At 44.5% G+C, this 57,671-nt stretch carries 53 protein-coding genes, 1 other RNA gene and 1 pseudogene (1 of these 55 running past the window's edge); 17 read left to right on the forward strand and 38 right to left on the reverse strand.

Annotated elements, in window-relative coordinates:
• On the reverse strand, positions 1–167 hold a 167-nt coding region (tnpA, locus tag H5300_RS27850), incomplete at its 3' end, for an IS66 family insertion sequence element accessory protein TnpA (RefSeq protein ID WP_405055134.1).
• Between the two features lie 536 nt (positions 168–703).
• On the opposite strand from tnpA, the pseudogene H5300_RS28460 reads away from it, so the two are divergent.
• Positions 704–832 (forward strand): annotated as a pseudogene (locus tag H5300_RS28460) (ISAs1 family transposase); the annotation flags it as partial.
• Between the two features lie 48 nt (positions 833–880).
• On the opposite strand, the gene H5300_RS06010 reads toward H5300_RS28460, so the two are convergent.
• Positions 881–2,215, reverse strand: a complete 1,335-nt coding sequence (locus tag H5300_RS06010) for a site-specific integrase (protein ID WP_182795640.1) — start codon at positions 2,213–2,215, stop codon at positions 881–883.
• Positions 2,216–2,388: 173 nt separating this feature from the next.
• Here H5300_RS06010 and mutS point away from each other — a divergent pair, with 173 nt between their 5' ends.
• Positions 2,389–4,974 (forward strand): DNA mismatch repair protein MutS, encoded by a 2,586-nt coding sequence (gene mutS / locus H5300_RS06015; protein ID WP_220503448.1) that lies wholly within the window; start codon positions 2,389–2,391, stop codon positions 4,972–4,974.
• A gap of 157 nt (positions 4,975–5,131) precedes the next feature.
• Here the strand turns inward: mutS and rpoS are convergent, their stop codons facing one another.
• The 13 genes from rpoS to rlmD form a co-directional block, all read right to left on the reverse strand.
• A complete protein-coding gene (gene rpoS, locus H5300_RS06020) occupies positions 5,132–6,112 on the reverse strand; it encodes an RNA polymerase sigma factor RpoS (protein ID WP_004735404.1) in 981 nt (326 codons plus the stop codon).
• A gap of 98 nt (positions 6,113–6,210) precedes the next feature.
• Complete coding sequence (gene nlpD / locus H5300_RS06025; protein ID WP_121602944.1) at positions 6,211–7,125, reverse strand: murein hydrolase activator NlpD; 915 nt, start codon at positions 7,123–7,125, stop codon at positions 6,211–6,213.
• 34 nt (positions 7,126–7,159) lie between these two features.
• A complete protein-coding gene (locus H5300_RS06030; protein WP_004735402.1) occupies positions 7,160–7,786 on the reverse strand; it encodes a protein-L-isoaspartate(D-aspartate) O-methyltransferase in 627 nt (208 codons plus the stop codon).
• Positions 7,787–8,530, reverse strand: a complete 744-nt coding sequence (gene surE, locus H5300_RS06035; protein WP_182795641.1) for a 5'/3'-nucleotidase SurE — start codon at positions 8,528–8,530, stop codon at positions 7,787–7,789.
• A gap of 76 nt (positions 8,531–8,606) precedes the next feature.
• On the reverse strand, positions 8,607–9,653 hold the full coding sequence (gene truD, locus H5300_RS06040) for a tRNA pseudouridine(13) synthase TruD (RefSeq protein WP_029405000.1): 1,047 nt from the start codon (positions 9,651–9,653) through the stop codon (positions 8,607–8,609).
• 22 nt (positions 9,654–9,675) lie between these two features.
• Positions 9,676–10,155 (reverse strand): 2-C-methyl-D-erythritol 2,4-cyclodiphosphate synthase, encoded by a 480-nt coding sequence (gene ispF, locus H5300_RS06045; RefSeq protein WP_004735397.1) that lies wholly within the window; start codon positions 10,153–10,155, stop codon positions 9,676–9,678.
• Between the two features lie 2 nt (positions 10,156–10,157).
• Positions 10,158–10,859: a 2-C-methyl-D-erythritol 4-phosphate cytidylyltransferase gene (gene ispD, locus H5300_RS06050; RefSeq protein WP_054541877.1), complete on the reverse strand. Its 702-nt coding sequence runs from the start codon at positions 10,857–10,859 to the stop codon at positions 10,158–10,160.
• Positions 10,859–11,140, reverse strand: a complete 282-nt coding sequence (gene ftsB, locus H5300_RS06055) for a cell division protein FtsB (protein ID WP_004735394.1) — start codon at positions 11,138–11,140, stop codon at positions 10,859–10,861. The genes ispD and ftsB overlap by 1 nt, the downstream gene beginning before the upstream one ends.
• 264 nt (positions 11,141–11,404) lie before the next feature.
• On the reverse strand, positions 11,405–12,703 hold the full coding sequence (gene eno, locus H5300_RS06060; protein WP_004735393.1) for a phosphopyruvate hydratase: 1,299 nt from the start codon (positions 12,701–12,703) through the stop codon (positions 11,405–11,407).
• Positions 12,704–12,784: 81 nt separating this feature from the next.
• Positions 12,785–14,425: a CTP synthase gene (locus H5300_RS06065; RefSeq protein ID WP_004735392.1), complete on the reverse strand. Its 1,641-nt coding sequence runs from the start codon at positions 14,423–14,425 to the stop codon at positions 12,785–12,787.
• A gap of 132 nt (positions 14,426–14,557) precedes the next feature.
• Positions 14,558–15,373 (reverse strand): nucleoside triphosphate pyrophosphohydrolase, encoded by an 816-nt coding sequence (gene mazG / locus H5300_RS06070; protein ID WP_004735391.1) that lies wholly within the window; start codon positions 15,371–15,373, stop codon positions 14,558–14,560.
• Between the two features lie 247 nt (positions 15,374–15,620).
• Positions 15,621–17,846: a GTP diphosphokinase gene (relA, locus tag H5300_RS06075; protein ID WP_004735390.1), complete on the reverse strand. Its 2,226-nt coding sequence runs from the start codon at positions 17,844–17,846 to the stop codon at positions 15,621–15,623.
• A gap of 136 nt (positions 17,847–17,982) precedes the next feature.
• Complete coding sequence (gene rlmD / locus H5300_RS06080) at positions 17,983–19,302, reverse strand: 23S rRNA (uracil(1939)-C(5))-methyltransferase RlmD (RefSeq protein WP_017087211.1); 1,320 nt, start codon at positions 19,300–19,302, stop codon at positions 17,983–17,985.
• A gap of 165 nt (positions 19,303–19,467) precedes the next feature.
• Between rlmD and barA the strand changes: the two genes are divergently transcribed.
• Positions 19,468–22,281 (forward strand): two-component sensor histidine kinase BarA, encoded by a 2,814-nt coding sequence (gene barA / locus H5300_RS06085; protein WP_004735388.1) that lies wholly within the window; start codon positions 19,468–19,470, stop codon positions 22,279–22,281.
• Between the two features lie 288 nt (positions 22,282–22,569).
• On the opposite strand, the gene acpS is transcribed toward barA, so the two are convergent.
• The 11 genes from acpS to rpoE form a co-directional block, all read right to left on the reverse strand.
• Entirely contained in the window at positions 22,570–22,950 is a 381-nt protein-coding gene (acpS, locus tag H5300_RS06090; protein ID WP_017077798.1) for a holo-ACP synthase, read from the reverse strand.
• Positions 22,951–23,045: 95 nt separating this feature from the next.
• Positions 23,046–23,783, reverse strand: coding sequence for a pyridoxine 5'-phosphate synthase (gene pdxJ / locus H5300_RS06095; protein ID WP_009847651.1), 738 nt, complete (start codon positions 23,781–23,783; stop codon positions 23,046–23,048).
• Positions 23,780–24,508 (reverse strand): DNA repair protein RecO, encoded by a 729-nt coding sequence (gene recO / locus H5300_RS06100; protein WP_012604785.1) that lies wholly within the window; start codon positions 24,506–24,508, stop codon positions 23,780–23,782. Before recO ends, pdxJ begins: the two co-directional genes overlap by 4 nt.
• A 102-nt stretch (positions 24,509–24,610) precedes the next feature.
• Complete coding sequence (gene era, locus H5300_RS06105; protein ID WP_004735384.1) at positions 24,611–25,582, reverse strand: GTPase Era; 972 nt, start codon at positions 25,580–25,582, stop codon at positions 24,611–24,613.
• Positions 25,575–26,252, reverse strand: a complete 678-nt coding sequence (gene rnc, locus H5300_RS06110; RefSeq protein ID WP_004735383.1) for a ribonuclease III — start codon at positions 26,250–26,252, stop codon at positions 25,575–25,577. Before rnc ends, era begins: the two co-directional genes overlap by 8 nt.
• A 26-nt stretch (positions 26,253–26,278) precedes the next feature.
• Complete coding sequence (gene lepB, locus H5300_RS06115) at positions 26,279–27,175, reverse strand: signal peptidase I (protein WP_004735382.1); 897 nt, start codon at positions 27,173–27,175, stop codon at positions 26,279–26,281.
• A gap of 245 nt (positions 27,176–27,420) precedes the next feature.
• Positions 27,421–29,214 (reverse strand): translation elongation factor 4, encoded by a 1,794-nt coding sequence (gene lepA / locus H5300_RS06120; protein ID WP_017084320.1) that lies wholly within the window; start codon positions 29,212–29,214, stop codon positions 27,421–27,423.
• Between the two features lie 137 nt (positions 29,215–29,351).
• Positions 29,352–29,822: a SoxR reducing system RseC family protein gene (locus H5300_RS06125; RefSeq protein ID WP_054541880.1), complete on the reverse strand. Its 471-nt coding sequence runs from the start codon at positions 29,820–29,822 to the stop codon at positions 29,352–29,354.
• The gene (gene rseB, locus H5300_RS06130; protein ID WP_004735379.1) at positions 29,819–30,781 is read right to left on the reverse strand and encodes a sigma-E factor regulatory protein RseB; all 963 of its coding nucleotides are present in this window, start codon (positions 30,779–30,781) and stop codon (positions 29,819–29,821) included. The genes H5300_RS06125 and rseB overlap by 4 nt, the downstream gene beginning before the upstream one ends.
• Positions 30,778–31,401, reverse strand: coding sequence for a sigma-E factor negative regulatory protein (locus H5300_RS06135; RefSeq protein ID WP_004735378.1), 624 nt, complete (start codon positions 31,399–31,401; stop codon positions 30,778–30,780). Before H5300_RS06135 ends, rseB begins: the two co-directional genes overlap by 4 nt.
• A 26-nt stretch (positions 31,402–31,427) precedes the next feature.
• Positions 31,428–32,006, reverse strand: coding sequence for an RNA polymerase sigma factor RpoE (rpoE, locus tag H5300_RS06140; protein WP_004735377.1), 579 nt, complete (start codon positions 32,004–32,006; stop codon positions 31,428–31,430).
• Positions 32,007–32,395: 389 nt separating this feature from the next.
• Here rpoE and nadB point away from each other — a divergent pair, with 389 nt between their 5' ends.
• Entirely contained in the window at positions 32,396–34,012 is a 1,617-nt protein-coding gene (gene nadB, locus H5300_RS06145; RefSeq protein WP_017084322.1) for an L-aspartate oxidase, read from the forward strand.
• Positions 34,013–34,085: 73 nt separating this feature from the next.
• Here the strand turns inward: nadB and H5300_RS28320 are convergent, their stop codons facing one another.
• Both H5300_RS28320 and H5300_RS06150 read right to left on the reverse strand, forming a co-directional pair.
• Positions 34,086–34,526 carry a protein YgfX gene (locus H5300_RS28320; RefSeq protein WP_308822281.1) on the reverse strand — a complete coding sequence of 147 codons (441 nt, stop codon included), beginning with the start codon at positions 34,524–34,526 and terminating at the stop codon, positions 34,086–34,088.
• The gene (locus tag H5300_RS06150) at positions 34,474–34,734 is read right to left on the reverse strand and encodes a succinate dehydrogenase assembly factor 2 (protein WP_004735374.1); all 261 of its coding nucleotides are present in this window, start codon (positions 34,732–34,734) and stop codon (positions 34,474–34,476) included. The genes H5300_RS28320 and H5300_RS06150 overlap by 53 nt, the downstream gene beginning before the upstream one ends.
• A gap of 167 nt (positions 34,735–34,901) precedes the next feature.
• On the opposite strand from H5300_RS06150, the gene ygfZ reads away from it, so the two are divergent.
• The 3 genes from ygfZ to H5300_RS06165 all read left to right on the forward strand — a co-directional run bounded on the left by ygfZ (position 34,902) and on the right by H5300_RS06165 (position 37,107).
• Complete coding sequence (gene ygfZ, locus H5300_RS06155; RefSeq protein WP_182795642.1) at positions 34,902–35,873, forward strand: tRNA-modifying protein YgfZ; 972 nt, start codon at positions 34,902–34,904, stop codon at positions 35,871–35,873.
• Positions 35,874–35,877: 4 nt separating this feature from the next.
• Positions 35,878–36,339, forward strand: coding sequence for an aminoacyl-tRNA deacylase (locus H5300_RS06160; protein WP_017092869.1), 462 nt, complete (start codon positions 35,878–35,880; stop codon positions 36,337–36,339).
• A 561-nt stretch (positions 36,340–36,900) separates the two neighbouring features.
• Positions 36,901–37,107 carry a DUF1107 domain-containing protein gene (locus tag H5300_RS06165; protein ID WP_004735370.1) on the forward strand — a complete coding sequence of 69 codons (207 nt, stop codon included), beginning with the start codon at positions 36,901–36,903 and terminating at the stop codon, positions 37,105–37,107.
• Between the two features lie 155 nt (positions 37,108–37,262).
• Here the strand turns inward: H5300_RS06165 and H5300_RS06170 are convergent, their stop codons facing one another.
• Genes H5300_RS06170 through H5300_RS06180 form a run of 3 tightly spaced genes read right to left on the reverse strand, consistent with a single transcriptional unit; the run spans position 37,263 to position 40,277 of the window.
• A complete protein-coding gene (locus H5300_RS06170) occupies positions 37,263–38,486 on the reverse strand; it encodes an FAD-dependent 2-octaprenylphenol hydroxylase (RefSeq protein WP_182795643.1) in 1,224 nt (407 codons plus the stop codon).
• Positions 38,487–38,498: 12 nt separating this feature from the next.
• Positions 38,499–39,677, reverse strand: coding sequence for a 2-octaprenyl-6-methoxyphenyl hydroxylase (gene ubiH / locus H5300_RS06175; RefSeq protein WP_102441585.1), 1,179 nt, complete (start codon positions 39,675–39,677; stop codon positions 38,499–38,501).
• Positions 39,678–39,701: 24 nt separating this feature from the next.
• Positions 39,702–40,277, reverse strand: coding sequence for a YecA family protein (locus tag H5300_RS06180; RefSeq protein ID WP_004735367.1), 576 nt, complete (start codon positions 40,275–40,277; stop codon positions 39,702–39,704).
• 307 nt (positions 40,278–40,584) lie between these two features.
• Here H5300_RS06180 and zapA point away from each other — a divergent pair, with 307 nt between their 5' ends.
• The 5 genes from zapA to serA all read left to right on the forward strand — a co-directional run bounded on the left by zapA (position 40,585) and on the right by serA (position 43,962).
• On the forward strand, positions 40,585–40,893 hold the full coding sequence (gene zapA, locus H5300_RS06185; RefSeq protein ID WP_004735366.1) for a cell division protein ZapA: 309 nt from the start codon (positions 40,585–40,587) through the stop codon (positions 40,891–40,893).
• An 11-nt stretch (positions 40,894–40,904) separates the two neighbouring features.
• A non-coding RNA gene (gene ssrS, locus H5300_RS06190) (6S RNA) lies at positions 40,905–41,087 on the forward strand.
• Positions 41,088–41,093: 6 nt separating this feature from the next.
• Positions 41,094–41,693 (forward strand): 5-formyltetrahydrofolate cyclo-ligase, encoded by a 600-nt coding sequence (locus tag H5300_RS06195; RefSeq protein WP_182795644.1) that lies wholly within the window; start codon positions 41,094–41,096, stop codon positions 41,691–41,693.
• 121 nt (positions 41,694–41,814) lie between these two features.
• Positions 41,815–42,471 carry a ribose-5-phosphate isomerase RpiA gene (gene rpiA / locus H5300_RS06200; protein WP_017077789.1) on the forward strand — a complete coding sequence of 219 codons (657 nt, stop codon included), beginning with the start codon at positions 41,815–41,817 and terminating at the stop codon, positions 42,469–42,471.
• 261 nt (positions 42,472–42,732) lie between these two features.
• Positions 42,733–43,962 carry a phosphoglycerate dehydrogenase gene (gene serA / locus H5300_RS06205; RefSeq protein ID WP_017077788.1) on the forward strand — a complete coding sequence of 410 codons (1,230 nt, stop codon included), beginning with the start codon at positions 42,733–42,735 and terminating at the stop codon, positions 43,960–43,962.
• Positions 43,963–44,082: 120 nt separating this feature from the next.
• Here serA and H5300_RS06210 read toward each other — a convergent pair whose 3' ends face one another.
• Complete coding sequence (locus H5300_RS06210; RefSeq protein WP_004735362.1) at positions 44,083–44,796, reverse strand: oxidative stress defense protein; 714 nt, start codon at positions 44,794–44,796, stop codon at positions 44,083–44,085.
• 110 nt (positions 44,797–44,906) lie between these two features.
• Positions 44,907–45,803, reverse strand: coding sequence for a LysR family transcriptional regulator ArgP (locus tag H5300_RS06215; RefSeq protein ID WP_182795645.1), 897 nt, complete (start codon positions 45,801–45,803; stop codon positions 44,907–44,909).
• A gap of 142 nt (positions 45,804–45,945) precedes the next feature.
• On the opposite strand from H5300_RS06215, the gene H5300_RS06220 reads away from it, so the two are divergent.
• A complete protein-coding gene (locus H5300_RS06220; RefSeq protein WP_061022547.1) occupies positions 45,946–46,575 on the forward strand; it encodes a LysE/ArgO family amino acid transporter in 630 nt (209 codons plus the stop codon).
• A gap of 110 nt (positions 46,576–46,685) precedes the next feature.
• Here the strand turns inward: H5300_RS06220 and mscS are convergent, their stop codons facing one another.
• The 5 genes from mscS to tkt all read right to left on the reverse strand — a co-directional run bounded on the left by mscS (position 46,686) and on the right by tkt (position 53,750).
• A complete protein-coding gene (mscS, locus tag H5300_RS06225; RefSeq protein ID WP_029222261.1) occupies positions 46,686–47,552 on the reverse strand; it encodes a small-conductance mechanosensitive channel MscS in 867 nt (288 codons plus the stop codon).
• 375 nt (positions 47,553–47,927) lie between these two features.
• On the reverse strand, positions 47,928–49,004 hold the full coding sequence (gene fbaA / locus H5300_RS06230) for a class II fructose-bisphosphate aldolase (RefSeq protein WP_004735492.1): 1,077 nt from the start codon (positions 49,002–49,004) through the stop codon (positions 47,928–47,930).
• 155 nt (positions 49,005–49,159) lie between these two features.
• Positions 49,160–50,323, reverse strand: coding sequence for a phosphoglycerate kinase (locus H5300_RS06235; RefSeq protein ID WP_004735491.1), 1,164 nt, complete (start codon positions 50,321–50,323; stop codon positions 49,160–49,162).
• Between the two features lie 166 nt (positions 50,324–50,489).
• Positions 50,490–51,539 (reverse strand): erythrose-4-phosphate dehydrogenase, encoded by a 1,050-nt coding sequence (epd, locus tag H5300_RS06240; RefSeq protein ID WP_032545991.1) that lies wholly within the window; start codon positions 51,537–51,539, stop codon positions 50,490–50,492.
• A gap of 216 nt (positions 51,540–51,755) precedes the next feature.
• Positions 51,756–53,750: a transketolase gene (gene tkt / locus H5300_RS06245; RefSeq protein WP_108196373.1), complete on the reverse strand. Its 1,995-nt coding sequence runs from the start codon at positions 53,748–53,750 to the stop codon at positions 51,756–51,758.
• 377 nt (positions 53,751–54,127) lie between these two features.
• On the opposite strand from tkt, the gene metK reads away from it, so the two are divergent.
• The 4 genes from metK to H5300_RS06265 all read left to right on the forward strand — a co-directional run.
• A complete protein-coding gene (gene metK / locus H5300_RS06250) occupies positions 54,128–55,282 on the forward strand; it encodes a methionine adenosyltransferase (RefSeq protein WP_004735487.1) in 1,155 nt (384 codons plus the stop codon).
• Positions 55,283–55,650: 368 nt separating this feature from the next.
• Entirely contained in the window at positions 55,651–56,448 is a 798-nt protein-coding gene (locus H5300_RS06255) for a DUF2189 domain-containing protein (RefSeq protein ID WP_004735486.1), read from the forward strand.
• A 77-nt stretch (positions 56,449–56,525) separates the two neighbouring features.
• Positions 56,526–57,026: a SprT family zinc-dependent metalloprotease gene (locus H5300_RS06260; protein WP_017090797.1), complete on the forward strand. Its 501-nt coding sequence runs from the start codon at positions 56,526–56,528 to the stop codon at positions 57,024–57,026.
• 97 nt (positions 57,027–57,123) lie between these two features.
• Positions 57,124–57,671 carry the 5' portion of an endonuclease gene (locus H5300_RS06265; protein ID WP_182795646.1) on the forward strand. 184 nt of this gene lie beyond the right edge of the window, so 548 of the gene's 732 nt are visible here — the first part of the coding sequence; its start codon is at positions 57,124–57,126; its stop codon lies off the right edge, out of view.

The following is a 57,671-nucleotide window of genomic DNA, read 5'->3' on the forward strand; positions in this document are numbered from 1 at the left end:
CGTACAAAGCCTTGAGAGACATCCGCTTTTTTGAGTTGCTGGCGCTTAGCATAAAACGTTGAGGGATTGAGCTCATTGAGCTTACAAAATGCAAGCGTTGACAATGAACTCGATTCAGATTGCTCGATAAGCATTTGCCATTCTTGATTGGTGTGTCGTTTTCCCATTTTAAATCTCCTCATGGTTGGAGACTTGATCTTATTATTCGTGATAGGTGATTAGAATGCGGGGTTTATGGAGCGCTTACACTGGACAGCAGAACATAGAATCGCGATGTATCCATATCGTTTTTGCAGTCAGTTTGGTGGAAGTACTTTGGTGAGTGGGAAAACACTGTCTGAGCAACATGGAGAGATGTTTTTAAGGCACCTGAAAGAAAATGACCTATTGTTAGCTGAGTTTCAAAACAAGCAAATTAAATTCATTGTGAAGAGTTAACTCTCTAGCAGGTACACGCTATCGGCTCACAACTCAACTACCAGGCTAGCTTCATAGAGATACAATCTAAGCAATGAAAATCCAAAATATTAAAATTAACACGTTAGCCTGCGATTCTTAGTAACCATCTTAGTAACCAAGTGCAAACTCAATAATATAAAAATAATTAATCAATAAATTAAACAGTAAATTCAACTTACGCCAGAAAATGAATTGAGAGGTTCACGTTCCGTTTTGCGAGAGGCTACCGGGGAGATTCCGGTGGTCTACTCACCTTACCGCGATTCCCTTGATAAAGATGCTCGATATCAAGGGAATCCTTGTAACCATTGATGCAATGGTCTGTCAAAACAAGATTGCCAAAGCCACTGTAGAGCAAGGTGATGAAAAACTAGGCACTCATGCGGTAGCACTGAGAGTAATCCCCCTTTAACTGGCACAGTTATACAACCTCAGGGAATTGAACAACGTTACAATCGCCACTTACAATAGCATCTAATTCATTAGCCCAGCGCTGTAACCACTCTCGACATTCAGCTTCATAGCGATGCAAATTATATGTTCCTTCAATACCTTTAACACTATGACCTAATACTGCCTCAGCAACTCCCGTAGGACACCCCATACGTGCTAATTCAGTTCGTACAGTTCGCCGTAGATCGTGAGGAGTCCAAAGCGGGATATCAATCATTAACCCGTCTTTGCGCATTCGCCATGTGTACTGACTTAGTTGCTTTTGAACAACGTGGGAACGCCCTTTTGACGAAGAGAAAACATAGATAGACTGAGGGTATGATTTTACCTCTCGCCATTTACGCAACCACTGTACAGCTTGATAAGGCAGTTGAACATAACGAGAATTACCATTTTTTGTTTCTGTTAAATAAATGGTGTTCTTATCAAAATCAATTTGCTTCCACTCTAAGGCGCAAATCTCCCCGGTACGACAGCCTGTCCATAGTGTAATTTGGAGAATACCTCTTATGTTTTTAGAAAAACTCGAATCCGGCAGCCATTTGATAAATCTAAATAACTCAGAATGGTCTAACACTCTCTTGCCTTTATTATTAGTCAGCTTAACCTTACTCTTCTTAAACTTATTAATAGCCAACAGCGCTGGATTGACAAAGTTTTCAGGGAGATAATCCATACCAAGTGCATACTCATAGGCACTGGATAGTTCTCGTAACACAGAGCCTGCTTGTACTGGCGCACCTCTATCAATGATACCTTGAATTAAATGTGTGATATCACTTTTACCGATTTCCATAACCGATCTGTCCCCAAGAGTATTGACAATATCAACATACAAGGTTCGTCTAACTTCTTTTTGTCCTTTTGCCTTACGAGCTCCTGCGATCACTCCACCAGAAGAAGTAAATCTGTCTTGAATATAATTTTCTAAATAATGGTCGATAACATCTTTGAGGGTAATGCTATTAACACGTTCAGCCTTTACTAGCTTACGCCGTTCTTGTTCTTGTCTTTCTAAGTCAGCCTTTGGACATATCCCTCGCTCTCTTATGGCCTTCATTTCTCGAAGTTTAATGCGAGCTTGCTCAAGAGACATATCAGGGAAAGTACCTAGCTTAATTTGTACAAGCTTACCATCTGACTCTGGGCTTCTATAACGATAGGTAAACGTCTTCCTACCTGTCTTTCCACAGGCTATTCTTAACCCTCGGTTTTCTCCAGTATCTGACAAAACACCTTTCTTCACAGTTAGCGCCTCAAGTGTCTTATTCGTTATAGATTTGATATTCTTCTTCTCAGCCATTTATCGGGGTCCCTTATCGCAATATTGTGCGGTGATTGTATTATCTAGTATAGGAAATAAAAAACTACACTTTTACCTACACTAATGATCGCGCTGTAGTGAAATCCTTTGATACTTAGTGGGACTTACTGAAGATCCCAAAAGTTCGCAAACTATTGATTTAAGTTAATTTAATGAAAAAAGAAACCACTAAAAACAAAGACATAAAAGCAGCAAATACACCTATGATGCAGCAGTACCTAAAACTAAAAGCAGAAAATCCAGAAATTTTGCTGTTCTACCGCATGGGAGATTTCTACGAGCTTTTCTACGATGACGCTAAGAAAGCCTCTCAACTCCTCGATATTTCACTAACTAAGCGTGGCTCCTCAAACGGTGAGCCTATCCCTATGGCGGGCGTTCCATACCATGCCGTGGAAGGTTATCTTGCGAAGTTAGTGCAGTTGGGCGAATCCGTAGCAATTTGTGAGCAGATTGGTAATCCAGCAACTTCAAAGGGCCCGGTTGATCGCGCTGTCGTAAGAATTGTGACACCAGGGACCGTAACGGATGAAGCATTGCTTTCTGAGCGTGTTGATAACCTTATAGCCTCCATTTACCACCACAATGGTAAATTTGGCTACGCGACGCTTGATATTACTTCTGGTCGATTCCAACTTTGTGAGCCGGAAACCGAAGAAGCGATGGCGGCAGAGCTACAAAGAACGTCACCACGTGAGCTGCTATTCCCTGAAGATTTCGAACCAGTAAATTTGATGGCTAGTCGTAATGGCAATCGCCGCCGCCCTGTATGGGAATTTGAATTAGATACAGCGAAGCAGCAACTGAATCAACAATTTGGTACTCGTGACTTAGTTGGCTTTGGCGTTGAAAGCGCAAAACTTGGTTTATGCGCTGCGGGCTGTCTAATCCAATACGTTAAAGATACGCAACGAACTGCTCTTCCGCACATCCGTTCACTGACAATGGATAAACAAGATCATTCCGTGATCCTTGATGCGGCTACTCGCCGTAATTTGGAGATCACCCAAAATCTTAGTGGCGGCACCGATAACACCCTATCTGAAGTGCTTGACCACACCGCGACGGCTATGGGTAGCCGTATGCTTAAGCGTTGGCTACATCAACCCATGCGTAATATTTCAGCTCTTGACCAACGCTTAGATGCGATTGGTGAAATGAAAGATCTTGCTCTATTTACAGAGTTACAACCAACGCTGAAACAGATCGGTGATATCGAACGTATTCTTGCTCGTCTTGCCCTTCGCTCTGCACGTCCACGTGATATGGCACGACTTCGCCAAGCGATGGAATACCTACCAGAGCTTGCTGAAACGCTAACGCAACTTAAACACCCATATCTAACTCAGCTTGCTCAGTATGCTTCGCCTGTGGATGAAGTATCTGAACTGCTTGAGCGTGCGATCAAAGAGAACCCACCCGTGGTTATCCGCGATGGTGGTGTGATAGCAGAAGGCTATAACGCCGAGCTAGATGAATGGCGCGACCTTGCTGCAGGTGCAACTGAGTTTCTGGATAAGCTTGAGCAAGAAGAGCGTGAACGTCACGGTATCGACACGCTAAAAGTTGGCTACAACAACGTCCACGGTTTCTTCATTCAGGTAAGCCGCGGACAAAGCCATCTTGTGCCACCACACTATGTTCGCCGCCAAACGCTGAAAAATGCAGAACGTTACATTATTCCTGAGCTGAAAGAGCACGAAGACAAAGTTCTCAGCTCTAAATCGAAAGCCCTAGCTATCGAGAAGAAATTGTGGGAAGAGTTGTTTGATTTGTTATTGCCTTATTTAGAGCGACTGCAAAACATTGCATCTTCAGTGTCTCAGCTTGATGTTCTACAGAACTTAGCTGAACGTGCAGACACCCTTGATTACTGTCGTCCAACAATGACAGAGCCTGCTGGTGTACAAATTCAGGCGGGTCGTCACCCCGTTGTTGAACAAGTGATGGACGAGCCCTTTATTGCTAACCCTATCGACCTCAACGATCAACGTAAGATGCTGATCATCACTGGCCCAAACATGGGTGGTAAGTCGACCTACATGCGTCAGACCGCACTCATTGCGCTGATGGCTCATATCGGTTGTTATGTTCCAGCAGAAAGCGCGACGATTGGTTCTATCGACCGTATCTTTACGCGTATTGGCGCATCGGATGATTTAGCTTCGGGTCGTTCAACCTTCATGGTTGAGATGACAGAGACCGCGAATATCCTGCACAACGCAACACCAAACAGCCTTGTGCTAATGGACGAAATCGGTCGTGGTACCAGTACTTACGATGGTTTGTCATTAGCTTGGGCAAGTGCGGAGTGGCTAGCTAATCAAATCAATGCGATGACACTATTTGCAACGCACTACTTTGAGCTAACTGAGCTACCAAACCAAATCCCAACCTTAGCGAACGTACACTTGGATGCGGTTGAACATGGCGACAGCATCGCCTTTATGCACGCAGTTCAAGAAGGTGCAGCAAGTAAATCTTACGGCCTTGCGGTTGCTGGATTGGCTGGTGTACCTAAAGCGGTAATCAAAAATGCACGCGCGAAGCTGACTCAGTTAGAGGCATTGAGTATCGACTCTCCGACATCAAAACCAAGCGGCGTTGATATCGCTAACCAACTGAGCCTGATACCTGAACCGAGTGAAGTAGAACAAGCACTAGCGAATGTTGACCCAGATGATTTAACTCCTCGCCAAGCGTTAGAAGAACTCTATCGTTTGAAGAAGCTGCTTTAGTCTCTTTCCAAGTAGCTTGTTATTGTCGCTTGCTATTGTCGTTTTGTACTGTCGCTTAAGTCAGCAGCATAAGATACAAAAGCCATAAACAAAAAAACGCTGACTTAAAGTCAGCGTTTTTATTTGTCTTCTATTCAAAGAAACATCATCAGTTCATTTAGTCGTTTTCTACATTGAACAGATTTTCCATATTCAGACCTTGCTTGATAAGAATCTCACGTAGACGGCGAAGACCTTCAACTTGGATTTGACGAACACGTTCGCGAGTCAGGCTAATTTCACGGCCTACTTCTTCTAGTGTTGACGGTTCGTAACCAAGTAGTCCAAAGCGACGTGCAAGCACCTCTTTCTGCTTAGGATTCAGTTCATCAAGCCAGAAAATCAATGAGTTCTTGATATCGCTATCTTGAGTTGAAACCTCAGGATCTGAATTGTTGATGTCTGGAATAATATCCAACAGTGCTTTCTCACCGTCACCACCAATTGGCGTATCAACAGAGCTCACTCTTTCGTTTAGACGAAGCATCTTACTCACATCACCAACAGGCTTATCTAGCTTAGAAGCAATTTCTTCCGCCGTTGGTTCATGATCAAGTTTTTGTGATAGCTCTCTTGCGGTACGCAGATAGATGTTCAGCTCTTTCACAACATGGATTGGCAAACGGATAGTGCGAGTCTGATTCATTAACGCACGTTCAATGGTTTGACGAATCCACCATGTCGCGTAAGTTGAGAAGCGGAAACCACGTTCTGGGTCAAATTTCTCTACGGCGCGAATCAAACCTAGGTTGCCTTCTTCAATAAGATCAAGAAGTGCAAGACCACGGTTACTATAACGACGTGAAATTTTTACCACTAAACGCAGGTTACTTTCGATCATGCGTTTACGTGCTGCTTCATCACCGCGTAGAGCTCGACGTGCATAAAGCACTTCTTCTTCAGCGGTTAGTAGTGGTGAGAAACCGATTTCGCCTAAATAAAGCTGAGTAGCATCTAAACTTTTAGACGTAACTTCAACTTCTTCTTTCGCTTCGGTTTTCTTTTTGACTGTTCGTTTTGCTTTTCCAAGAGCTTCCGGTTCCGTGGTTGCTTGGTTAAGATCGAACTCTTCTTTGGTTACTGCATTGCTTATACTCATAACGCCTCCCCCTGGCGAAATTAGCATGACATCACAACTTGATATGTCGCTAAATGACTATGTCACTCCATACAATACGTAATTTTTGCATATTGTATTTAAGGTAAATATCGTTTTGGATTAACCGATTTACCTTGGTAACGAATCTCAAAGTGCAGCCTAACACTGCTGGCTCCAGAGCTTCCCATAGTTGCAATCTTCTGCCCTGGTTTCACACTTTGCCCTTCAGATACTAATAGTCGGTCGTTATGCGCGTATGCACTTAAGTAATTATCATTGTGCTTCACAATCACTAGATTGCCGTAGCCTCGTAGTGCATTACCCGAATAAACAACCGTTCCCCCTGCAGTAGATACTATTGGCTGACCTCGCTGTCCTGCTATGTCGATGCCTTTATTTCCTTGTTCGCCTACAGAGAAATTCTTGATTACTCTCCCTTTAGTTGGCCATAACCATTTGGATACTTTATCACTTGTTGGTTTGGTGGACGGTGTAACATTCTGTTTACCTTTAGAACCAACATACTCCTTTGATTTGGATTGTTCAACCTTCTTTGGTGGATCTTTTTTCACCACTTTGGTGGTAGTTTGAGCTGGAGCAGGTTTAGAATTTTTACTCTTCTGTGGCGTAGTTTTCGGTTTACTTGCTGTCGATGACGTAGTGGATGCCGCGACAGGCGCAGCAACGGCTGCAACCGCTACTGTTGATTTACCATACGCTGGCGCATTGTAACTCGGGCGCCACAACTTAAGCTTCTGCCCCGGGTGGATAGTGTAAGGAGCAGCGAGTTTGTTATAACCGATGAGGTCTTTAACGTCTTTATTGGTGACATAAGCAATGAAGTAAAGGGTGTCGCCTTTTTTTACTTCATAGTAACTGCCGCGATAACTACCACGATCAATCGATGAGTAATTCTTGTTTAGGCTTGAAACGGGCGCAGGTGAATTCGCCGCACACCCAACAAGTGCACAACTAAGCAATAAAGTACTTCCTTTTAACAACTTCGAACGCATCGACTCTCTATCCACCTACACCATTAGTCTTTTATTAAGCTAGCTCACCAGGGACGAGAGGTACAAATCTCACCATCTCGATAACACTCGATAAAAACTCGTCACCATGGCGAACAATCTTCAACAATTGCTGTTCGTCATCACCAACAGGAATCAATAAGCGACCACCATCTTTCAGCTGTTGCAAAAGCGCTTGAGGAATCGACTCTGCGGCAGCAGTTACGATAATCGCATCAAAAGGGGCTTTCGAAGACCACCCTTGCCAGCCATCACCATGCTTAGTTGAAATATTGTAGAAATCGAGCTGTTTAAGACGACGCTTGGCATCCCATTGCAATGATTTAATTCTTTCAACCGAATACACATGATCAACCAGTTGAGCCAAGACCGCCGTTTGATAACCTGAGCCGGTTCCAATTTCTAAAACACGGCTATCTTGCTGTAATTCTAGCAACTCTGTCATCTTAGCAACAATGTACGGCTGAGAAATCGTCTGGCCTTGTCCGATAGGAAGCGCATTATTATCATAAGCTTGATGATACATCGCCTGCGATAAAAAGCTCTCTCTCGGCAGTTGATAAATAGCATCAAGAACCTTTTGATCCTGAATGCCATTTTCAATCAGAAAAGTAATTAAGCGCTCTGCATGCGGATTACTCACTTACTTCTCCTCTAACCATGTTGTCATCGCACCCAACGACTCGTGCGCAGTCAGGTCAACTTGTAATGGTGTTACCGATACAAAGCCATGCTCGATAGCGTAAAAATCCGTGCCTTCACCGGCATCTTGCTCTTTTCCCGGAGGACCAAGCCAGTAGATATCATGACCTCGTGGGTCTTTTTGCTTAATCATATCTTCAGCATGATGACGAGCACCTAAGCGTGTCACCTGAGTACCAGACAACTGCTCTAACGCTAAATCAGGGATATTGACGTTTAACAGGCGATTGGTTGGGATTGGGCTTGCTAAATGTTGTTCGACGATACGACGAGCAATGACCGCCGCTGTCTTAAAATGTTTTTTACCCACCAGAGAAAACGCCACCGATTGAACGCCTAAAAAGTGCCCTTCCATTGCGGCTGCCACTGTACCTGAATAAAGCACATCGTCACCCAAGTTAGCACCATGATTAATACCCGTTAATACCAGATCAGGCATATCATTCTTTAGCAGTTCATTTAACGCAAAATGTACGCAGTCGGTCGGTGTTCCTTGTACCGAATATGTATTTTCGGTAATTTCTTGAACACGTAAAGGCTGTTCTAAAGTTAATGAATTTGAAGCGCCCGAGCGATTACGGTCAGGTGCAACAATGATAATTTCAGCAAGATCACGTAATTCATTGGCCAGCTCATGAATACCTTGAGCGTGCACACCATCATCGTTGCTGAGTAAAATCTTCATCTTGTATCCTTTCTTTTGTTCCAATGCCAAGTCACTTAATTTCCGATATCAAGTGACTTCGCTCCAAGCAGAATCGTTATTGCTCGTAGCTTCTCTCTACGTGAACTTCTTCAACCAATTCACGAACAATAGCGGTTGCGAAACAACCTGCATCGAGAGAGAACTTAAGAGTGACATTGTCTTCGTTCACTTCCCACGCTAAACCCATCGGCTTCAGCGAAGCTTCGCGGCGATCATGGCGCATACGGTTGCCACAAATAAGAGCCATTAGATCCGGTTCAGCATCAAGGTGCTTCTGCTCTAAAGCTTGAGAGGCATCCGTCGTCGGTAACGCATTATCTCCTGCTAAAGCAACAGTAATAAACGCAGAGCCGTTCGCGATGTCTTGGTTTACCGCTTCGATGTTATCCGCTGTTACCGCTAATTGAGCGCCGTCTTTCACGACAATATCGCCAACCAATGCCGACGCAAACGCATCTTGCTCAATACGGTCGGAAAGAATTAAGTTGTAAATCCAAGAACGAGCCGCAGAAAGATACAAGCTGCGCTTATTCTGATTACGCGTACGAACGTTTTCACGCCCCCAACGACGAGCTTCAGATAAGTTGTTACCTTCATTACCAAAGCGCTGAGCACCGAAGTAATTTGGCACGCCCACTTGAGCGACTTTTTCTAAGCGCTTTACCACATCATCACAATCCGTTACTTCAGACAAAGTCAGCTCAAATTGGTTGCCAACTAAATCGCCTGGACGTAACTTTTTGTTGTGACGTGCTGTCGCCAAGATCTCAATGCTTGGGTATTGTGCGAGAAAAGCAGAAAAGTCAGGCTCACCCTTTGGTAAGTGCACGCTTAACCACTGCTCAGTCACAGCATGACGGTCTTTCAAACCAGCCCAGCTAACATCTTTCGACTTAACACCACACGCTTTAGCCAGTTCGTTTGCTACGAAGCTCGTGTTCTCACCAGTTTTACGAATACGCACCATTAAGTGCTCGCCTTCACCAGTAAACTCAAAACCCAAGTCTTCATTAACGACAAAGTGTTCGGCTTTTGCTTTTAGTTTTGCTTTCGCAGTTGGTTTACCGTTTAGGTAAGCCAATGAAGATAAAATATCTGACATGCTGTTCTTTTCGTGTTGGTGCTTACGCACTTTTAGTAATTAGGACCACCGCTTCACATGCGATGCCCTCTTTGCGACCTGTAAAACCTAAACGCTCGGTAGTCGTGGCTTTTACATTCACATTGCTAATGCTTGTTTCTAAATCTTGAGCAATGGCTTGGCACATAGAGTCTATATGAGGAGCCATCTTTGGAGCTTGCGCCATGATAGTAATATCCGCATTACCAATCACATAACCTTGCTCTTTTACTCGACGGTAAACATCTTTAAGCAATTCGCGGCTATCTGCGCCTTTCCACTCATCATCCGTATCAGGGAAATGACGACCAATATCACCAGCTGCAATTGAACCCAGTAAAGCATCGCATAATGCGTGCAGGGCAACATCACCGTCTGAGTGTGCGATAAGACCCTGTTCATAAGGGACACTCACGCCACCAATAATTACCGGGCCTTCACCACCAAATTTGTGTACATCAAAGCCATGGCCAATACGAATCATCATTATTCCTTATTCTGACTTAAATAGAACTCAGCCAAAGCCAAATCTTCAGGCTGAGTAATCTTAAAATTATCTGAACGCCCAGCAATCAGTGCTGGTGATAAACCTTTCCACTCAAACGCAGACGCTTCATCGGTAATTGAAACACCTTGTTGCAAGACTTCACTCAAGACTTTCCGTAAAGGCTTAGATCGGAACATCTGAGGGGTAAGCGCATGCCAGAGATCGACGCGATCGACCGTGTGTTCAATTTGTCCTTGAGCACCACGCTTCATTGTATCGCGGACCGGCGCAGCTAAAATCGCGCCGACATCATGGGTCATAGCCCCAGAGATCAGTTTGTCGATATCGCTCAATTGGATACAAGGCCTAGCGGCATCATGCACCATCACCCAATCACTGAGTTGCTGTTGGGTAATATAGTCCAGAGCAGAAAGCACTGAATCGGCTCTTTCCGTTCCGCCGGAAACTCTGATCACCTGTGGATTAAGGTTAAGCGGTAATTCAGGGTAGTAAGGGTCATCGTCGCTGACCGCTACCACAATTTTAGACACTTGAGGGTGAGACAACAGTTTCTCAACCGTGTGCTCTAAAATCGTTTTACCGTGAATTTGAAGATATTGCTTGGGACGGTCTGCCTTCATTCGGCTGCCGACGCCCGCAGCGGGGACCACTGCAATAACGCTTTGAAGTTGGTTCGACATTAATGAGATTCCTCACCAATAATACGATAAAACGTTTCGCCTTCTTTCACCATTCCCAGCTCATGACGTGCGCGCTCTTCTATCGCGTCTAAGCCTTGGCGTAGATCGTCGATTTCCGCAAACATCTCAGCATTGCGAAGATGAAGCTTTTCATTTACTTGCTGCTGAACTTGGATTTCGTTGTTCACACCGTAGTAATCAGAAATACCATTTTTACCGAGCCACAGTGTGTGTTGTAGCCAGCCAAACACTATGAGCAGTACTAAAGCAAAAATTCGCATAACACCTTTCGCCGGTTGAAAAAGAAGGAACTAGAATAAGGCACATATATACCATAATGCGCTTATTGGTGCGAGATATGTGGTGTCAGGGAATCAATAAGTCGGGGAATTATTGGACAGAATAGTGAGTGGTAACAATGAAGCTCCCTACTCCTTTCTTTGTCAGTCTAGGGAATGAGGAATTTGAGGCAAAAAAATGCCCCGCATAAGCGAGGCATTTAAAGTTTAGATTAACAATTCCGTTGGTTTAAAACCAAGAGTGAATTATTGACCTTTAACTTCTTTAAGACCGTTGAAAGGAGCTTTAGAACCTAGAGCTTCTTCGATACGGATAAGTTGGTTGTACTTAGCAACACGGTCAGAACGGCTCATAGAACCAGTTTTGATTTGGCCTGCAGCTGTACCTACCGCTAGATCAGCGATAGTTGCATCTTCAGTTTCGCCAGAACGGTGAGAGATTACTGCAGTGTAGCCAGCGTCTTTAGCCATCTTGATAGCAGCTAGAGTCTCTGTTAGAGAACCGATTTGGTTGAACTTGATAAGGATAGAGTTAGCTACGCCTTTCTCGATACCTTCAGCAAGAATCTTAGTGTTTGTAACGAACAGATCGTCACCAACGATTTGAAGCTTGTCGCCTAGAAGTTCAGTTTGGTGCTTGAAGCCATCCCAATCTGACTCGTCAAGACCGTCTTCGATAGAAACGATTGGGAAGTTGTTAGCTAGTTCAGCTAGGTAGTGGTTGAACTCTTCAGAAGTGAAAGTTTTACCTTCGCCCTTCATGTTGTAGATGCCAGCTTCTTTGTCGAAGAACTCAGATGCTGCACAGTCCATAGCAAGAGTAACGTCTTTACCTAGTTCGTAACCAGCAGCTGCAACAGCTTCTGCGATAACTTCTAGAGCTTCAGCGTTAGATTTAAGGTTAGGAGCGAAACCACCTTCATCACCAACTGCAGTGCTGTAGCCTTTAGACTTAAGAACTTTAGCTAGGTTGTGGAATACTTCAGCGCCGATACGCAGACCTTCTTTAAGAGTTTTAGCGCCAACTGGTTGGATCATGAACTCTTGGATGTCAACGTTGTTATCAGCGTGCTCGCCACCGTTGATGATGTTCATCATTGGTAGAGGCATAGAGAACTGACCAGCAGTACCGTTTAGCTCAGCAATGTGCTCGTATAGAGGCATGCCTTTAGCAGCAGCCGCCGCTTTTGCGTTAGCTAGAGAAACAGCAAGGATAGCGTTAGCGCCAAACTTAGACTTGTTCTCAGTACCGTCTAGATCAAGCATAACTTGGTCAACGTCAGCTTGTGCTTTAGCATCTTTACCAACTAGAGCGTCAGCGATTGGGCCGTTTACAGCTTCAATTGCTTTAAGAACACCTTTACCTAGGAAACGTGATTTGTCGCCGTCACGTAGCTCAAGAGCTTCGCGAGAACCAGTAGATGCGCCAGATGGAGCAGCAGCCATACCTACGAAACCGCCTTCTAGGTGTACTTCAGCTTCTACAGTTGGGTTACCACGTGAATCGATGATTTCACGACCTAGAACTTTAACGATCTTAGACATTGAATGTTTCCTTCTCGTTGAATATATAAATGTCAAATTTAAAGGTAGCAGCACAACTTACGCAGCTACCTGGATTCCTTTTTACTTTTCTAATTCGCCGCGCTGGAATTCACCAGCCGCTTTAACGAAACCTGCAAACAATGGGTGACCATCGCGAGGTGTTGAAGTGAACTCTGGGTGGAACTGAGCAGCAACGAACCATGGGTGGTTCGGGTTCTCAATAACTTCAACCAGTTTCTTGTCCGCAGATAGACCCGATACTTTTAGGCCCGCTTTTTCGATTTGTGGACGAAGATTGTTGTTCACTTCGTAACGGTGACGGTGACGTTCATGGATCGTCGCGCTACCGTATAATTCGTAAGCTTTCGTCCCTTTCGCTAGGTGACAAAGCTGTGAACCAAGACGCATTGTGCCGCCTAGGTCAGATTTTTCAGTACGCTCTTCAACTTTACCTTCGCCGTCAATCCACTCAGTGATTAGGCCAACAACAGGGTATTTAGTTTCTTTGCAGAATTCAGAAGAGTGTGCCCCTTCCATTTTCGCAACGTTACGAGCGTACTCAATAAGAGCAACTTGCATACCTAGACAGATACCTAAGTAAGGTACTTTGTTTTCACGAGCGTATTGTGCAGCAAGGATCTTACCTTCAACACCACGATCGCCAAAGCCACCAGGAACTAGGATTGCATCTAGGCCTTGTAGAACTTCAGTGCCTTTAGACTCAACATCTTGTGAATCTACATATTTAATTGTGACACTTAGGCGATTTTTCAAGCCTGCGTGTTTCAGCGCTTCATTTACTGATTTGTATGCGTCAGGCAGTTCAATGTACTTACCAACCATACCAATCGTCACTTCACCCGTTGGGTTAGCTTCTTCGTAAATTACTTGTTCCCACTCAGACAGATCAGCTTCTGGTGCATTGATACCGAAACGCGTACATACAAGATCGTCAATGCCTTGAGCACGGATTAATTGTGGGATCTTGTAGATTGAATCTACGTCTTTCATAGAGATAACGGCTTTTTCTTGTACATTACAGAAAAGAGCAATTTTCTTACGTTCGTTTGCTGGGATAACACGATCTGAACGACAAACTAGGATGTCAGGTTGAATACCGATAGACAGTAGCTCTTTTACAGAGTGTTGCGTTGGCTTAGTTTTCACTTCACCCGCAGCTGCTAGGTATGGCACTAGAGTAAGGTGCATGAACATTGCGCGTTCACGGCCTAGTTCTACTGCTAGCTGACGAATCGCTTCCATGAATGGTAGAGATTCGATATCACCTACAGTACCACCAACTTCAACAAGCGCGATATCGTGGCCTTTAGCACCAGAGATTACGCGTTCTTTGATAGAGTTAGTAATGTGAGGAATAACCTGGATTGTTGCACCTAGGTAGTCACCACGACGTTCATTACGTAGAACGTCAGCATAAACACGACCTGCTGTGAAGTTGTTACGCTTAGTCATCTTGGTGCGAATGAATCGCTCATAGTGACCAAGGTCAAGGTCAGTTTCAGCGCCATCTTCCGTAACGAACACTTCACCGTGCTGAGTCGGGCTCATAGTGCCTGGATCAACGTTGATGTAAGGGTCAAGCTTCATCATAGTCACTTTAAGACCACGAGCTTCTAAAATAGCCGCAAGAGATGCTGCTGCAATACCTTTACCTAGAGAGGATACAACCCCGCCAGTAACAAAAATGTAATTTGTCGTCATGTTTAACCTGAAATTGGTTGAATGAGGGAAATGGATTACTTCTGGACGGGATGAAAATATACCAGAAGCCCCTTATCGCCACAACGTGAAATCTATCACACTGCAATTTTTTATTTTTTGCTTCAAATCAATTCATGATAAAAGCTTTGATGATCTTTTCTCCGCCACTTTGACTTCATCCCACATGGAATCAAGCTGTTGTAGAGAAAAGTCGGTCAAAATTTTATCTTGCTGACGAACTTTTTGTTCCACACCTTTAAAGCGGCGTGAAAATTTCAGATTGGCTTTATTGAGAGCCGTTTCTGGATTTTTACCCAAATGTCGCACTAAATTAACGGTAGCAAACAACAAATCACCCAGTTCTTCTTCAACTAAATCTTCGTTTGGCGTTACTTGAAGTGCTTCTTCTAGCACCTCATCAACTTCCTCTAAAACCTTATCAGCGACCGGGCCGATAGAGTCCCAATCAAAGCCAAATTTCGCAACTTGCTTTTGAATCTTTGTAGCACGCGAAAGTGCAGGTAGAGAGTTTGGTATTGAGTCTAGAATACTTTCCTGAGTTTTTCCTGCCTGTGCTTTTTCTTTGGCTTTTTCAGCTTCCCAGTTCGCATTAATTTCTTCATCACTGGCAAATTCCGTATCAGAAAACACATGTGGATGACGGCGCGTCAGCTTCTCATTGATACCGTCGACCACATCAGAGAACTCAAACAAGCCCTGCTCTTTCGCCAGTTGGCTGTAGAAGATCACCTGAAACAGCAGGTCGCCCAACTCTTCTTGTAGATTCGGCCAATCTTTGTTGTGAATCGCGTCCACCACCTCATACGTCTCTTCGATAGTATGCGGCACAATTGTTTCAAAATTTTGTTTCAAATCCCAAGGACAGCCACCTTCAGGATCGCGCAGCTTAGCCATAATCTGTTCAAGTTGTTCAATCGGGTGATTCATCGTTTTCTTCCTATTCACTGTCTTTGATTTTTAAATTTATAACGTCTTCTAAAACTAAAAAAGGTGAGTAGCCAAAACCACTCACCTTTGTTGATACTGTCTAATTCTCTAAATTACGCATCTTTCACTAAGCAGTTGTTACTTTAACAAGGCAACAAGCTTTCGCGATTCCTGAGCATAGCTCGCCTATGTGATGGAACAAGAAAGCGCAGTTAACGCAGTAAAAGTGACTAATGCAACGTGAAAGTTAGCCGAGGCGTTTTACACTCATGACATCTTTGATTTGCTCTACTCGACTTGTCACACGACTCAATATTTCAATATTGGTCACTTCCAAATCAAAATCCATCACCGACAGTTGACGTTTATAGTCAATACGGCTCTTCATTGTCGTCACACTGACTTTTTCATTCAAGAACAGGGATGTTATGTCTTTCAACAAGCCTGTGCGCTCTAGGGCCTCTACACGCAGTGTTAAGATATACGAGCCGACAAAACCATCGCCCCACACAGTATCGATGATACGTTCGGGTGCATGTAGGTTAAGTTCACTTAACTGTTCGCAATCGCTACGGTGCACTGAAATACCGCGACCTTGAGTTATGTAACCTTTGATCACATCGCCTGGGATTGGCTGGCAACAACGAGCTAAGTGCGTCATTAGGTTATCGACACCTTCAACGACGACGGCATCCTTTTTCGGACGACTCTGATGAGCGGGCTTATTGTCAGACTCAAGCAACTTTTCGAGCGCTTTTTTATCTTCTTCTTCCGCTGTCGGCTTGTTGACCAAAGCATTGATGTGATTAACGACTTGGTTGATACGCATATCGCCGCTACCAATACCCGCATATAGTTCATCTGGAGTATTGACGTTGAATCGTTTCAGCGCGTATTGCTCGGCATCTTTCAGCGTCGCTCCGACTCTGCCTAGCTCGACTTCTAGAATATCTCGTCCGGCTTCAAGGTTTTTCTCACGACTCTGAGCACGGAACCAGGCGTTAATTTTTGCACGAGCTCGACTCGAGTGAACAAAGCCTGTGGTCGGGTTTAACCAATCACGTGATGGGTTCGGTTCTTTTTGAGTAATGATCTCAACTTGATCGCCCATCGCCAGCTTATGAGTAAACGGGACGATTCGACCTGCTACTTTGGCACCGATACAACGGTGTCCAACCATCGAGTGGATGTGGTAAGCAAAATCCAGCGGTGTTGCACCCATTGGTAAATCGACCACATCACCACGAGGTGTAAAGGCATAAACACGGTCATCAAAGACTTGGCTACGCACTTCATCCAGCATTTCACCAGAATCCGACATCTCTTCTTGCCAGTCGATAAGCTTACGAAGCCAGGTGATTTTCTCATCGTAGCCACTGCGTACGCCGCTTGAAGCACCTTCTTTGTACTTCCAGTGCGCAGCAACGCCCAATTCAGAGTCTTCATGCATCTGCTTGGTACGGATCTGAATTTCAATGGTCTTGCCTTCAGGGCCAAGAACTACGGTATGAATCGATTGATAACCATTCGGTTTAGGGTTCGCCACATAATCATCAAATTCACTTGGGAGGTGTTTATATTTGGTGTGAACCACACCTAAACCGGCATAACAGTCTTGCAGTTGGTCTGCGATAATACGCACCGCACGCACATCAAAAAGCTCATCAAACTCTAAGCCTTTTTTCTGCATTTTACGCCAAATACTGTAGATGTGTTTTGGTCGACCGCTGACTTCAGCATTGATGCTTGAGCGGTTCATTTCTGACGTTAAATCGTCAACAAAGTCAGTGATGTATTGTTCGCGCACGATACGGCGCTCAGACAGCTGTTTAGCAATCTGCTTATAGATATCTGGTTGTTGGTAGCGGAAAGCGTAGTCTTCAATTTCCCACTTTAGCTGACCAATACCTAAACGGTTTGCTAGAGGAGCATAAATGTTGGCACACTCTTTTGCTGCCGCACGGCGCACAGCATCAGGGGCCTTTTTAACTTCGATTAGGTTGCAAATTCGCTCTGCTAGTTTGATGACGACGCAGCGGAAGTCATCCACCATCGCAAGCAGCATTCGTCGAACATTATCGACTTGACCCGAGGCAGCACTGCCTTCAAGGGTGACGTTTAGCTGGCCCAAAGCCGCCATTTCTTCCACGCCATCAATCAGCTTTACGGTTTCCTTTCCGTAACTTTCTTCAAACGCTTCACGCTCAAAAACACCGCTTGATACGACAGGGAAGAGTTGCGCTGCCACTAAAGTTGCGCGATCCATAGACAAGGTGACCAAGATCTCGATCATCTCGCGCCCACGCCAAAGCAAAAGCTCGCCTTGCTCGTGATCTTTTAATAGCTCTTCACAGTGACGATAAACTTTGGTCAGTTTATTCGAGGTTTTTGCGTCTTGATTCAATGACGCAATCCAATTATCTAGCTCAAACTGTTCGCTTGGGTTTAAATGTGCGCTTCGTACCGCAACCATCATGCCTTCCTAGTTATTATGTTTTATACCCAACTCAATATGACTAACTGATTCCAAGTTAGTTCGACTCATATTGATATCAGCGCAGGCTTCCCTGCACCTTTGTGATTCATTTTTAAGCCTTGTTTAAGGGCCTCTAAGCCTTGATAAAGAGAGCCATCGATTCTAGATGACTGGTGTGTGGGAACATGTCCAACATACCAAGCTTGGCTAGTTGATAGCCTTGTTTTTCTAAGCTCTCTGAATCTCTAGCTAGAGTAGCAGGATTACACGAAACATAAACCACACGCTTCGCACCTAACCCTGAAATTTGATCAACGATCCCACTCGCTCCAGCACGTGCTGGATCAAGTAAGATTTTATCAAACCTTTCTTTTGCCCAAGGCTGTGAAGACAGCTCTTCTTCAAGGTTCGCTTGGTAGAATTCTGTATTACTCAATTGATTCAAAGTCGCGTTAGACGTGGCCTGCTGAACCATTTCATCGACACCTTCGACACCCACTACAAACGCAGATTGTTGTGCAATAGGCAAACTGAAGTTCCCTAAGCCACAAAACAGGTCGAGCACTCGCTCATCGGCTTGAGGCTCTAGCCACTCAATCGCTTGAGCAACCATTTGCTGGTTCACTTTCTGGTTTACTTGGATAAAGTGGTTTGGCTCAAAAGGTAAAGTCACGCCTGTTTCGCTATAAGCTGGCGCATCACCGACTAAACGAACGAGCTTGTCCGTTTCAGGCATAGTATACAACGTGGCACTTTCCGCTTTAGCGAGTGCAATCAATGCTTGCTCATCTTTCTCAACCAAAGGCTTAAGGTGACGCAGCACCATCACCGGGCCAGTATCGCCCAACACCAATTCAACGTGTCCTAAAGACGTAAGGTTGCTGAAAGTATTGAGTAAACTTTTCAGTTTTGGCAGCAATACATTAAGGCGAGGATCCAGCACGGCACAATCGGTGATGTTTTCAATCTGCTTACTTTGTTTCTTACGGAAACCGAACTGAAGCTGCTGTGTCTTCTTATCAACAAACAGGCTGATACGCGCGCGACGTCGATAACCGGTTTCATCACCCACAATCGGCTCAACAACTTCGGTGTTAGCCGTTTGGTATTGGCTCATCAGGTGCGTCAAAGATTGCGATTTATGCTCAACCTGAGAAGCGTAACCAAGATGTTGAAGGTGACAGCCACCACACTGATTAAAGTGCTTACAGAATGGCTTTAAACGCAGCTCACTCGGTTGAAGTAATTTGATGAGTTTTGCTCGCGAAAACTTACTTTTGCTCTCAGTAAGTTGAATAACCACCTGCTCACCAGGCAATGCGCCATCAATGAAAACAGGTTTATTCTTCTGATAAGCGATGCCAGCGCCATTGTGATCCATTCGTTCAACCAAAACCGATTGATGCTTGGTCTCGAGTTGAGTTTTCTTTTTTGGTTGGAAAAAACGTGCCATTGCTTGTGCCTAATGTATCTTTTAATAAGTAATTGGTATCCAGGACTCACTATTATGTCTTGGAATCATTGTCGAACGTCACGGCTTTGATTAAGCTTACCGTTCACTTAACCGCCATTGTGTGCGTTATTTTCCCATATCCAGACCTCGATGTAATTAAAGAACATGACCAGATATGGCTTAAGAGCCCGTGTAATTACCTTAACTCTAGCTCCAACCTTGATTATTGGGTTGCTATTGAGTGCATTTTTCTCATTTAACCGCTATCAAGACCTTGAGGGGCAAGTGGTTAATACTGGTACTAGCATCATTGAACCGCTGGCAATTGCTAGTGAGTCAGGCATGAAGCTCGAAAGTCGAGAGTCTGTTCGTCAGCTTATTAGCTATGCGCATCGAAAAAACTCTAAGCTGGTGCGTAGTATCGCGGTGTTTGATGAACGTCATGAGTTGTTTGTAACCTCAAACTTCCACCCTGATTTTGAAAGCCTGACCTATCCGAAAGATAAACCCATCCCGCATTTAAGCTCATCGAACCTGCTCGATAATACGCTGATTCTTCGGACACCCATCATCGCTGAAGGTCAATACATCAACTCAGCCAATGGGCAGTCTCAAGCCAACCAAGCGATCGGCTATATTGCGATAGAGTTAGACTTGTCGTCACTTCGATTGCAGCAGTATCAAGAAGTGTTCTCTGCCTTCTTGGTGTTGATTTTGGGGCTGGGACTTTCTGGTGTATTTGCTTTTCGCTTGATGCATGACGTCACCCAACCGATCACACACATGAAAAACATGGTCGACCGAATTCGTCGTGGTCATCTCGATGTGCGTATCGAAGGCAAAATGCACGGTGAGCTAGACTCACTGAAAAACGGTATCAACGCGATGGCGGTATCGCTATCAGAATATCACGTCGAGATGCAGCACAGTATCGACCAGGCTACGTCTGATCTGCGTGAAACCCTAGAGCAATTAGAGATTCAAAACGTTGAGTTAGACATTGCGAAAAAACGCGCTCAAGAAGCGGCACGTGTTAAATCTGAATTCTTGGCTAACATGTCTCACGAATTGAGAACACCGCTTAACGGTGTGATTGGCTTTACTCGTCAAATGCTTAAAACCCATCTATCGACCAGTCAAACAGATTACTTGCAAACCATTGAACGTTCAGCAAATAACCTACTCAGTATCATCAACGATATTCTTGATTTCTCGAAACTGGAAGCCGGTAAATTAGCGCTCGAGAACATCCCATTCGAGTTCCAAGCGAGCCTTGAAGAGGTTGTGAACCTTCAAGCAACTAACGCCCATGAGAAAGGCCTAGAGTTAACTCTTAAGATAGACCCGAAAGTGCCACCAGGCGTTGTTGGTGACCCACTGCGTATTCAGCAGATCCTAACCAACCTCGTTGGTAACTCAATCAAGTTTACTGAACGTGGCAACATTGATATCAGTGTTGAACTTCGTTCACAAAGCGAAGACAGCATCGAGTTGCAATTCATGGTTCGCGATACAGGTATTGGTATCTCTGAGCGCCAGCAAGCTCAGCTTTTCCAAGCCTTCAGCCAAGCCGATGCAAGCATCTCTCGTCGCTATGGCGGTACGGGGCTAGGCCTAGTTATCACCCAAAAACTGGTCAGCCAAATGGGTGGAGAGATCAGTCTTACCAGCCGCCTACACCAAGGTTCAACCTTCTGGTTTACTTTGAGACTATCAACGACTGATATGCCGATGACTGAGCTGATTGAGACTCAGTGTCTGCAAGACAAGCAGCTGCTGCTTATCGAGCCAAACATGCAAGCGGCGTCGATTACTCAGCAAATATTAACCCAAGAAGGCTTAGTGGTAACGTATCGTTCGGTGATGCCTGACGAGTCGACCTCGTATGACTACGTTCTACTCAACCTAGCCGCGAACCAAGAGTATCAATTTGATACCGTGAGTGGTTGGGCGATTGGCGCGAAGAAAATCGCTCAGAACGTAATTATTGGTACGCCGAGTACTGAGCTAGCTCTGGGTGAACAATTGATGAAAGAGGTTGATGTCCAATGCATCACCAAGCCTCTCTCTCGTAAGAAACTTCTACAAACTCTGATCTCTAATCAAGCACCCACTTTGATTGCACCAGCGATTGAAACGCACTCGGAAGAGAAGCTGCCGCTTACTGTATTGGCGGTCGACGACAACCCAGCAAACCTTAAATTGATCACCGCGCTACTAAAAGAGCGTGTAGAGACGGTCATCAGTTGCACCAGCGGACAGAAGGCCATAGACAAGGCGAAGGAGACCCCATTTGATATCATCTTCATGGATATCCAAATGCCGCAAATGGATGGTGTGACGGCCTGTAAGAATATAAAAGAGCTAGCGAATAATGCGAATACCCCCGTCATTGCCGTCACAGCACACGCGATGGTTGGCGAACGGGACCGTCTACTTGAAGCCGGCATGGATGACTACCTAACCAAACCGATAGAAGAGCACGTGTTACAGCAGGTTCTGATTCATTGGAGCCCTACCTCTGAGGTTGAGCACATTGAAAAAATAGACCCAGCCCACCCAGCAGTCTCTGCGGAAGTAGACAATAGCTCAGTTTCAGATTCTGAGGCTAACGTGCATAAGAATATCATCATTGATTGGCAAGCAGCTATGAAGCAAGCCGCCAACAAAGAAGACCTCGCACGCGATATGCTGCAAATGCTAGTCGACTTTATTCCTGAGGTTTATGAAGCCGCAGAGAAAGCGATAGAAGACAGTGACTACCCCGTTGAAGCGCTGACACACATCATCCACAAGATGCATGGCAGCAGCTCATACAGCGGTGTACCAAGGCTGAAGTCGGTGTGTGCGACGATAGAGAAAGAGCTGCGTTCCGGCACTTCCGTTGAAGACATTGAACCGGAACTTTTTGAACTTCAGGATGAATTAGATAAGGTTCAAGCAACCGCGATTCATTATTTGAAACCAGCCAAGACTTAGCGAACATTTCTTACTCACAAATATTCGTCAAACGGTTTACCAGCCAATAAAAAAGCAGAGCTCATGAGCTCTGCTTTTTTCTGTCTAGAACCTAGAGCACCAGATATAATACCAATCACAGTAAGTAAGTGATCAAAAATAGCGTAGGAAAAAAGCTTGAGGACAAGGCAGGATTTTTCGATAAGTAGTTATTCTACAATCAAAAATTCTAACGAAGTTATCGAGTTTTTTAACAAGCTAGGGTGAACAGTTATTTACTACGATTGGTATAAAGTAACGGTAATCTATTTACGACTCGAGTAGTACCGTCGCCACCGCATAATGGCGCTCATCTGAGATAGTCAGATGAATCGACTTTGTACCACTCGCTTCTGCGATTTCACGCGCCTTTTTATGTAGGCTTAGAACTGGCTTGCCATGCTCATCGTTTGAAATCTCGAAATCGTGAAAGGTCACACCAAGCGCGATACCCGTGCCCAACGCCTTAGATGCCGCTTCTTTTGCAGCAAAGCGTTTTGCAAGGTAACGCCCTTTTTGCTTCAGTTGCTGAAATACTTCAAACTCAGAGTCGGTCAAAATACGCTGAGCAAAAGCGTCGCCACTTCGTGACAGTGCCTTTTCAACACGTTCGATTTCTGCGATATCTGTACCTAATCCAACAACAGCCATGTTTACCCTACTACCAAACTTCTATCTATTAACTTTATCGATTCTACTGATTAACCACTTAACGCTTACTACTAAACTAATGACGAGTTAAAGAACTAAGCGTTGTTGCGTGCTGTTTCCATCACGGCTTTCATGTCTGCAACGGCTTTATTCAAACCATCAAAGACTGCGCGTCCCATGATCGAGTGACCGATGTTCAACTCGTAGATCTCAGGAAGTGCCGCAATCGGCGCTACGTTGTGATAAGTCAGACCATGACCAGCATTCACTGTGATACCAAGATCGTCTGCGTAGCTTGCGCCTGCAGCAATCTTTTTAAGCTCATCTTGCTGATCTTCTTCTGTTTTCGCATCAGCGTAATGACCAGTATGAAGCTCAATGAACGGTGCGCCACACGCTTTTGCTGCATCAATTTGCTCACGATCTGCATCGATAAACAGAGATACTTTGATACCCGCTGCCGACAGTTTTTCCGTCGCTGCTTTGATCTTTTCAAGTTGACCAACCACGTCCAAGCCGCCTTCCGTCGTAAGCTCTTCACGCTTTTCTGGAACCAGACAAACGAACTCAGGATTAGTATCGAGTGCAATTTGAACCATCTCGTCCGTCACTGCCATCTCTAAGTTCATGCGAGTCTGGATTGTCTCAGCAAGAATACGTACATCGCGATCAACAATATGACGGCGATCTTCGCGCAGGTGAATGGTAATGCCGTCAGCACCCGCACGTTCAGCAATTTCAGCTGCGTGTACTGGATCTGGGTATTTAGTACCACGTGCATTACGTAGTGTAGCAATATGGTCGATATTAACGCCTAAAAGGATTGAGCTCATTTTCCAATACTCCGTGCTCTAGAGAGGGCTATTGTTGGCATAAATAGCTCTCTACTTTTTAATGGTTTGCCGCCAAGATACGGCTTTAAGGCTATGCGTGTAAAGCGTTTTGCTGCTTTTAACTGCTCTTTAGTGATAAACCTACGTTCACTAATTGCGATAAGTTCATCGCCCATAAATGTCAGGTTATCTCGACGTACAGAAGCGATGAAACCTTTCTGTTCTCGATAGCGATAAGTCATACTTGGATCGATCGCTTCACCAGTACCAGCACAATGCAAAAAGTCGACGCCATACCCCATAGCGGAAAGCAGAGCCAATTCAAAACGACGTAGCGCTGGCTCAGGGTTCTCATTATGAGCGAGTTCTGTTAAAGCATGAAGATAGTCGTGAAAAAATGCGGGCATGGCCACTTCAGCCATCAACACACGGCCAACTAGCTCATTGACATACATAGCGGAATACAGATTAATACCGGCAAGAGGAAGCCCCAAGCTGATGGGTTCAGCTTGGCGCAACGTTTTCATTGAACCATTGCCAGACCACTTAAGCAGCAGAGGCGTAAAAGGTTGCAATGCACCTTTCAAATTAGAACGCTTACTCCTTGCACCTTTAGACATCAACGTCACCCTTCCGTACTCTTCACTGAAGACGTCCAGAATTAGGCTCGACTCACTGTATGGTCGACGGTGCAACACAAAGCATCGCTGTAACCCTTCGCTCAATAACTTACCCTTCTTACAGATACAAAAAGAGAGAGTTCGCACTCTCTCTTGAAATTATATTCAGTTCAACTTTCTTAATCTCAGAAAGTGACGTTCAATATATTATAGATCGTCGATGTAGCCTAACGAGCGAAGTGCACGCTCATCATCAGCCCAACCAGACTTAACTTTAACCCAAGTCTCTAGGTAAACCTTACGACCGAACAGTTCTTCCATGTCGATACGAGCTTCACGACCAATCGTTTTGATCTTCTCGCCCGCTTTACCAATCACCATCTTCTTCTGACCAGTACGTTCAACAAGAATCAAAGCATTGATATGGAAGCCATCGTTATCAGGGTTGTAATCGAAACGCTCGATTTCAACCGTTACTGAGTAAGGTAGCTCTTCGCCTGTGAATCGCATCAGTTTTTCACGGATGATTTCAGAGGCCATAAAGCGCTGTGAACGATCCGTTACGTACTCTTCAGGGAAGTGATGCGTCGCTTTAGGTAAAGAGTTACGAACGTGCTTACGCAGTACATCGATATTCTTACCTTGCTTCGCCGAGATTGGTACAACATCAAGGAAGTCCATCTTCTTAGACACTTCCATCATATGTTGCATCACGTCTGTACGGTCTTGAACGTTGTCTACTTTGTTAATACAAAGGACGACTGGGAAATCTGTTTTTCTCAGCTTGTTCAGTACCATTTCATCGTCGTCAGTCCAGTGAGTACCGTCAACAAGGAAGAATACTAGGTTCACATCGCTCAGTGAGCTGTTCGCCGCACGGTTCATCAAACGGTTGATTGCACGCTTTTCTTCGATGTGAAGTCCAGGAGTATCAACGTAGATCGCTTGGTAATCACCTTCAGTTTCTACGCCCATAATACGGTGACGTGTCGTCTGAGGTTTACGTGATGTGATCGAGATTTTCTGGCCCAAAATATGGTTCAGAAGCGTCGATTTACCTACGTTTGGTCGACCCACGATAGCGATGAAGCCACAGTGTTGGTTTTCCGGTAGGCCCGTTTTTTTGCTATCAGATGAAAAGAATGCATCGATATCGAAATCTTGATTGTTATCAGACATTGCTTAGTTGCTCTAATGCTGTTTCAGCAGCCGCTTGTTCTGCCTTGCGGCGGCTAGTGCCTTTACCGATAACAGGTTTATCCACACCTGCCACTTCACACTCAACCGTAAACTCTTGGTTGTGTGCTTCACCTTTAATATTAGTCACTGTGTAGACAGGTAGGGGATTTCTTCGACCTTGTAAAAACTCTTGTAAGCGAGTTTTCGGATCTTTTTGAGATACACCAGGCTGAATAGACTCTAGGCGAGATTGGTACCAGCTTAAAATAATACGGCGAACAACCTCGGTATCACTATCTAAATAGACAGCGCCGATGATCGCTTCAACCGCATCCGCTAGAATAGAATCACGACGGAAACCGCCACTCTTCAACTCACCTGGACCTAATTTTAAGTAATCTCCTAGTTCGAATTCACGACCTAGTTCTGCCAATGTATGACCACGTACTAATGTTGCGCGCATGCGGCTCATATCACCTTCGTTTACCTTAGGGAAACGGTGGTAAAGATCATCAGCGATAACAAAACTTAAAATTGAATCGCCCAGAAACTCAAGACGTTCGTTGTGTTTACCTGCGGCGCTACGGTGAGTCAGCGCCAGATGGATAAGATCGGCATCATTAAACTGATAGCCAATCTTTCTCTCTAGTTTATCAATTGGAGAATTCATGCTCTCTCGATGTGTTATGTGATCGATTAGTGAATCCCACCGATGCGATTAAAACGCACACCAGTAGGAATCCATGTTGGAAGTACACTGTCTGAACCGCGTTCGAATTCGAAGCTGATCCAAATAGCAACGGCCTTACCAACAAGGTTTGCTTCAGGGACAAAGCCCCAGTAACGGCTGTCAGCACTGTTGTCACGGTTATCACCCATAACAAAGTATTGGCCTTCTGGAACGATCCACTCGTTAACACCATTGCGAGGTTGATATGCTTGCACACGATCACGACGTAATGGGTTAACTAAAATTTGGTGCTCCACATCACCCAGCTGTTCATTCAGCTGAATCAGAGGCACACCATCTTGAATAAATTGGCTTTCTTCAACGTGACTTAACTTCACTGGTTTACAGCTACTGCCACCCTTCGCTTGAATGCAGACTTCTTTATTGCTGCTGTAGCGAATGGTATCACCCGGCATACCAACAACACGCTTAATGTAGTCGATATTCGGCTGAGGTGGGTATTTGAATACGATTGAATCACCACGTTCTGGTTTGCCCGTTTCGACCAGTTGAGTGCGCCATACCGGGTCTTTTAGACCGTATGCGTACTTCTCTACTAAGATGAAATCACCAACCAATAGTGTTGGCATCATCGAACCAGATGGGATTTGAAACGGTTCATAAATAAATGAACGCAAAACCAAAACAAATGCAATTACAGGGAAAATGGACACACTGTTCTCAACCCACCAAGGCTGAGCCGTAACTTTTGCGCTGGTTGCAGCGTCTAGGCCATTCGATTGTGCTTCAACGTCAGCCAGTTTTTGTTGGCGTTTCTTCGCCCACACAAACTTTTCCAACGCCCATACAATGCCGGTCACTAGAGTTACGATCACTAAAATAAGCGAAAATGTATTAGCCATTGATATCCCTTAAATTTCATTTCTTTAAAAATAACGAAAGTGAAAGAGTATAACCCTTTCACTCTGCTTAATATTTCTAATCTGTATCAATCATGCTGACTAAATGCTGGGGAGATTACGCAGGAAAAATCGTTTAGTTCGAGGCGCAAAGTGCAGTGACTAGTGGGCCTAATTGCAATCTTTGCAACAAAGAAATAAACGATTTTAACCAGTAATGTTCAGCAGATAGTTAGTGCGATTGATACCTAGTCTTTACCAACATGAAGAATCGCTAAGAATGCTTCTTGAGGCAGTTCAACGTTACCGATCTGCTTCATACGCTTCTTACCTTCTTTTTGTTTCTTAAGAAGTTTCTTCTTACGACTGATATCACCACCGTAACATTTTGCGATTACGTTCTTACGCAGTTGTTTCACTGTAGAACGAGCAATGATGTGGTTACCAATCGCTGCTTGAATCGCGATATCAAACATTTGACGAGGGATGAATTCTTTCATCTTCTCAACCAGTAGACGACCGCGAGACTGTGCAATGTCTTTGTGCGTAATGATTGCTAGTGCATCAACCGTTTCGCCATTAAGCAATACGTCTACACGAACCATGTTCGACATTTCAAAACGTTGGAAGTTGTAATCCAGTGACGCATAGCCACGAGATGTTGATTTCAAACGGTCGAAGAAATCTAGAACCACTTCAGCCATTGGCAAGTCGTACGTCACAGCAACTTGCTTACCGTGATAAACCATATCAACTTGAACACCACGTTTTTCTACACATAAGGTAATTACGTTACCTAGGTAGTCTGACGGTACAAGGATATTACAACGAGCGATAGGCTCACGAATCTCTTCTACATCATTAGTTGCAGGCAGTTTAGCCGGGCTATCAACGTAAAGAATGCTGCCATCCGTTTTTACAACTTCGTACACTACGGTTGGTGCCGTTGTGATTAGGTCTAGGTCGTATTCACGCTCTAAACGCTCTTGAATGATCTCCATGTGAAGCATTCCTAAGAAGCCACAACGGAAACCAAAGCCAAGTGCTGCTGAACTTTCTGGTTCGTAGAACAGTGATGCATCGTTCAGGCTTAATTTGCCTAGTGCGTCACGGAAGTTTTCGTAGTCATCAGACGATACTGGGAATAGACCTGCATATACCTGAGGCTTCACTTTTTGGAAACCAGGTAGACGTTCTGTGCTGCCGCCTTTTGCAAGCGTCAACGTATCACCAACAGGTGCGCCAAGGATGTCTTTAATACCACAAACAACCCAACCAACTTCGCCAGTATTTAGCTCTGTTGTGTCGATTTGCTTAGGTGTGAAGATACCTAGACGGTCAACACCCCAAACTTGGTCTGTCGACATTACTTTAATCTTGTCGTTCTTCTTCAGCTTACCGTTCTTGATACGAACCAAAGAAACAACGCCTAAGTAGTTATCGAACCAAGAGTCAATGATCAACGCTTGTAGTGGCGCGTCTGGATCACCTTCTGGTGGTGGGATAGCTGTTACGATGTTTTCAAGAACGTCATCAACACCGATACCGGTTTTTGCAGAACAACGAGTCGCTTCCATCGCATCGATACCAACGATCTCTTCGATTTCTTCAGCAACACGCTCAGGTTCAGCAGCAGGTAAGTCAATCTTGTTCAAGATTGGCACTACTTCCAGTTCCATTTCGATCGCGGTGTAACAGTTTGCTAGAGTTTGTGCTTCAACACCTTGACCAGCATCCACAACCAATAGCGCGCCTTCACAAGCGGCTAGAGAACGAGATACTTCGTAAGAGAAATCTACGTGTCCTGGAGTGTCGATAAAGTTAAGTTGGTAAGTTTCACCATCTTTCGCTTTGTAATCTAAAGTCACACTCTGCGCTTTAATTGTAATACCACGCTCGCGTTCTATATCCATAGAATCGAGGACTTGAGCTGCCATCTCACGTTCACTTAACCCTCCACAAACTTGGATTAAGCGGTCAGAAAGGGTCGACTTACCGTGGTCGATGTGGGCGATAATCGAAAAATTACGAATGTGCTTCATAGGCTTGGTGTGACTAAACTCTTTGAATAGGGATAATAAGAAAGCCGCGACGCGTCCAATCTACAGTCAGCATTGGTGGCGGCATTTCAATCAAGTTGGCAGATTCTACCCAATTTAAGGGCAAGAAGCATCATAAATTAGACGAGAGGCTCGCCTAGGATTCGAATCAAGACGACTTCTTGCTTGGATTTGTCTTCCATAGGTTTGGCTAACCGCTTCGCTAAAGCAATACCACCAGCAGTAAACAGCGCAGCACTTAAGATAACAATGCCCTCGCCCCCTTGGAGTAAGGGTTGCAATAAGAGTTGTCCAAAACCAGCACCAATCATCAACATGAAAAGTGGAATGAGGTAAACAATCGCCGCAGACTGCAGTAAGCTTTTTTCTGGAAAGCCAATTTCTACGATTTGTCCGGCTTTAACTAAACTTTTGGTTTTAAGCTGCCAAAACAAGGATTTATTGCCAACGGCCTTGGTAACAATACCCGTTCCGCAGCTTTTTTGAGATGAGCAGCTGCTGCAACTGGTTTGTTGTTCGCAGCTCAGTTGAACAAAGTATTGTTGACCGTTTTGTTCAACCGAGCTAACGGTTGCCAGCGCCGTCATCATTGCGCTGGTACCGGTTTATTGAACGTAACTGATTGGGCAATACGTTTGGCGGTTGCTGGCGGAATATCACCCACCACAGAGATCTCTTTGTCACCAATCACTAAGCTGTGTAACGTTCTGCGCCCTTGTCGTACCAACTGCCCCTTCAATGAATGTTCGTCTTTATCGGCGATATAAACTGAAAAGCTAAACAACCCATCACTGAAAAGTTGGCTTTCAACCATTTTATCGGTCGCAGCCATTGGATAACGACTAAGCTCTTTTGACTTAAACCCTTCAGGTATCCAAGAGGCTTGCCAATTAGTTTCACTCACTAGGCCTTCCGGCAGTGATAATACTTTCGGCAGTTGAGCGCTATTCAAGCCCCCCATTGCCTCAGCAATCTTATCGTTCACCACGTAAGAGATAGTGCGGTACTGTTCAAGCACTTCGCCATCACGATCCAACAGATCGGCACGCAAAGGAAGGCTCGTTTTTTCATCTACCCAAACGACGTAAGAGTAACGAAGGCCATCTTTCGGCACCACGCGCAATACTTGCGTAGTACTTCCAGCTTCACGAGCACGACCAACTTTAACGAAATCGTAATAGTCGTTGAGCGCGTCAATATCTCGATTAATCATCGGAATAACAGGGGCAACCATACTGCCAGACTGAATGGTAAACGGTTCTGTGCCCGGTTCAATATAACTGACTTCATCACCACGTCGAATAACTTCACGGATAGGCCCGCTCAAGTAAACAAGGTGTGCAAGTTGTTGGTCGTCGTTAACCGCATGGCGATAAACAAGAGGTTCAATACTGCTCTTCTTGATCAAAATGTAGGAGAGTTCGTAATTTAGATGCTGACTGGCCTCGTTCATTTGATGTAACAACGCCTTTGCAGTGGGTTCCTCTGCAAAGGCTGTTGGAGACATCAAGCTGAACAGTGTCAGTGCACTGACCAGGATTTTCTTCATTCAATGTCCGATTCTAGATGTGCATCTTGCATTGGCGATGCATCACTGTTTAATCTTAGCTGCAGCTCATAATCTTCTAGCATTGCATGAACGCGTTTGCGCTGCTCTTGCAAGTTAGCTTCAGATGCTGGCTTCTCAACAGAGTCACGCGTTAAGCTTACTGGTTCCGCAGAACCCGCAAATGGAATCGTCTGGAGTACAGGCAACTGCTCTGGCGCAGCAGGGTCGCTGCCACCATATTGTTGAACACCTAGTACAACGACTAGTGAGACACACGCTGCCACGGCAACTTGTCCAAACTGTTGTAACCATGCCGGAAGCTGACGCTTCGCTTGTTGAGGTTTAGGCTGCTCTTCAATTGGAGCAACAGTTGGTTCAACATGCACTTGGTGCAGGTTCGGCATTGCACTATGTGCAGGCTCATTATCAAGCGCTGCCGCAACACTGTTAGCAATGTTCCACTCTGGAGTTTCTGGCGCATCCCCACGCATAACATCACCAATTAGATGGTAACTCTGCCAGGTATCCATGCTTTCTTGATCAGATTCGAGATCTACAATGAGAGCTTTATCGATCGTTTCACCATCCATGAGTGCCGAAAGCTTTTCTTTATCAGCCATTATTTTCACCATAATTATTACAAGTTCTAGCGTTGCAAAAGAGGCTTAATTTTCTTTTCCACCGCTTCACGAGCTCGGAAAATACGCGAACGTACGGTTCCTACAGGGCAATCCATTACTTCTGCAATCTCTTCGTAGCTCAAACCTTCGAGCTCACGCAACGTCATTGCAGTTTTTAAGTCTTCTGGTAGCGCTTCAATCGCTCCAAAAACAACTTGTTTCAATTCGTTTGACAGCGTTAAGTTCTCAGGGTTCGATATTTCTTTTAACGCGCTGCCTGTTTCGTAATATTCTGCATCTTCTGCATCTACATCTGTTGCTGGCGGCCTACGGCTCTGGGCAACGATATGATTTTTAGCGGTGTTCACGGCAATTCGGTACAACCATGTATAGAAGGCACTCTCGCCACGAAAGTTAGGTATCGCGCGGTAAGCTTTAATAAAAGCTTCTTGTGCTACATCAGGTACATCACCGGAATTATTCACGTATCGAGAGATAAGATTACAAACTTTATTTTGGTACTTAACCACTAGTAAGTTAAAAGCCTGCTTATCTCCACTCTGAACTCGCTCAATCAACACTTGATCGGTTAGCTGCTCGTTCATTCGAGCGGGTACTCCTATTGTTATAACCCTTACCTTCACAGATATGGGTACTAATTATGCGAAATGTAGTATTGACACCACCGTCTACAAGAGCACTATTGTGACTAAGCCAAATACCGAAAGTTCCAACTTTCTTAAAATTATTTGCCATTATTGTTTCACAATGTGATGTAATAAAAATAGCTATCCCTATCAATTTGGGGAAACTTGAGCAAAAGCAATGGTATTGAGCAATTAAATATTTCTAGATAGCTGTCTATACATTGATTTTGTGTAGCGTTTTAGGATGACTCTGGAGAGATTATAACAGTCTTAGCCAAACTCCTAAAACAAGACAACGTCAATTGAGAGTGGACAACTCGACTATAGCCCGGGATTTAATAAGTTTTATGAACGCAAACCGTGAACATCAGTGTGATGTATTAGTGGTAGGAAGTGGTGCGGCAGGCTTGTCATTAGCCTTACGTGTAGCAGAACATGCAAAAGTAATTGTATTAAGCAAAGGACCACGCAGCGAAGGATCGACGTATTACGCACAAGGTGGTATCGCCGCGGTGTTCGATGAGTCGGACAGTATTGAGTCTCATGTAGAAGATACTCAAATTGCTGGGGCTGGGTTATGCGAAGAAGATACAGTTCAATTCATTGCTGAAAATGCTAAAGAGTGTGTGCAATGGCTGATTGATGGTGGTGTTCCATTTGATAAAGATGAGAACAGCACGGAAGGCCAACCAAAATATCACCTCACTCGTGAGGGTGGCCACAGTCACCGCCGAATTCTGCACGCTGCCGATGCAACTGGCATGGCAATGCAAACCTCACTGCAAGATAACGTCAACAATCACCCAAACATCGAGATCTTTGAGCGCCACAATGCGCTAGATTTGATCACAGAAGATAAGGTTGGTGGTTCGAAAGACAAAGTTATCGGTGCCTACATTTGGAACCGTAACCAAGAACACGTTGAAACCGTGCGCGCTAAATTTGTTGTGTTAGCAACAGGCGGCGCTTCCAAGGTTTACCAATACACCTCTAATCCAGATGTCTCTTCAGGTGATGGTATTGCTATTGCTTGGCGTGCGGGTTGCCGTGTAGCCAACCTTGAGTTTAACCAGTTCCACCCGACTTGCTTGTTCCACCCAGAAGCGCGTAACTTCCTACTGACGGAAGCACTACGTGGTGAAGGTGCCTACCTGCGTCGTCCAGACGGTTCTCGCTTCATGAAGGACTTCGACGAGCGTGGTGAACTGGCTCCGCGTGATGTGGTTGCTCGTGCGATTGACTTCGAAATGAAGCGCCTAGGTGCTGACTGCATGTATGTTGATATCAGCCACAAGCCTGAAGAGTTCATCACAACGCATTTCCCAATGATCCATACTCGTTTGATGGATTTAGGGATTGATATGACCAAAGAGCCTATCCCGATCGTACCTGCTGCGCACTATACCTGCGGTGGTGTGATGGTGAATAAGCAAGGTCAAACCGACTTAACTAACTTATATGCGATTGGTGAAGTGAGTTACACCGGTTTACACGGTGCGAACCGCATGGCGTCAAACTCACTGCTTGAATGTGTTGTTTATGCTTGGGCAGCAGCAAAAGATATCGTTGAAAATATCGACCAATCTCAACTGTGCGCTGAACTGCCTGCATGGGACGAAAGCCAAGTCACCAACAGTGATGAAGAAGTGATCATTCAGCACAACTGGCACGAGCTAAGACTGTTCATGTGGGATTACATGGGTATTGTTCGAACGGATAAACGTCTAGAACGTGCAATGCGCCGTATTCAGATGCTGCAGCAAGAAACTCATGAGTACTACAGCTACTTTAAGGTTTCGAACAACCTATTAGAACTGCGTAACTTGCTACAAGTAGCTGAGCTAATGGTTCGCTGTGCGATGCAACGTAAAGAGAGCCGTGGCTTACACTACACGTTGGATTACCCAGAACTTGCAAAAGACAGTGGCCCAACGATTCTTACGCCAGAGAGAAACCAGTCGTAATCATTATTTGAAAGCGATTAGCTAATCAACTAAACGCAATCAAACGAAAAGGAGCCTAGTGCTCCTTTTTCTTTTATCTCGCGTTCTCATTTGCCTCGCGCGATCGTTGTAAGTTCGCCAGAAAGTGGCGATATTCACGCTCACGACAACTATCACGCCAAAGCATAACCGAATGCCCACATTCGAATTTTAGTTTGACGAAAAACTGTGCCCAGATCTTATCAACGGACTTAAGTGTGTAGGATTGGTCATTGAGTCGAATCTCGCCATCTTCTTTATAATCAAAGCATCCATGTGCTGTATTCAAGATTAGATGATTGGCTTTAAACAAACTGAACATTAAAGCTAAACAATAGAGGGCAACAACGAGCGGGATAGAAGAAAAGACGATGAAAAACAAAAGGCACCCAGAAACAGTGCCTTTTGCAAATAATGCGGAATATGAAGGTTTAAGCTGAAGCTTAACGAACCTTGCTGAGGTTATGCGCAACAATTTTATCAACCATTGAAGCATGGCCTAGATTTTCACTGCGCCCATGTCCCATAACCCAAGTAAACAAATCTGGGTCATCACACTCAAGTAGAGAAACAAACTCGCGCTGTTCCTGCTCTTGCAATGAATCAAAACACTCTTCAAAAAATGGCATGATGACTACATCAAGTTCTAACATGCCACGACGGCAACCCCATTTAATTCGTGCTTTCTGCTCTGCAGTGTACATTGGCTATCCTCACCTATAATTTTTCTTTCTCGGAGTGTAACAAGTCATACGCTCTGCAACTACTATGTGAGTCACAGTCCCTATCTAAGCTCACAAAAAAAACTAGGCTGACAAAGAAACAGAACCGGATTAACATAGAGCCAAATAAAATTCTTAGGAAAGATAAAATGGATTGGAAAAACACATTTCAGCCGCTCGCTCATACGCAAAATGAATCGCTTCCAGAACTGATGATCACACACGTGTCAGATTGGAGCGCAATCACCATGATAGGCGATGACAAAAAGTCGTACCTACAAGGTCAAGTAACGTGCGATGTCGTCACTCTTCCTAATGATGAATCTACATTAGGCGCGCATTGTGATGCGAAGGGAAAGGTTTGGAGTATCTTTCGTTTGTTCCACCACAATTGTGGCTACGCACTTATGCAGCCTAAATCGGCAATTGAAGTCGAGTTAGTTGAAATCAAGAAATACGCCGTGTTCTCTAAAATTGATATCGAGCAGACGTCTGACGTTGTTATCGGAATCATGGGCACTTCAGCGAACCAATACGTTGATTCGATTGCAGAGGGTCAAGGTAAAGTGCGCGTTATCTCTGGTGGCACCGCTGTTCAAGTCTCCGACAACCGTTGGGCTCTACTTGTGACAGAAGAAGCAGCCGAAGCCTTGGTATCAGGCAGCTCAGCTGAAAAAGTATCGGAAGCGCTTTGGCAGTATCATGAAATTCTTGATGCTCAGCCTAACCTATCAAAAGCAGAACAAAACCAACACATCCCTCAAGCTCTTAACCTACAAGCGATTGGCGGTATCAGCTTTTCAAAGGGCTGCTACACAGGTCAAGAAACGGTTGCTCGTGCCAAGTACCGTGGCATGAACAAGCGTGAGATGCGCATTGTTTCTGGAACAACTTCAGATGTGCTGTCTCTAGAGAATACGATTGAACTTGAACGTAGCGTGGGTGAGAACTGGCGTGGTGCAGGCCGACTATTAAACGTCTATCAATTTGCTAATAACCAAGCGATTGGTTTGATGGTACTGCCAAACAACCTTGATGACGATGTTCAGCTTCGACTAACCGCGCAGCCTGATCAAACATGGAATATCCTGCCACTGCCTTACAGCCTTAACGACGAGTAACCACGTGGAAACACTGATTACACAATGGCTGGATCAACAGCAGGTGAACTATCGCCTGCTGATGCAAAGTAAACCAACCACCAGCATCGAAGAAACAGCTCAAGAGCGAGGCATCAACGCCTCTCAAATGGTGAAGTGTATCCTGCTCAAGGATATGGGCAACCAATATGCGTTGGCCTGTACTGCTGGTGATCGCTCTGTCGACCCCAAGAAAGTACGCTCGGTACTGAATTGCCGTCGAATGACCTGTGTATCACTCGCTGATGTTGAAACGATCACAGGCTTTAAGGCTGGATGTGTTGGCCCTCTTGCTCTAAAGAGATACATGCCGATCATTTTTGATCCTTCAATTCAAAAAAACTCGACGGTTACTATTAGCTCGGGTGATCGAATGGCTGGTGTTGCGCTGGATCCCAATGATCTTATGGCCCTTTGCGCACCAATCGTTACTGACATCAGTCGATGATCTTTTCGATCGCGTCATCGTTCGCAAACTTCAGTACAACTTTTCATTGAATACATTTTTAGTGTGAAGTTCGTCATAAGAAGAACACGCCAATAATAAATAGTTACTCAAAATAAAAGCATAAGTAGTCACAAAGGAAAATTTACGTTATTGTGAATTTACTGACTAGCTTTTAAGCAAATCAGTACAAGTGAATCCACTGAGTAACATCAGTATCCACTTTTGTGTAATGCATCTGTGACTATTCGCCCGTTTTAGACGGGCTTTTTTTTGTCAAAAATTTACAATTTGATTACACAAACAAAAAAATCCCGCCTATTCTTATACTTGTAACATTATCACTGCTTAATACCGGACAGGAAAGTTCACAGCAGTTCACTACTCAGTATTATTTTGGGGAGGAGCTCACGTAAAAATAGATATTTACTGAAGAAAGTGCTTAGAACAGCACAAATATCTAATTCACGTCAACTCTACTGCATATTACTCCATGCTTATCACAATTATTATCTCGGAGTTTTTCTATAATATGCAGGCTAGGTAAATATAAGGATAATTAAAATGAGACTGTTTAAGCGCTATACACCGAGTATGATTGCTAAACATGTAAGTCGACTTTTCAAAGGACGAATCTACATTTACGGCGTAGGAAAATTTGAGTTTGATAACGGTAAACTCGTGCTGCCAGACCGAGCAGAAAGGCGTCACTTTCAAACGGTAAAAGAAATAAATAGTGAAATCATGAAACTGCGCTGCGCATACGCATGACCTGATTCTCTACAGAATTAAAAACAAAAAGGGTTGGCATAATGCCAACCCTTTTTTCGTGTTCAGATTGAGTCAATGGCAATCAGCTCCAGCTGCTGACCATCAACAACGCCTCACCCGTGCGCGACTATTAATTTGCGATTGTTGATTCACGATTATTGGTGCGTAACTGGACGCTTGGCTAGATCAGGAAGATTGCCTGACAAACCCAGTGCTCGCTTCATGATTTCATCTTTCGCACCCGGTAATTGACCCGCGAGCTTCATACCGATACCACGAATCAGCTTCTTGGCTGGGTTATCGCCTTCAAACAGATCTTTAAAGCCCTGCATTGACGCAATCATCTTCGCCGCCTCAGCTTTTCTCCAGCGTTCATAGCCACGAAGGTTACGTTTAGTACCAATGTCCTCGCCAGCAGCCCAAAGCGTTAACAGCTCTTGCGCTAAGCTTGCTGCGTCTAATAGGCCAAGGTTCACGCCTTGCCCTGCTAACGGATGAATCGTATGAGCAGCATCACCAACCAAAACGACACGCTCTACAGCAAAGTCACGTGCATAGCGCATACGTAATGGGAAGGCAAAACGCTCACCAACCACTTCACATAAACCAAGTTTTGAGTCGAACTCTGCCGTTAGCTGCTTATTAAAATCAGCATCCGACATGGATACAAGCTTCTCGGCACGATTAGGCTCCGTAGACCAAACTATCGAACTCATGTGGCTTGGCTGCATTGGTAGGAATGCCAATGGCCCTTGTGGTGTGAATATCTGACGAGCAACACTGTGGTGTTGCTCTGTGGTCTTGATATTCGCGACAATCGCGCTGTGTCCGTAATCCCAATGTGTTAATGGGATATCTTGTTGTTTGCGAACCCAAGAGTTTGCGCCGTCCGCTCCAACAACCAACTTAGCGGTCAGTGCTTGGCCATTATCTAGCGTTAGCCATGCTTCGCTTTCACCAATCGCCATCGTTTTGCACGTCGCGGGCATGTACAGGCTGACATTATCTTGCTTCTTCACCTGATCAAGCAGTGCGAGTTGAATCACACGGTTCTCAACAATATGACCGAGATTCGGCTGAGCCAAACGTGTCGAGTCAAACTCAATACGAGCAAAGCTATCTTGTTCCCACACCTCCATCGCTTGGTAAGGTGCAGCACGTCTTTGTTCAATGCCTTGCCATGCGCCTAGGTTACGAAGAATCACTTCACTAGAGCGGCTCAATGCCGACACACGCACATCAGGCAATTCGCTAAGCCCTTCACTGGGTGCCCTGCCTTCAATGACGGCAATTCTTAGGTCACTGTCTTTCAACGCAGCAGCAAGCGCTAGGCCAACCATGCCTCCACCAACAATCGCGATATCAACACTTTGCATCATTATTTTTCTACCTTATCTTTCTACTAGGCCAAGCGTATGACGCAAAAGTGGACCTTTAAGTGGTGGAAGGTTATCAATTACGGCTAACCCAAGATTACGCCCAATGCGAGCGGTCAAAAAATCGTTTGAGAATAAATGGACTAGGCTTGATGTCAGCGTAATCGTCGTGTCTCTATCTTGTTCTCTACGCTTTCTAAAGTTAACAAGACCAGTGTAACGCCCAACATCATCGAGTTGGGTACACAACTCTTCCGCCAAGGAAGCCACATCACGGATGCCAAGATTAAAACCTTGTCCTGCAATTGGGTGAAGCGTTTGAGCGGCATTACCAATAATCGCAAATCGATGAGAGATATTTTGCTGACGATGACGAAGAATCAGTGGGTAACTGGCACGCTTGCCTACCTTCTCGAGTCGGCCAAGTCGCCAACCAAAGTCATTCTGCAACTGCTCAAGAAATTCGTTGTCGTTTAGGGTCATCACTTTTTGCGCTTGCTCCGGTGACAAACACCAAACTAGCGACAAACGGTTGTCACTCATCGGTAATAAAGCGACTGGCCCATGATGAGTAAAACGCTCAAATGCTCGACCTTGATGAGGTTCGCTCGCCACGATATTGGCAATCACAGCAACTTGTTCAAAGTCATGCTCACTCAATGAGATATTGAGTTGTTGGCAACAGGTTGAGATAGCGCCATCGGCAGCAACCAATAACTTAGTTGTTACTGTTTGCCCATTTGTCAGTTCAATCGTCGTTTGCAACTCTTTACGTTCGACTTTACTAACAGACTCAGGGCAAAGCATCGTAATTGCAGCTTCGGACTCAAGCTTCTGCTGATAGATTCGACCCACATCCGCCAACTCCACCACGTAGCCAAGCGCATCAACAGCAAGCTCTTCACTGTAAATGTCCGTCATCCCGGCATGCCCTCTATCCGATACATGAATATCTTTAATCGGGGTTGCTACCGGTGCGATAGATTGCCACAAATGCAAAGAATCAAGGATCTGTACCGTGCCATAAGACAAAGCGATCGAACGAGAATCAAAACCAGGGTGAGCTTGATGATCAACCTGATAAGGCTCTACTACCGCGATCGACAGTGAACCTTGACTAAGGTGATTCAGAGCAAGAGCTAAGGTCGCCCCTGCCATTGCGCCACCAGCAATTACAACATCATACTGAGCCATTATAACCTCAAACCGACAAGCGGATTAATGAATGGTTGGAGCCGCATCTTCAGATGGGCGAGCACCGAATTCAGCATGAATCGTTAGTGCACACGCTTTTACGTGTTCAATAACGTGCTCTAGAAGCTGTGCTTGCTCTTCCATATCATCGTCTTCGTCAATGCCTAGCTTGGCCATCTCTTCAAGATCAGCCAAAGCTTCTTTGGTACCGTCAGACGCTTTATTCAATTGAGCGCCAACCAAGCCTAAACCAGAAATAAAGTGGTTAATCCAATCAGACACACCGTCCGCAAGATCAAACAGGCTTGCGCTTGCGTCTTCGTCCGGCAACAACATAGACAGCTCCATGCCTGAACCTGTGATTTCGCTGGTCGTTACTTTTAATGTCGCTTCCGCTAGCGTTAATGCGCGATCTGGCCAGCCCATACCTTCATTGGTGTAATCAAAGATCAGTGGTTGCCAGCTTTTATCTGCCAGGTTTAAGCCTCCGCTCAACATACCTGTTAATAAACCATGCATCTCAGCAGGGTTTACGGCTAGGCTTGCCGATTGAAGTTCAGTCGCAACCGTTAGGTAGTCAGGTAAAGTAGTTTCGCTCATCAGATAGCTCGCTCAGTTATTCTTTATATCGATAGTATAATCGTACCACTTCACCCCAATTCTGATAAGCATCGATCCTGAGCAATTGAAGGATGACTGACTACCAATTGTTCAATTTTCTGAATTACTGTGTGCTCAAGCTCTCATTTACAAACAGTCACTCTGAAAAGCTTGAATCTTAATAGCGGTTTACCTATAGTTTCTCCCTCAGAGGAGATTGCTTCCTCATCGGTACTTGCACTTTTTCTTTGTAAAAATATGATAAAGGGCAACAGCCTTAAATAGTGCGTTAAAGAGTTCATCCATCATGAGTAATCAAGCGGTAGACGTTGAAATATTAGGAAAACTGACTCGAGTGAATTGTCCCCCAGGGCAAGAAGAGTCATTGATTGCAGCGGCGGCCGATCTTGATAATCGATTGAAAGAGATGGCTGAACGTACTAAGGTAACCAATGAAGTGAAGCTGCTAACGATCGCAGCTCTGAACATTTGCTATGAATTACAAACCAAGAAGTTTGAAGCAAATGATGAACAAAACGCACTGACCGAGCGAATGGAACAGCTCACGACATCACTTTCAGATGTCCTCAGTAAAGTTAAGCACGGACAGCAATAGCGTACACAAAATTTACCCTGGAGTGTTTGTCAGAGGATTCACGTCCCCGAGCCGATAAGCAATCCCTAAGGGTTAGTACTTGAGTGCTATTGAGCATGCTCGGTCCGCCGAGAAGCCTACGGTAATCATTGCTGATCCGCCTTGAACTCGCTGGTTCAAGGGCCATCTATTCTCAACGGCACTTTGGGGTATCCCTTCTTATGAAGACGCTCACACGCAGCGAATTTCGCAAACAGATCCGTATCAAACGCAATGCCTTATCTGGCGACCAACAAACTCAATCCGGTATAGACTTAGTTAAGCAGTGTTCTCAGCTTGATGAGATTCAGTCTGCTCAACATATTGTCCTCTATATTTCTATTGATGGCGAACTCGATACCCAGCCTTTAATTGAATGGTTATGGGCGCAGGGTAAGCAAACTTATTTACCAGTATTACACCCCTTCTCTGCCGGACATCTGCTGTTTCTACATTACTCTCCAACCACACCCACTGTTTTGAATAAGTACGGCATTGTTGAACCTCAGCTCAATCAATTGCTCGTCAAACCATGCCAACAACTCGATCTTATTCTCACACCATTGGTGGGCTTTGACTCTCAAGGGCATCGCTTAGGCATGGGCGGCGGATATTACGATCGTACCTTGGCTCGATGGTTTGAGACTGGTGAAGGCGCAACGCCAATTGGTTTGGCTCATGATTGCCAGCATGTCGATACACTGCCAATTGAAGAATGGGACATTCCGTTACCTAAAATCGTGACTCCGAGTAAGACTTGGCAATGGGAAAACAGCCATTAAAGCGCTATAATCGCGCCGCAAACGTTAACCTCGATATCCAAACGTTAACCCAATACCCAAACGTTAATTTCAATACGCGAACGATTAATTCAAAGCGCAAGACCTTATTCAGGAGAATGGCATGACTCAAGATGAAATGAAAAAAGCAGCTGGCTGGGCAGCACTTCAATATGTTGAAGAAGGCAGCATTGTAGGTGTAGGTACTGGCTCTACAGTAAATCACTTCATCGACGCACTAGGCACAATGAAAGAAAAAATCAAAGGTGCGGTTTCAAGCTCTGTAGCCTCTACTGAAAAACTAGAAGCGCTAGAAATCAAAGTATTTGAGTGTAATGACGTATTCAAGTTAGACATCTATGTTGATGGCGCAGATGAGATCAACGGTTCACGCGACATGATCAAAGGCGGCGGTGCAGCTTTGACTCGTGAAAAAATCGTAGCGGCTATCTCTGATAAGTTTATTTGCATTGTTGACGGTACTAAAGCCGTTGATGTGTTGGGTAAATTCCCACTGCCTGTTGAAGTTATCCCAATGGCACGTTCATATGTTGCACGTGAACTAGTAAAGCTTGGTGGTGACCCAGTTTACCGCGAAGGTTGCACAACCGATAATGGCAACATGATCCTAGATGTATACGGCATGGCGATCGAAAACCCGAAACAATTAGAAGATATCATCAACGGTATCGCTGGTGTGGTTACGGTTGGTCTATTTGCTCACCGTGGTGCTGATGTGGTTATCACAGGCACACCTGAAGGTGCAAAAATTGAAGAATAAATAATAGAAGATTGAGTTTTTCTGTTACTTCATTACATACGGTGCCCAAGGGCGCCGTTTTTTTTGCTTTTCGGCTGTAAAATTATGTCTTATTCCGTAATTTTCTTACCCAAAACATTTTTTTTTTGTTACTTTATTGTTCAGAAGACGCACAGGGAAAACGTTTGTCTCCTGACAAAATGGTGAATAAGTTCCTCTTTTAGCCGTTTTGTAGCACGTGCGCCGCATTTGCCCAACCTTTCCATTTTAAGGACGAGAACAATGGCCAAAGTTTCACTGGAAAAAGAAAAAATTAAAATTCTACTTCTAGAGGGTCTTCACCCTTCTTCTGTAGAAGTACTGCAAGCCGCTGGTTACACAAACATTGAGTACCATAAAGGCTCACTACCTGAAGATGAACTTCTTGAAGCAGTGAAAGATGCTCATTTCATTGGTATCCGTTCTCGCACCAACATCTCCCAAGAAGTTATTGATGCAGCTGAAAAGCTAGTTGCAGTCGGTTGTTTCTGTATTGGTACTAACCAAGTTAACCTTCAAGCGGCAGCAAAACGCGGTATCCCTGTTTTCAATGCACCGTTCTCAAATACTCGAAGCGTTGCTGAGTTGGTTCTTGGTCAAGTTCTATTGCTACTACGCGGTATCCCAGAGAAGAATGCTCTTGCTCACCGTGGTATCTGGAAAAAGAGTGCTGACAACTCTTACGAGGCTCGTGGTAAGCGTTTAGGTATTATTGGCTACGGTCACATTGGTACTCAGCTAGGTATTATTGCTGAAAACCTTGGTATGCGTGTTTACTTTTACGATATCGAAAACAAGCTGTCTTTGGGTAACGCAACTCAAGTTCATACTATGACTGACTTGCTGAACAAGTGTGACGTGATCTCTTTGCACGTACCTGAAACCAATGAAACGAAGAACATGATGGGTAAAGAAGAGTTCGAGCGCATGAAGCCTGGTTCTATCTTTATCAATGCAGCACGTGGCACGGTAGTAGATATCCCAGCTCTGTGCGGCGCCCTAGATTCAGGTCACCTTTCAGGTGCAGCAATCGATGTATTCCCAACGGAACCAAAAACCAATGCTGACCCATTTGAGTCACCATTGATGCAGTTCGATAACGTGATCCTAACGCCTCACGTGGGTGGTTCAACTCAAGAAGCACAAGAGAACATCGGTGTTGAAGTAGCAGGTAAGCTTGCAAAATACTCTGATAATGGCTCAACGCTATCAAGTGTTAACTTCCCTGAAGTATCATTACCACTGCATACAGGTGCTTCTCGCCTGCTGCACATTCACGAAAACCGTCCGGGTATCCTAACTCAAATTAACACCATCTTCGCAGAGGAAGGGATTAACATCGCAGGTCAGTACTTACAAACTGCAGCAGATATGGGTTATGTGGTTATCGACGTGGAAGCGAATCGTTCAGAAGAAGCTCTGCTTAAACTGAAAGAGATCGAAGGCACAATTCGTGCTCGTCTACTTCACTAATCATCGAATTAGATCATAAGTAAAAATAGAAAAGGCTCTCGTAATGAGAGCCTTTTTAGTATTTGGCCTACTGTAGGTAAATAGATCATGATGATCTAATCCCTCCCTGAGGTATGTTCACTACTCTTCTAGTTGGTAGATCACATTCACTCGATCACGAATGGTGATCGTCGAATCTTCATAAGAATTCGACTCGGTTCTCGCATCCATCGCCATTGAACGCATCAATACAGGCTGAGAAGATTGTGCGTTGTAATCTACGCGCCATACATCACCTAACTCGCGCTCAAAACCACTCGCCAATGATTTAGCTTTTGATGTCGCATCTTTAATGGCCTCCAAGCGCGCTTGCTCCTGATACTTAGCTTGGTCACGAACCTGAAGTTGGATATTATCGATCTGGTTAATACCCTGCCCAATGGCAATATCCATGTAGTCATTTAAGTTGGCTAGCTCATTCACTTGAACGGTCACATTACGTGACGCACGGTAACCAACCAGTTCAGGTTTACCATTTTTCGGGTAATGATATTGAGGAGATAAATACAGGTTAGAGCTGTGTACATTCGCCTCATCAACACCCGCTTGATGTAGCTTATTTAGAAAGCCAGTCACCACTTTATCAACTGTGTTTTTAGCCTGCTCAGCAGTCATCGTCGATTCCACGACTCTAACTGAAAATGTCGCCATGTCTGGTGTCGCGATCACTTCACCATAGCCTGTCGTTGAAATATGCGGAAAAGATGGCGAGTCAGCCAATGATGGAAAACTCACAGCACTCAATGCTGCAGTAAGAGTAAGAGACGTTGCTAACATCTTTGGTACAAACTTCATTAGGTAGACCTATGCTGAACAAATGTTCTTTTATCATAGAGCAATTTGTCACATAACCAATCCCGCGACAGGACTTCTAACACAACTTTGACGCTGCAAAAACCAACAGCTTACTGAGGTAAGTGGTTGTGGGCATAATTTAATATCGCTTGAGAGATCTCTTTTAATACCCCGCTCTCTAATTGCCAATGGTGCCAATAGATTCGGTAAGACAACAAAAAGCCGGGCGTAATATCAATCAAAGCACCAGACTCTAGCTCCTCGATAATCTGCAATCGAGGAATCAAGCAGTAAGCAACGCCCGACAATGCCAAGCGTACAAATGCTTCTGAACTGCCGACAGTATGATTGATCACACTATCTCTCGGGACGTTAAAATGATCATGCAAAAACTTCTTATGCAGATCATCGTATTGGTCGTACGAAACCGCTGGGGCTTTGGTTAGTGTTGAATAGTTCACTCCATCAGAGAAGTAACGTTGATGGAAGCTAGGGTTCGCCACACACACATAATCCATTCTTCCAAGATAGTCCGCACTGCAACCCAGAATAGGTTGAGGTTCGAGGCTGATTGCCCCAGCAACCTCACCACTTTTAATCTTCTCAATGGTTCTTGATTCACCATGAATCGCGAGGTTCAACTCAACTTGACGTGAATTCATCACATCAGATAACGCAGGAAGTAACCATGTCGCCAAGCTATCAGCATTGGTCGCAATAGACAGAGAAAGAGGCTGAGTTCCCTCTTCGTTCATCAACTCTGGGACAAGCTCGTGCTCTAACAAGCGAACACGACGATACAAACCCAACAGTTTTTTTCCTGCTGGTGTTGGCCTTGGTGGGCTTTCTCTCACAAGCGCGGGTTGAGCTAACCATTTTTCCAGTTGTTTGATGCGTTGAGACACCGCAGACTGGGAAATATATAACTGCTCGGCTGCCCTTTCAAAACTGCGTTGTTTCACCACAGCATCCAGTGCTTCTATCCATTTATAATCCAATCCACGCATCAACTTGCTTCCTTTTTGACCTGATTACCGCTCACATTAGCAACTCTAATAATAGATTAAAATCATTAATTATACTTATTTAAAGGGTCAGAGTATCTTCGCCATATAGCACGTAAATATCGTTAAATAAGTGGAGGTTAAAATGAATTTTTGGGTTTTATTACAAGGTTTTGGTCTAGGGGCGAGCATGATCATCCCTATTGGCGCTCAGAATGCGTACGTCTTAAATCAAGGGATTAAACGCAATCACCACCTAACCACAGCGACGATTTGTAGCCTACTCGATACCTTGTTCATCTCATTGGGTATCTTTGGTGGCGGAGCGATCCTGTCGCAAAATGAATTACTGCTCACCTCAGTGACACTGGGTGGTATCGCATTCCTAACCGTTTATGGTTTATTGTCACTGCGCAGTGCGTTCAGAACGCGCACCAGTGATGAATCAAAGAGAGAGATATTGGCTCGTGGCAAGCGCACCGTTGTTTTAGGTGCATTGGCAGTAACCGTATTAAACCCACATCTTTATTTAGATACTGTAGTGATTCTTGGATCCATAGGCGGGCAGTTTGAAGGCAACGATAGAATAGCTTTTGCTATGGGGACTATCTTAGCTTCATTCGTGTGGTTTTACTCTTTGTCATTAGGCGCTGCAAAGCTAGGCCCAACGTTATCGAAACCCAAAGTAAAGAAAGGCATCGATATCGCGGTAGCAACCATGATGTTCGCTATTGCACTTGTACTCGCCAATGGACTCATTGAGCAGTACGGCTAAATCCGTTCATATTGCGCCCCCCACAAACTTAACTCATCAAAAAAAGGCGGATAACCTAAGTTATCCGCCTTTCCTTATAAAAGCTTATAGCTAGAAAAACTAACTAGGAATTAAGCTTCTACTTTATTCATGTGTACATCCATTTGCGGAAATGGGATTTCGATACCTTCATTATCCAAGCCTTCTTTGATTGCTTGCATCAGGTCGAAGTAAACATTCCAGTACTCTGCAGTGCTAACCCATGGACGAACGACAAAGTTAACTGAAGAATCCGCTAGTGTGTGAACACCAACTTGAACGCCAGGCTCTTTCAGTACACGCTCATCAGATTCACAGATCTTAGTCAGTAGCGCTTTTGTCTTTTGAAGATCGGCGTTGTAAGAAACACCAATCATTAGATCAATACGGCGCGTATCATGACGAGAGTAGTTAGTAATTGGGCTACCGATAACACTACCGTTAGGTACTACAACCATTTTGTTATCTGGTGTTGTTAGAACGGTTTGGAAGATCTGAATTGAATCAACTGAACCTGCTACACCACCAATCTCCACGTAGTCACCAGACTTGAATGGACGGAATGCAACGATAAGTACACCAGCTGCAAAGTTAGATAGTGAGCCTTGTAGAGCCAGACCAACAGCCAAACCAGCCGCACCAATAACAGCGACTACAGATGCAGTTTGAACGCCTAAACGACCAAGTGCAGCAATTAAAACAATAACAAATAACAAGTAACGAACTAAACCATGGACGAATTCCACAACTGCTCGGTCCATTTTCTTCTTCTGAAGAACCTTAGACACACTATTCGCTACTGCTTTAACAATAAGATTACCAATAAATAGAATTATCAGTGCTGAGATAATGTTTACACCGTATTGAATAAACAGATCTGAGTTATTTGTTAACCACTGCTCTGCGTGAGACAAACCATCCACAATTGGAGTCTCAAGCGCTGTCGAACTATCAGCCATAATGTGCATCCTCTATATAATATGCTATGAGCTAAACTGTCTTAAGCCAAAATCACTTAACAATAAGAAACAGTTCAAAGCCTGTTAAGTCATTGTGTTAAAAGTAAATTAAAGCTAAGTCCTTTTTATAAACTGAACCAAGTCCAATTTTTCGGCACGATATCCTATCTTTGACAGATTGCAAAGTCATATTTATGTAAGCTTTTGAATTAATAAAACTTACTAATAAACACAAATACCGATAACTAAAAGACTACGAAATTTATTCACCGCACGCTAGGTTTTTCACATATTTAGTACAAGTTTTTATCAGACATAAAAAAGCCCGCTCAATGAGCGGGCTTTTAAAACTTAAAGAGTACTTAATTCAAAGAATTATAGTACGTCTACAGCGTTAAGGTCAGCGAATGCTTTCTCAAGACGAGTAACCATTGAAGACTGACCAGCACGTAGCCATACGCGTGGATCGTAGAACTTCTTGTTTGGAGCAGCTTCGCCAGTTGGGTTACCGATTTGACCTTGTAGGAAATCACGGTTCTCAGCTTCGTAAGTACGAACGCCATCCCATGAAGCCCACTGAGTATCAGTATCGATGTTCATTTTGATAACGCCGTAACCGATAGACTCTTGGATTTCTGCTTCAGAAGAACCAGAACCACCGTGGAATACGAAGTTAAGAGCGTCAGCTGCAATGCCAAACTTCTCAGCACAGTATGCTTGAGAGTCACGCAGGATAGTTGGAGTAAGTACAACGTTACCAGCTTGGTAAACACCGTGTACGTTACCGAAAGAAGCTGCGATAGTGAAACGTGGGCTAACCGCGTTTAGTTTCTCGTATGCGTATGCAACATCTTCAGGAGAAGTGTAAAGCTCAGATGCGTCCATATCAGAGTTATCAACGCCGTCTTCTTCACCACCAGTACAACCAAGTTCAATCTCGATTGTCATGTTTAGTTTAGCCATGCGAGCTAAGTAAGCTGCACATGTTTCGATGTTCTCTTCTAGAGACTCTTCAGAAAGGTCTAGCATGTGAGAAGAGAATAGTGGCTTACCAGTTTGTGCGAAGAACTCTTCACCAGCGTCTAGTAGACCGTCGATCCATGGAAGAAGTTTCTTAGCAGCGTGGTCAGTATGAAGAATAACTGGAACACCGTAAGATTCTGCTACTGCGTGAACGTATTTTGCACCAGCTACAGCGCCAAGAATTTGTGCGCCTTGACCTTCAAGTTTAACGCCTTTACCAGCGAAGAAACCTGCACCACCGTTAGAGAACTGAACAACAACTGGCGCTTTTGCTTTAGCAGCAGCTTCAAGAACAGCGTTGATAGTATCAGTGTTGATTACGTTTACAGCAGGAAGAGCAAATTTGTTTGCTTTTGCTACTTCAAATACTTTCTGTACGTCATCGCCAGAAATTACACCAGGTTTTACAAAATCGAAGATCTTAGACATGGAAATAGTCCTATTTATTCTATCGTTTTAAGATTAAAAAACTTAAGTTTAAAAATTTGCAATCGTTTGCTCACAACTTATGCCATTCTAGCAAAAAAGTGTGATATGCAGCAAACGTTAAAAGGCGAGATTCACATCTCGCCTTTCTAAATCAATTACGCTTTAGCACGCTCTTCAAGCATGGCTACTGCAGGAAGTACTTTACCTTCAACAAACTCAAGGAAAGCGCCGCCGCCAGTAGAGATGTAAGAAACATCTGCTTTGATACCGAACTTGTCGATAGCCGCTAGTGTGTCACCACCGCCTGCTACTGAGAAACCTTCAGAGTCAGCGATTGCTTTAGAAATACCCGCAGTACCCGCTTCGAAGTTTTTGAACTCGAATACGCCTACAGGGCCGTTCCAAAGAATCGTTTTTGCGTTGCCGATGATTTCAGCTAGAGCTGCAGTTGAATCTGGGCCAAGGTCGAAGATCATGTCGTCGTCTTGAACTTCAGAAACGTGCTTAATTTCAGCTTCTGCGTTTTCGTCGAATGCTTTAGCACATGCAACGTCAGTCGCTACTGGGATAGCACACTCTTTCATTAGCTTCTTAGCAGTTTCAACTAGGTCAGCTTCGTATAGAGACTTACCTACGTTGTGGCCTTCAGCAGCAATGAACGTGTTCGCGATACCACCACCAACAACAAGTTGGTCAGCGATTTTAGAAAGAGATTCTAGAACGGTTAGTTTAGTAGAAACTTTAGAACCACCAACGATAGCCACTAGTGGGCGAGCTGGGTTGTCCATTGCTTTACCAAGAGCTTCAAGCTCAGCAGCTAGAAGAGGACCAGCACATGCTACAGGAGCGTAAGTACCAACGCCGTGTGTAGAAGCTTGAGCACGGTGAGCTGTACCGAATGCGTCCATCACGAAGATGTCACATAGTGCAGCGTACTGCTTAGAAAGTGCTTCTTCGTTCTTCTTCTCGCCTTTGTTAAAGCGAACGTTTTCAAGAACAGTTAGTTCACCAGCGTTTAGCTCAAGACCATTTACGTAATCTTTCGCTAGTTTAACGTCGCAGTCTAGTGCGTCGTTTAGGTAGTTAACTACAGGAGCTAGAGAGAACTCTTCGTTGTATTCGCCTTCAGTAGGACGACCAAGGTGAGAAGTAACCATAACTTTTGCGCCAGCTTCTAGGCAAAGTTTGATAGTTGGTAGAGATGCAAGGATACGTGCATCTGAAGTTACTTTACCGTCTTTTACTGGTACGTTTAGGTCAGCACGGATGAATACGCGTTTACCTGCAAGTTCCAGGTCAGTCATCTTGATCACAGACATGATTTGTCCTCTCAAATTTAAATAAAAATAAAGTTTTGGAAACTCAGCAACCCTGCTAAGCCTATAAATTATTCAACTGGTAATTCTTTAACTACTCATAATATGTGGACACTTAGTATTTATTTCAAGCTAAAAAATAAATAATCCACACATTTGCTTCTAGGTCTTACTTCTTGCCTTCAGAAGCTTGCATCGCAAGAACCGTATCCAGCATCCGGTTCGCAAAGCCCCATTCATTGTCACACCACACAAGCATTTTTACTAAGTGGCCGTTGCTCACTCGAGTTTGTGAACCATCAACAATTGCGCTATGGGGATCGTGATTAAAGTCGATGGAAACGAGCGGCGCTTCAGTATAGTCAACTATATTGTGTAATGTACACTGGGATGCATTAACAATGGTTTGATTTACGTCATTAACTTTCACATTTGCATTAATTGTGACACTTAAATCCATCGCAGTGACGTTTACCGTCGGCACACGCACAGATATAGCTTCAAATTTGTTAGAAAATTTCGGGAAGATTCTTTCAATACCTTTATGCAGTTTGGTATCGACAGGAATGATAGATTGGCTTGCAGCTCGAGTACGACGCAAATCGCTATGGTATGCATCAATAACTTGCTGATCATTCATTGAAGAGTGAATGGTCGTGATAGTACCAGACTCAATACCAAAGGCATCATCAAGCACCTTAATGATAGGGACAATACAGTTGGTGGTACATGAACCATTGGAAACGATTCGATGATCGGCTTCGATAGTCTCGTGATTCACACCATAGATAATGGTGTTATCAAGGTCATTAGCACCAGGATGCGAGAACAGCACCTTTTTCGCTCCAGCAGCGATGTGTGCTAAGCCGTCATCTCGGCAACCGTAAACACCGGTACAATCGAGAACAATATCGACTTCAAGGTCACGCCAAGGCAGCAGTTCAATATCAGCCAAGTGTAAGATACGAATGGTATCAAACTCTCCTTTATCTTCAGCACCAATGCCATGATGAACATAGATGTGCTCTTGATCGTTAGAGATTTTCTTGCCGAAGCGGCCGTGACTGGTGTCGTACTGCAATAGGTGAGCCATAGCGTCAGGCTGAGCAAGCTCATTGACCGCTACTACTTTGATTTGTTGGCTTTTGCCACTTTCATAGACAGCGCGCAATACATTGCGCCCTATTCGTCCAAATCCATTTATCGCGACTTTTAGCATAGTTCCGTACATCTAACCAAAATTTCGTGCAACAGATGATAACTGAATCCTACCTAAAAGGCATTACTTGAATAACTCAGCTTACTTATGACAGATTGATCTGTTGCTTGTAAGCCTTAGTCTAAGTGATAACAAACCCCAGATACAAAAAAACCGAGCTTAAAGCTCGGTTTTTTTAATTCATTTCATTGTTCGCACAAGGCTAATAATCAATGATTAAGCAAGAAGTTCTTTCGCTGTATTTACTACGTTTTCAGTAGTGAAACCGAACATCTTGAATAGCTCGCCTGCTGGTGCAGATTCGCCGAACGTTGTCATACCGATGATCTTGCCACCGAAACCAACGTACTTGTACCAGAAGTCAGCGATGCCAGCTTCTACAGCAATACGTACTGTTACGTCAGCTGGAAGTACAGACTCACGGTATTCAGCGTCTTGCTTATCAAACGCGTCAGTTGCAGGCATAGATACTACGCGTACCGCTTTACCTTCAGCGGTTAGTTCAGCAGCAGCGCTAACCGCTAGCTCAACTTCAGAACCCGTTGCAATGATGATTAGTTCTGGCTTGCCAGCACAATCTTTCAGGATGTAGCCACCCTTCGCGATGTTTGCTACTTGTTCAGCGTCACGATCTTGTTGTGCAAGGTTTTGACGAGAGAAGATAAGTGCAGAAGGACCATCTTTACGCTCGATTGCCAGTTTCCAAGCAACAGCAGACTCAACTTGATCACATGGACGCCATGTGCTCATGTTTGGAGTCAGACGTAGAGATGCGATCTGCTCAACCGGTTGGTGAGTAGGACCATCTTCGCCTAGGCCGATCGAATCGTGCGTGTAAACTTGGATGTTCTGAATTTTCATCAGAGCCGCCATACGCATTGCGTTACGAGCGTATTCCATGAACATTAGGAACGTTGCGCCGTATGGTACGAAACCACCGTGCAGAGCGATACCGTTCATAATAGCCGTCATACCGAATTCACGTACACCGTAGTGGATGTAGTTACCAGAGAAGTCATTTGCTTCAAGAGACTTAGAGCCAGACCACATAGTCAGGTTTGAAGGCGCAAGGTCAGCAGAGCCGCCCATGAATTCAGGTAGCATAGCACCGAACGCTTCTAGAGCATTTTGAGACGCTTTACGTGAAGCGATGTTAGCTGGGTTAGCTTGAAGGTCAGCAATGATTGCGTTTGCTTTCTCTTCCCACTCAGCTGGTAGTTCGCCGTTTGTACGACGTTTGAATTCTGCTGCTAGCTCTGGGTGAGCCGCTGCGTATGCGTCAAATTTAGCATTCCACGCTGCTTCTTTCGCTGCGCCCGCTTCTTTCGCATTCCACTCAGCTGCGATATCAACTGGAATCTCGAAAGGACCGTGTTCCCAACCAAGTGCCGCTTTAGTTGCTGTGATTTCATCAGCGCCTAGTGGAGCACCGTGACAGTCGTGCGTACCCGCTTTGTTTGGAGAACCAAAACCGATGATAGTTTTAGTACAGATAAGTGTTGGACGAGGATCCGCTTTAGCCGCTTCAATAGCCGCGTTGATAGCGTCAGCATCGTGACCATCAACGGCTGGGATTACGTGCCAGCCGTAAGCTTCAAAACGCTTAGGTGTATCGTCAGAGAACCAACCTTCAACTTCGCCATCGATAGAAATACCGTTGTCATCCCAGAAAGCAACCAACTTACCAAGACCTAACGTACCTGCTAGAGAACATGCTTCGTGAGAAATACCTTCCATCAGACAACCATCACCCATGAATGCATAAGTGAAGTGATCGACGATGTCGTGGCCTTCTTTGTTGAACTGTGCAGCCAATGATTTTTCAGCCATCGCCATACCAACAGCGTTAGTGATGCCTTGACCTAGAGGACCAGTCGTTGTTTCGATACCAGGAGCGTAACCGTACTCAGGGTGACCAGGAGTCTTAGAGTGCAGTTGACGGAAGTTCTTAAGGTCTTCAATTGAAAGCTCGTAACCTGCAAGATGAAGCAGAGAGTAAATCAACATTGAACCATGGCCGTTAGACAGAATAAAACGGTCGCGGTCAGCCCACTCTGGGTTTGCTGGGTTGTGGTTCAAGTGACCACGCCAAAGAACTTCAGCGATGTCAGCCATACCCATTGGTGCGCCAGGGTGGCCTGAATTTGCTTGTTGAACGCCATCCATGCTAAGTGCGCGAATTGCATTGGCTAGATCTTTACGAGAAGGCATGTCTGCTCCTGAGTACATAAGCGATTTAAAAAAGAGATTGATGCTAAAATTTTCATTTTTATTAGCGCGGGTATTCTCTCAAACGACTTTAGCGACTGCAAACGTTTTACTGGCATTTTAACGGTCATTTTTCGCAATTTTCGAACATTTACATCACTTCGCAATGCCTTATCTCGACCGATACGCAAACGTTTAGTTATGACATATCATAAAAAAGAGCTTGTAATTCGACCGCTGGAATTTAGAATAGCCGTCTAGATGTAGAAACACCTACAAAATATACTGTATTTAATGGCGGCGCTTCCTAGCTTGCGACGCCTGAAATTATTTGCATTTAACTATTTGCAACTAAAAACTAAACTAAAAGTGGAGCTCTCATGGCTAAGCACCTATTCACTTCTGAATCTGTTTCAGAAGGCCATCCAGATAAAATTGCAGACCAAATCTCTGATGCTGTTCTTGATGCCATCTTGGAACAAGATCCAAAAGCACGTGTTGCTTGTGAGACTTACGTAAAAACCGGCATGGTTATGGTTGGCGGTGAAGTAACAACGTCTGCATGGGTTGATATCGAAGAAATCACTCGTGAAACAGTTCGTGAAATTGGTTACGTTCATTCTGATATGGGCTTTGACGCAGACTCTTGTGCAGTACTAAACACAATTGGTAAGCAGTCTCCAGACATCAACCAAGGTGTTGATAAAGCCGATCCTAAAGATCAAGGCGCAGGCGACCAAGGCATCATGTTTGGTTACGCGACTAACGAAACACCAATCCTAATGCCAGCTCCAATTACTTACTCTCACCTTCTTGTTAAGAAGCAAGCTGAAGTACGTAAGAGCGGCAAGCTTGATTTCCTTCGCCCAGATGCGAAATCTCAAGTTACGTTCCAATACGACCAAGGTAAGATTGTTGGTATCGACGCAGTTGTTCTTTCAACTCAACACTGTGATTCAGTAACAACACCTGACCTACGTGAAGCGGTAATGGAAGAGATCATCAAGCCAGTACTTCCTGCTGAGTGGATCAACAAAGACACTAACTTCTTCATTAACCCAACAGGCCGTTTCGTAATCGGTGGCCCAATGGGTGACTGTGGTCTAACAGGTCGTAAGATCATCGTTGATACCTACGGCGGCGCAGCTCGTCACGGTGGCGGTGCATTCTCTGGTAAAGATCCATCAAAAGTTGACCGTTCTGCAGCTTACGCAGCGCGTTACGTTGCGAAAAACATCGTTGCTGCTGGTATGGCTGACCGTTGTGAGATTCAATTGTCTTACGCTATCGGTGTTGCAGATCCAACATCTATCATGGTTGAGACGTTTGGTACTGAAAAAGTAGCTCACGAGATCATCATTGAAGCTGTTCGTCAAAACTTCGACCTACGTCCATACGGTCTTCAAGAAATGCTGAACCTTCTTCAGCCTATCTACAAAAAGACGGCAGCATACGGCCACTTCGGTCGTGAAGAGTTCCCTTGGGAAGCGACGGACAAAGCAGCAATCCTTGCGGACTTCGCTGGCCTAAAATAATTTAGCCACTGCGATTTGTTTCTTTAAAGCCCTTACTTCTTAGTAAGGGCTTTATTTTTATGTACTTACCAAACATTTCCCTGCTAGAACACCCAGTCCAAGTCTTCTTTACCGTTAACCACTTAGTATAAAAATTCGCTGATAATTTGTGTTTTCTAGCACTACTGACAATAGTTAAGGTAACTCCTAGGCGATCAAGCTCACATTTAACTTAAATTAATTCAATCTGATAACGCTCGTTAAATGTACGCAAGAACAATAACTGGGATGACAAAGAGCAGTTTAGCTCAACACCATAACGCTCTCGTAAGCGACATCTCTGAGCCTTGTGGAATTATAACTAGGACGTTATTTAACTAGGGGGATCTATGCCTCGTACCGTGCACCCATCCGAACTAAACGATAAGAAACACAAGGTCAGCGATCAGGATTACGCTCGCACTATTCCTTGTAACCAAGTAAGCATATCAGCCCCATTCCACTGGTTATCGCTTGCACTGCATGACTTAGTGAAAATGCCAATAATCAGCGCATTTTACGGATTGTGTTTCATGGCTGCGGCCATCGCCATCGTGCAATTAGTCCAATGGCAAGGAACACACCTAGTCGTTATGCCAAGCTTGATAGTCTATATGTTGATAGGACCCTTTCTTGCTCTTGGCCTATATGACGCAAGCTGGGAAAGAGAGAAAGGACATTCCCCAAGCTTGTTCCACTCAATGAAAGCAATTACTCGCAACTCCACCCACCAATGGGCCTTTGCGATTGTGTTAATGGTTGCAATGATCTTTTGGATGCGGATTGCTGCGTTATTGCATGCGCTCTACCCTTCCGTACAAGGAGCACCATTAAGCGAGTTTGCACCATTCCTGATTACGGGTTCGGTGATTGGATTGGTTATCGCGAGCCTGATATTTAGCATCTCAGCATTTTCGATTCCATTGATGATGGAAAGACGTGTAGATGTAATGAGTGCCATTTTTACTAGCTTCAACGCTGTTAAATCAAACATCCCTGCGATGGTCGTTTGGGCTGGTATCATTGGCGCTGGTATCTTAGTCGGCTTTGCGACCTACGGTGTCGGTATGATTGTAACGATGCCATTGCTTGGTTACGGAACATGGCATGCTTACCACGAAATCATCAAGAAGAAACATCACGTTTAAATCGTTTCACGATCGATGAGCAATGTTATGATGAGGCCTTAGCTAAACGCTGAGGCTTTTTTTGGAGTTAACAACGCTTGTCTTACACCCCGCAACAACATCGAGTAAATAAGAAACTGGGCGAATGCCTAGCTATCGCTAATCAACATTTTTCTCGTGAATTTCCATGCCCAACCGTCACTTACAAGTTAAGAGGAAAGGCAGCGGGAAAAGCCTACCTTCAGTTAAACGAGATCAAACTCAACCAAGTGCTATTCAGCGAAAATGAAGACGCCTTTATTAACGAAGTTGTGCCTCATGAACTCGCACATCTGATCACACATCAGGTATTCGGACGAGTTAGGCCTCACGGGAATGAGTGGAAATATGTGATGGAAAAGGTATTCAATGTACCGGCCAGAACCACCCACAGCTTAGAGATAACCTCAGTTCAGGGAAAAACCTTTGAGTACCGCTGTAATTGCACTACTTATCCCCTGTCGATTAGAAGACACAACAAAGTCATCCGTAACCAATCAACTTATCGTTGCCAACAATGTCAGCAAACCTTAGCTTTTACCGGCCTTCAATTAAGCTAAGTCTTAAGCTCACAAGGTAACGCGGATAAATGTAATAGAGAGAACTAACATTTGAGTGCTAGACTGTTGTTTATCATACTTTCATCAGTCTTTTTCCATGCAAAAAACCACTCAAAAAGCATTTGGCCTATCGGTGTCTTTCTACCTATCAATAGTATTTGGCCTACTAGTAACCCAAAGCGTTTTCGCTGCTCCACCAAGCTCATTCTCTAAAGCAAAAAAAGAAGCAGTGAAGATTTATCTCGATCACCCGACTTCATTTTATTGTGGTTGTGACATCACTTGGAAAGACAAAAAGAAAGGTATCCCCGACCTCGATGGCTGTGGTTATCAAGTGAGAAAACAGCAAAAACGCGCTTCGCGTATTGAGTGGGAACACGTGGTTCCAGCTTGGCAATTTGGCCACCAGCGTCAGTGCTGGCAGGATGGCGGACGTAAGAACTGCACTCGCAATGACAAAATATTCAAATCAATGGAAGCCGATCTTCATAACCTGACTCCGGCGATTGGCGAGGTTAACGGTGATCGCTCCAATTACAATTTCAGTCAGTGGAATGGAATGGATGGCGTGAGCTATGGTCAATGTGAAATGCAGGTCAACTTCAAACAGCGTAAGGTTATGCCGCCAGACAGAGCAAAAGGTTC

The sequence above is a fragment of the Vibrio sp. SG41-7 genome (assembly GCF_014164465.1).
In the GTDB taxonomy this organism is placed as follows: Bacteria; Pseudomonadota; Gammaproteobacteria; order Enterobacterales; family Vibrionaceae; genus Vibrio; species Vibrio splendidus.

Coding starts and splice junctions, on each gene's coding strand:
- H5300_RS06010 (WP_182795640.1), bottom strand. CDS start 2,215: ATGGCTGAGAAGAAGAATATCAAATCTATAACGAATAAGACACTTGAG.
- mutS (WP_220503448.1), top strand. CDS start 2,389: ATGAAAAAAGAAACCACTAAAAACAAAGACATAAAAGCAGCAAATACA.
- rpoS (WP_004735404.1), bottom strand. CDS start 6,112: ATGAGTATAAGCAATGCAGTAACCAAAGAAGAGTTCGATCTTAACCAA.
- nlpD (WP_121602944.1), bottom strand. CDS start 7,125: ATGCGTTCGAAGTTGTTAAAAGGAAGTACTTTATTGCTTAGTTGTGCA.
- surE (WP_182795641.1), bottom strand. CDS start 8,530: ATGAAGATTTTACTCAGCAACGATGATGGTGTGCACGCTCAAGGTATT.
- truD (WP_029405000.1), bottom strand. CDS start 9,653: ATGTCAGATATTTTATCTTCATTGGCTTACCTAAACGGTAAACCAACT.
- ispF (WP_004735397.1), bottom strand. CDS start 10,155: ATGATTCGTATTGGCCATGGCTTTGATGTACACAAATTTGGTGGTGAA.
- ispD (WP_054541877.1), bottom strand. CDS start 10,859: ATGTCGAACCAACTTCAAAGCGTTATTGCAGTGGTCCCCGCTGCGGGC.
- ftsB (WP_004735394.1), bottom strand. CDS start 11,140: ATGCGAATTTTTGCTTTAGTACTGCTCATAGTGTTTGGCTGGCTACAA.
- eno (WP_004735393.1), bottom strand. CDS start 12,703: ATGTCTAAGATCGTTAAAGTTCTAGGTCGTGAAATCATCGATTCACGT.
- H5300_RS06065 (WP_004735392.1), bottom strand. CDS start 14,425: ATGACGACAAATTACATTTTTGTTACTGGCGGGGTTGTATCCTCTCTA.
- mazG (WP_004735391.1), bottom strand. CDS start 15,373: ATGAATCACCCGATTGAACAACTTGAACAGATTATGGCTAAGCTGCGC.
- relA (WP_004735390.1), bottom strand. CDS start 17,846: ATGGTTGCGGTACGAAGCGCACATTTAAACCCAAGCGAACAGTTTGAG.
- rlmD (WP_017087211.1), bottom strand. CDS start 19,302: ATGGCACGTTTTTTCCAACCAAAAAAGAAAACTCAACTCGAGACCAAG.
- barA (WP_004735388.1), top strand. CDS start 19,468: ATGACCAGATATGGCTTAAGAGCCCGTGTAATTACCTTAACTCTAGCT.
- acpS (WP_017077798.1), bottom strand. CDS start 22,950: ATGGCTGTTGTTGGATTAGGTACAGATATCGCAGAAATCGAACGTGTT.
- pdxJ (WP_009847651.1), bottom strand. CDS start 23,783: ATGAGCTCAATCCTTTTAGGCGTTAATATCGACCATATTGCTACACTA.
- era (WP_004735384.1), bottom strand. CDS start 25,582: ATGTCTGATAACAATCAAGATTTCGATATCGATGCATTCTTTTCATCT.
- rnc (WP_004735383.1), bottom strand. CDS start 26,252: ATGAATTCTCCAATTGATAAACTAGAGAGAAAGATTGGCTATCAGTTT.
- lepB (WP_004735382.1), bottom strand. CDS start 27,175: ATGGCTAATACATTTTCGCTTATTTTAGTGATCGTAACTCTAGTGACC.
- lepA (WP_017084320.1), bottom strand. CDS start 29,214: ATGAAGCACATTCGTAATTTTTCGATTATCGCCCACATCGACCACGGT.
- H5300_RS06125 (WP_054541880.1), bottom strand. CDS start 29,822: ATGATGACGGCGCTGGCAACCGTTAGCTCGGTTGAACAAAACGGTCAA.
- rseB (WP_004735379.1), bottom strand. CDS start 30,781: ATGAAGAAAATCCTGGTCAGTGCACTGACACTGTTCAGCTTGATGTCT.
- H5300_RS06135 (WP_004735378.1), bottom strand. CDS start 31,401: ATGGCTGATAAAGAAAAGCTTTCGGCACTCATGGATGGTGAAACGATC.
- rpoE (WP_004735377.1), bottom strand. CDS start 32,006: ATGAACGAGCAGCTAACCGATCAAGTGTTGATTGAGCGAGTTCAGAGT.
- nadB (WP_017084322.1), top strand. CDS start 32,396: ATGAACGCAAACCGTGAACATCAGTGTGATGTATTAGTGGTAGGAAGT.
- H5300_RS28320 (WP_308822281.1), bottom strand. CDS start 34,526: ATGCTTCAATGGTTGATAAAATTGTTGCGCATAACCTCAGCAAGGTTC.
- H5300_RS06150 (WP_004735374.1), bottom strand. CDS start 34,734: ATGTACACTGCAGAGCAGAAAGCACGAATTAAATGGGGTTGCCGTCGT.
- ygfZ (WP_182795642.1), top strand. CDS start 34,902: ATGGATTGGAAAAACACATTTCAGCCGCTCGCTCATACGCAAAATGAA.
- H5300_RS06165 (WP_004735370.1), top strand. CDS start 36,901: ATGAGACTGTTTAAGCGCTATACACCGAGTATGATTGCTAAACATGTA.
- H5300_RS06170 (WP_182795643.1), bottom strand. CDS start 38,486: ATGATGCAAAGTGTTGATATCGCGATTGTTGGTGGAGGCATGGTTGGC.
- ubiH (WP_102441585.1), bottom strand. CDS start 39,677: ATGGCTCAGTATGATGTTGTAATTGCTGGTGGCGCAATGGCAGGGGCG.
- H5300_RS06180 (WP_004735367.1), bottom strand. CDS start 40,277: ATGAGCGAAACTACTTTACCTGACTACCTAACGGTTGCGACTGAACTT.
- zapA (WP_004735366.1), top strand. CDS start 40,585: ATGAGTAATCAAGCGGTAGACGTTGAAATATTAGGAAAACTGACTCGA.
- H5300_RS06195 (WP_182795644.1), top strand. CDS start 41,094: ATGAAGACGCTCACACGCAGCGAATTTCGCAAACAGATCCGTATCAAA.
- rpiA (WP_017077789.1), top strand. CDS start 41,815: ATGACTCAAGATGAAATGAAAAAAGCAGCTGGCTGGGCAGCACTTCAA.
- serA (WP_017077788.1), top strand. CDS start 42,733: ATGGCCAAAGTTTCACTGGAAAAAGAAAAAATTAAAATTCTACTTCTA.
- H5300_RS06210 (WP_004735362.1), bottom strand. CDS start 44,796: ATGAAGTTTGTACCAAAGATGTTAGCAACGTCTCTTACTCTTACTGCA.
- H5300_RS06215 (WP_182795645.1), bottom strand. CDS start 45,803: ATGCGTGGATTGGATTATAAATGGATAGAAGCACTGGATGCTGTGGTG.
- H5300_RS06220 (WP_061022547.1), top strand. CDS start 45,946: ATGAATTTTTGGGTTTTATTACAAGGTTTTGGTCTAGGGGCGAGCATG.
- mscS (WP_029222261.1), bottom strand. CDS start 47,552: ATGGCTGATAGTTCGACAGCGCTTGAGACTCCAATTGTGGATGGTTTG.
- fbaA (WP_004735492.1), bottom strand. CDS start 49,004: ATGTCTAAGATCTTCGATTTTGTAAAACCTGGTGTAATTTCTGGCGAT.
- H5300_RS06235 (WP_004735491.1), bottom strand. CDS start 50,323: ATGTCTGTGATCAAGATGACTGACCTGGAACTTGCAGGTAAACGCGTA.
- epd (WP_032545991.1), bottom strand. CDS start 51,539: ATGCTAAAAGTCGCGATAAATGGATTTGGACGAATAGGGCGCAATGTA.
- tkt (WP_108196373.1), bottom strand. CDS start 53,750: ATGCCTTCTCGTAAAGATCTAGCCAATGCAATTCGCGCACTTAGCATG.
- metK (WP_004735487.1), top strand. CDS start 54,128: ATGGCTAAGCACCTATTCACTTCTGAATCTGTTTCAGAAGGCCATCCA.
- H5300_RS06255 (WP_004735486.1), top strand. CDS start 55,651: ATGCCTCGTACCGTGCACCCATCCGAACTAAACGATAAGAAACACAAG.